The sequence below is a fragment of the Kosakonia sp. PSU_27 genome (assembly GCF_039409795.1).
Taxonomy (GTDB): Bacteria; Pseudomonadota; Gammaproteobacteria; order Enterobacterales; family Enterobacteriaceae; genus Kosakonia.
The window spans coordinates 461,057-517,316 of record NZ_JBCIVK010000001.1 but is presented as its reverse complement, the minus strand read 5'-3'; the positions used below and the strand labels follow the sequence as shown (position 1 = coordinate 517,316).

The following is a 56,260-nucleotide window of genomic DNA, read 5'->3' as shown; positions in this document are numbered from 1 at the left end:
AAGCGGTTGACGCGCCCTGCACCGTTGGGTTGTATGGTCATTCACAAGCGGCCAAAGCGCATCTGTTGACAGCCCTGTGCGGCAGCGGTAACGGGCGGCTTAATGTACGTCCCGGTGAAAAAACACTGGATTACTTCACCCATATCAATCCCGGCCATGCCCTGACCAGCATGGCGCTGCGCTTTAGCCAGCATCTCGCGCCGATGGATGAGGGTTTCCCGCTGTGCCTGCGCATTATCAGCGAAGCCGAGCTGGTGCAGATCTTTATTGCTCATGCCGTTCAGCAGCCGGAATTGCGCGCCGTTGATAAATCGGTGATCGAAGACCGCGTCGCGAAATGGCGCTCACTGCGCCAGCCGAATGCAGTGCCGGGGATCACGGCGGAAGATATCGGCGCGATTGCCCGCTTCTGGCGCGCGGCAGTGCCTTCGTCGCAGCAACAGATGGATGATGCGCTGTGGTATCAGTTTGCCTGCCTGTTGCCATCTCTCGATCTCAGCGCCCGCGCCAGCGCCTGGTCGCTGTTATGGGGCGAGCAGCAGGAACTCACGCAGCAGTGGTTGTCGCTGGCGCACACCCTTCACCAGACCGGGAACGCGCAGGAACTGGCGGCGCCGCTCAGTATTCTGGTGGATACCTTTGCCCTGCCAACCGACGGTTTCTTAACGCCATCGGAACCCGGTAGCGATGAGATCCATGACGAAGTGGTGGTTCACCCGTGGTCAAACGAGCAGTTGCACAATGCGGTCAGTATTCCGCTGGCCACCCTTGCGCTGATTACGCGCGAACTGGTGTTGCCAGTGGAAAACGCGGTGTTAACGACCGTGGATATTCTCGATATTCCGACACCTGGCCCACAGGATGGCCAGCCGTTGTGGCGTAGCAAATGCCGCTGGTTGCTGGAAAGTTACCGCCAGCGCCTGCAACCGGATGTGTTGATGATTTGCAATGCGACGCTGGAGCGCTCAGCAACCGCAGCCACTGCGCGCGCATTATTAAACTGGGTCAAAGAGACACAATCCGGTCAGGAAACGGCGCTGCCGGGGCTGGTCTGGGCGATTACGCCGCAGGATGCGCGCTTTACGCTGGCACAGAATCTGGACGAAGCCGTACAACAGCTCATCGGTAAACCGGGTCAGCACTGGGGAACGTTGCAGGCGCTGGATGCCAGCAGTCTGCAGCGTCTGCTGGAGTGGCTGGTGCAGGCGACAGCGCCTGGCCTGCGTCAGCAGCGTCTGAAAGCGCTGACTGAGCGCCATCAGCGCGCCCTTCGCGATCTGCTGCAACCCTGGCTTGCCACCGCCGCGAAAGACGCGGCGGCGCAACGCGCGAGCGCGGAGTCCGTGGTGCGGGAACTGCAAGGCCAGGCTTCACGCCACGGTGAATTACTGGAAGGTTTACAGCCGGATATGCAGCAGTTCGATACGCTGTGGAAAGTTCAGCAGCCGCGCGAAGAGAAAGTCAGCGGCTTGTTTAATGAATCTATCGATCTGTTTGCTGAATCCACAGAAAGCAGCGAACCGCAGGCGGTGTCGAAAGATATCGGTCAGCAGGCGCATGCCTTGTGGGTCAACCATGTGCGCCAGTGGAGCCGCAACGATGATAACGCCGCGCGTCTGGGGCTCAGCCCTGCCACGCTGCGCCAGATGGCGGAGATTGTTATCGTCAGCAGCTACCGGCTGAATTTACCCGATCAGTTGCAAAAAATTATGCAGCGCGATACCGCCTGTGCCGCGCAACTGTACGCCGCGATTGGTAACTTTGTCGCCTGGCTGGGTTACGCGGAGATCGCGCAAGCGGATCGCCCGGAAAGCCGTGTCAACAAAGGCAGCACCATTTTTTCCAGCGGTACGGATGGTGCCACTCAGGCGCGGTTAACCCGGCTGAGCGAACAGCCGGTACACGCCGCCACCCGCTATGTTTATGACTGGCTGGTGGCGTTGTACCACCGGGCTATCGAAAACATTGGTTACAGCCATCCGCTGGATATCAGCCCGGCGGCGCGCAAAAAACTCAAATCCCTGCTTCCCTGAAAATCACCCGGCCATGCAAATGTGCCGGGTTTCTTTTTACTCATGTTCCGCAATAAATGCCGCTAATGACTGTGCCAGTAAGGCTGGCTGTTCGTCAGACATGGAATGACCGGCTCGCGGAATAATGCGCAGCTCAATCCCTTGTTGCAGCACACTGTCGGCATCGTTATCAGGTAGTGACAGCTCGCCAAAAATCAGCGTTTTAGGGCGCGGAAACCGGGCAAATAACGACATCCACGACGGCTCAATACCATCAACCAGGCTTTTCGCGCCGCGCCATACTGCCCAGGGCGCGCTGCTTTGCAGGCTTCCGGCCCAGGCGGTTTTTTCCTGCGCCAGCATCGCCGCGTAGCCGCAGGTGACAAAATCGGCCTCATCCTGGGCCGCAATAATGCGGCTAAACGCCCCGCCACCGGCGTGAAAATTAGGTTCAGATACGACCAGCGCGTTGACACGCTGCGGGATACGCGAAGCGACTTCAATGGCGATACTGCCGCCCATGCTGTGGCCGTATAACCAGAATGCGTCGAGCCCAAGATGATCCAGCAGTTCAATCACCACTTGCGCCTGATCGCTGGTGCGATAAGAGAAGCTCGCCGGACGTTCACTGTAACCGTAGCCCGGCAAATCGATAAGAATGGCGCACCTGCCAGCAAACGCCGGATCGGCGACGATGCGCGGGTATTCGTACGAAGACGCGCAGCCCAGACCATGAATAAAAACCACCGGATCGCCTTTGCCCGGTAACGCGTGCCAGCGCACCTGCGCCTGCGCGTGGAGTGAATAGAGACTGTCCATACCTGCCCTCTCTGCTGCAATACTGTTTTTATATACAGTATCACAGCATTATGGCAAGGACACGATTAAAAGAGAGAAAAAAGTAACGCGACGGGAAAACTGATGGGCCAGGTCGCACCGACTAACAAAGCGCTAAGCAGGCGGATTTTGCGGCTATCTTTGGCGAGAAACCAGGTTGCCACGGCGCATAACACCGCCATGACAACGTAGAAAATAAGCAGTTTGGTGTAGAGTTCCAACGTCTGTCTCCTGTCCTTAGGTAAAACATCCGCCTAACATGTTGCACTAATTTTCAAGGCGTTATCGCTTTCGCCGTCACGCTTTGCTGGCAAAATTTAGAATATGGAAAATAACAGCGCAACCGGGAAGCTCATGGGCCATGTCGACCCCACTAAAAACGCGCTCAGCAGGCGAATACGTTTACGATCATGAGAAAGAAACCAGGTAATCAGCGCGCAAATCAGCGCCATGACAAAGTAAAAAACCAACATTTTTTGGTATAACGACATAACAAACATTAACCCAGAAATAACAAAACGAACGCAATATGCTCTTTTTATTGATATATATCAAGTCGAATAAGGATTACCACGAAAGGTGTAGCGGCGAGCTTTGATTTAACAGGCTGATAGTTCGAAAGAAGCAGTAATCACTGTCTCGGCCTTCGACCTGCCAATACGCTTCACGCCGCTGTGCCACAACCGTGTAATTTGCTGAACAGAATGCTGATTTTGTCAGTGACAAAACGTTTCGGGGCAAAGCGCGCTGGCAATCGCTTGCGACATGTCGGTATGAAGAAAAAGAGATGCATGGTAAATCTTGCCTGTATTAAGGCGGTAGGCACTGCCCAGTTGTCCCGGACGAAACAACACAGCGCTCATTACAAGTTTCTGCAAAGCTGCCGAGCCAGCGATCTGGCGACGCCAGTGAAGGATATTGCAGGCCCTGCTCTGCCGCGGATAAGCGCTGAACAGCATAGCGTGTCACCAGCGTTCGGGTCTGCTCAAATAAGAGGTTTCGTGACGCCTGCTTAATCCTTGAATTTCCCCGGCATCATTCTTTTTAACGTGTTATCCCGCCAGATATAGTGATGCATCAGGGCTGCCGCGGCATGTATACCAATGATGAAATAACCGGTGTTAGCCAGTAGTTCGTGAATTTCCTTCAGGCTGTGTTGTAAAAAGGTATTTTTAATGCCCGCTACAGGCATTGTAATAAACAGGAAAACCCACTCTTTCTGCCCAAAATAGAGCGAAACTACACCAAGAAGGGGAAGTACGATAAAAAGCGCATATAAAATAAAATGAACAACAGTGGCGCTGAGTTTCTGCCATTGTGGTAAAGGTGGGACAACCGGTGGCTCCGGCGTAACAAACCGGAATATCATTCTGACCAGCATCAGAATAAATACAGAAACGCCACACGTGTAATGAGTAATAGCCATCCAGTAACGTCCTGCAGACTCTTTAGGGAAAATACCCTTAAATTCCATCGCTGCGTACGTTATCGCAATCAGTAATAAAACCAGCCAGTGTAACGCTATCTGACTACCCGAATATTTTTTCATTGCTTATCTTTCCTGAGAATTAAACGATCTTCTAAGCCAGTACATGGCCGGCAAGTGTGCCTGCGCCCATTGATACAGCCATTGCCATGGCACTCCAGAAAGTGATTCTGAGTATCGCTTTCAATGGTGATGCTTTGCCCACAATCGATGAGATATAGCCAAGGAGAGTGAGTGAAAAGAGTGTGGAAAGGATGACGAAGGGAAAAACCAGTGTTGCGGGCGCCAGCCATGCAACAATCAACGGCAACACCGCGCCCGCAGAAAAACTCAGCGCCGAGAAAATGGCCGCTTGCAGAGGTTGTGCCGAATTGGTTTCCGTCAGTCCCAGCTCCTCACGGGCATGCGCGTCCAGCGCATCCTTTGCCATAAGCTGCTGTGCAACCTGATGAGCAAGAAGAGGCTCCAGACCCCGCTGAATGTACAACGAAGTCAGCTCCAGCACTTCGCCCTCATAGTCGTCAACCAGCTCCCTTTTTTCCTGGGCGAGAGCCGCGTTTTCTGTATCCGTCTGGGAGGAAACGGAGACATATTCTCCGGTTGCCATCGACATTGCGCCCGCGACAAGCCCGGCAATCCCCGCCAACAAAATACCTGATGATGGAGTACCCGCCGAGGCAATACCGAGTACGAGACTCGCTGTAGACACGATACCGTCATTTGCCCCCAGCACTGCCGCCCTTAACCATCCCACTGTTCCGATACTGTGTCGTTCCAGATGCATTGTGCGGTTTTCCTGTTAATCAATAATTAATAATTCATACATTACTGATATTAAAAAGCTGCGTTAGCCGATAATTTATTCTCTCAGCCTTAACATCACATTAAGATCACCTGAGTATAATCCCAAATCTGTTTTTTTTATTTCGCGTAGCAGCCATATGCGTAATGATAATGGGTGTCAGTAACGTTCAGCCCGTGCACGAAAACATCTGCCGGCGCTGACATTAATTTTCTTTCACCGCTTATGCGGATGCTTAGTGGCATATTATCAGTAACGCAGGGGTTGATTGCTGATGGTATTCATTCTCTTTCTGATGTAGCCGCTGATTTTTTCGTGTCGCCTGACAATAAAAAAGATAAAACATCTGATCGCTTTCACCATTATGGGCAAAGCAGTATTTGCAAGATGCTTCAATGCGTTCGGGGACGATGTTAATGCAAATAAATTGCAGTATCTGGCAACGCTTGCTGAGCTGCACATTGCCACTTTATGGCTGACGATGAGGGCAGTAATAATAAAACAAGGTTAATCCGCGTTGCCCTGTGTCTCCTGTTTGCAAACGCATGGCATCGCATCAGCGTGGTAGACGAAGGGCAATGAAACGATATATCCAGTAATTTAACTTAAGGATTAACTGATGTGTTATTGCGGCCGCTAATAATGTCGGGAAGTTTGGCGAGCCGGGATCATCTCTGATATTGTCTACCGGCAAGGCAGACATCAGATGAAACAAGGTAAGGTTATGCAGAAATATGACGACCTGTGGCAAGCCATAGAAGTTCGGGTGCGTGAAAACAATGACATAACGCACGTCGATATGACCACTGATACCGCCCGGGGCAATGCGGCCCGGCAGCGCATCGCGCAGATATTCGTCCTTGAAGTGTTGCTCTCTCGCCACCGGGAAAAGTACGCCAGCAGCTTCGTTCCCCTTGCGGGTGAAGAGGCGCTTTATCATTTAATATTTAAACGCACCGGCTGGAAACCCTTTGAAGTAAAACAACTCTCGTTTATTGATGCCATGTTCGTGCTGGCAGAATTATTCCGCGATGAAACGCTGCCGGCGGAAGTGCGCGCCGTTCTGCGTTCGCAGGGTGTAAAAGATGAGCCCTTCTCGACCTATGATTTTTCAGAGAAAGATTGGGCACCGCGTGAAAATGAGGTATTCCTGAAAAGGTAAGCCTGCAAATTAATTGCATTGTTAAATAAATAAGGGCTCTGATGTGCCCTTATTTTTTAATTCAGCATGGAGGGTGCCGTTTCATTACCCGCGAGACTTTCAACGCGGGCAAAATAAAACTCTTCACCTTCGCAATAGTAGGTTTCGATAGGCATGCTGGCACTTGCCGACCCGCCATCAAGCCCCGCTATTGCCCATTGTACCGAGGTTTCGCCATCTTCAACGGTCAAAAATTCAGACGCGCCCCCTGGTACGAGCACGACTACGATTTTACTCATTACTCTTTTTTCCTTGCCTGATTTTTTTAAAAGCCAGACATTCTTGCCCACAGTAATGACTGCCATTTTTCGCGCTGATGACATTCATGTGACAACCAATCGGGGCAATGTCTGTGTGCGGTTTTATTTAAATGTTTTTATTTCGCCACTCCGCTGATGGCTGGCTATTATTAAACCAGTTTTTCATTAATAACAACACACTTAATTTACTATGCGATTTACCTCATGTTTCCTAAGGAAATAACCGCGATAAACGCCGTCCGTGGCGTTTATTTGTGGATTAATGTTTGATCATCACATGGCGAACTACGGTGTAATCTTCCAGGCCGTAGAGCGACATATCTTTGCCATAACCTGAGAGTTTCTGCCCGCCGTGAGGCATTTCACTCACCAGCATAAAATGCGTATTTACCCAGGTGCAGCCATATTGCAGACGCGCACTCAGGCGATGCGCGCGACCGACATCCCTGGTCCACACCGATGACGCCAGGCCATATTGCGAATCGTTGGCCCAGCTCAGCACCTGCTCCTCATCATCAAACACCGTGACGCTCACCACCGGGCCAAATACTTCCCGCTGTACAATAGCGTCCTCCTGTTTTGCGCCTGCCAGCAGCGTTGGCGGGTAATAATAGCCTGCGCCTTCATGCCTTTGACCACCGGTCACCACACGAATATGGCTGAGCGCTTTGGCTTCATCGACTGCCTTGCTAACTCGCGCCAGATGCGCTGCGGAACTGAGCGGCCCAAGCTCTGTCGATTCATCGTCCGGCGCGCCCATTTTCAGGCTGGCGACCGCCGCGCCCAGTTTTTCTACCAGTGCGTCGTAAATACCTTTTTGCGCGTAGATACGGCACGCGGCAGTGCAATCCTGCCCGGCATTGTAAAAACCGAAGGTACGAACGCCTTCCACCACCGCATCGAGATCCGCATCGTCAAAGACGATCACCGGCGCTTTGCCGCCGAGTTCCATATGGGTGCGCTTAATCGACGAGGCAGTATGACCAATAATGTGTTCACCAGTGGCAATCGAGCCCGTCAGGGAAACCATGCGCACTTTTTCATGGCCGGTCAGCGGATCGCCCACGGTGCTGCCGCGCCCGAACAACACATTCAGCACACCCGCCGGGAAGATATCTTTCGCCAGTTCCGCCAGTTTTAACGCGGTGAGAGGCGTAATTTCCGACGGTTTGATCACCACACAGTTACCCGCCGCCAGCGCCGGGCCAAGCTTCCAGGCCGCCATCATCAGCGGGTAGTTCCACGGCGCAATCGAGGCGACCACGCCCAGCGGATCGCGGCGGATCATCGACGTGTGCCCTTCCAGATACTCGCCCGCCGCCAGCCCATTCAGGCAACGCGCTGCGCCAGCGAAGAAGCGAAACACATCCACTACCGCCGGAATTTCGTCATTCAGGACACAGTGCAGAGGCTTACCGCAATTGAGGGATTCCAGCCGGGCGAAAGTTTCCGCATTATCCTCAATCACCTGCGCCAGTTGCAGCAGGCATTCGGCGCGCGCCTTAGGCGTCGTTTGTCCCCAGCTGGCAAACGCGCGATCGGCAGCCTGCACGGCGGCGTCGACTTGCGCGGCAGACGCTTCGGCGATCTCCAGCAACACGTCACCGGTAGCCGGGTTATAAACGGGCTGCTTCTCACCTTCGCCGTTAACCAGTACTCCATTGATAAACAGTTGATGTTGCATAGTTCAGTCCTTTTAGCATGGTCAGTTATTTGCCGGTTCCGGCAATCGTGTCGGTATCACGGGTCAGCCACCAGGCCCCCAGAATCGGAATCATCGTCACCAGCATTACCAGCAACGCCACAACGTTGGTGACGGGCACATCGCGCGGACGCCCCAACTGGTTGAGCAACCACAGCGGCAGCGTACGCTCGTGACCTGCGGTAAACGTGGTGACAATGATTTCGTCAAATGACAACGCAAACGCCAGCATGCCACCCGCCAGGAGCGCCGAACCCAGATTGGGTAACACCACATAACGGAAGGTTTGCCAGCCGTTCGCGCCCAAATCCATTGATGCTTCGACCAGGCTCCAGGAGGTTCGCCGAAACCTGGCAATCACGTTGTTAAACACCACCACGACGCAGAACGTGGCATGCCCCACGACGATGGTGAAAAAGCCCGGCTCCAGATTGACCGTTTTAAACGCGGTCAACAGTGCAAGCCCGGTGATAATTCCCGGTAAAGCAATCGGTAACAGCAGCAGCAAGGAAATGGCGTTTTTACCGAAAAATTCGCTGCGCCATAAGGCCATTGCAGCAAGTGTGCCAAGAACCAGGGCAATTGCCGTCGCCAGCGCCGCGATTTGCAGTGACAGTGTCACCGCATCGAGAATATCTCCCCTCGCCGCCGCCACGCTAAACCAGCGCAGCGTAAAGCCCTGCGGCGGAAAGCTGAACGCGGCATCCTCGGTATTGAAAGCATAGATGGCGATGATCAAAAGCGGAAAGTGCAGAAAGATGACGCCGCCCCAGGTGGCGACTTTGAGCAAAAACGGTGCGCGTTCAGAGTGCATCAAACGCTCCCAGGCGTTTCACAAACGCCAGATAAAGGGCGATCAACACCATCGGGACAAGGGTAAACGCGGCGGCCATCGGCATATTACCAATCGCCCCTTGCTGCGAATAAACCATATTGCCGATGAAATACCCCGGCGGGCCAACTAACTGCGGCACGATAAAATCCCCCAGCGTCAGCGAAAAGGTAAATATCGAACCGGCCGCCACGCCCGGTACCGCCAGCGGTAACACCACATAACGGAAGGTCTGACGCGGATGGGCGCCTAAATCGGCTGAAGCTTGCAGCAGCGACGGGGGTAAGCGTTCGAGCGCCGCCTGAACCGGCAAAATCATAAACGGCAGCCAGATATAGACGAACACCAGAAAACGGCCCAATCCTGAAGTGGAGAGCGTATTGCCGCCCACGGCGGGTAGCGTCAAAAACGCAGCAAGTAGCGGCTCCAGCCCAAGATGGCTTAAAAACCACTGCGCCACGCCATCTTTCGCCAGCAGCAACGTCCAGGCGTAGGCTTTAACGATGTAGCTCGCCCACATCGGCAACATCACTGCGATATAAAAGAAGGCTTTCCATTTGCCCTGCGCATAACGCGCCATATACCACGCCATCGGAAAAGCGAGAATGGCGCTCGCTACCGTCACACATAGCGCCATCAGCAGGGTACGAAGAATGATGTCGTAATTGGCCGGATTAAACAGCGCCAGCAGATTGGCGAACGTTAAATCCGGCGTGACCGACATGGTGAAATCATCGAAGGTGTAAAACCCCTGCCATAACAACGTGAGCAGTGAACCTAAATAGACAATGCCAAACCACATCAGCGGGCCGAGCAGCAGCAAAAGCAGCCCGTACACCGGTTTGCGCCAGAAGATGGCGCTAAGATTGACGCGGCGCGGCGAATGTTGCGCAATACTCATCATCCTTTCACCCCGCGCCCTGTAACGGCACCATCGCCTCGCGCGACCAGGAAACCCGCACCGATTGGCCCGGTGCCAGCGTTTCCGGCAGTAACGCATCGGAGAGGTTCGCCTGGCTGACTAACAGTTTTTCTCCATGCGGCAGCGCCAGTTCAAAGCGGGTGGCTGCGCCCTGATATTGCACTGCCTGTACCACCGCGCTGGCTTCGATCTCCCCTGGCGTATTCAGGCGAATATGTTCCGGTCGCAGCGAGTAAACCCCGTTCATGCCGCAGAGTTTTTCCGAAAGCGCCGCATCAAACACATTCGAGGTGCCGACAAACCCGGCGACAAACGGCGTGCGCGGGCGCAGGTAAAGCTCGCGAGGTGTATCGATTTGCTCGATACGACCATTATTGAACACCGCCACGCGGTCGGACATCGACAAGGCTTCGCCCTGATCGTGGGTGACAAAAATAAAGGTGATGCCGAGATCCTGTTGCAGCTTTTTCAGCTCCAGTTGCATCTGTTCACGCAGCTTCAGATCCAGCGCGCCCAGGGGTTCATCGAGCAATAACACTCTGGGTTCATTTACCAGCGCGCGGGCGATGGCGACGCGTTGCCGCTGGCCGCCGGAAAGCTGCGAGGGTTTACGCGCATGCACAAAACCGAGCGCCACTTTTTCCAGCGCGTCACGGGCGCGGGCATGGCGCTGTTTTTTGTCCATGCCTTTCACCATCAGCCCGTAGGCGACGTTATCGAGAACAGACATGTGCGGAAACAGCGCGTAATCCTGAAAGACGGTATTCACGTCCCGCTCCCAGGGCGGCAGCTCGCTGGCTTCGCGACCAAAAATACGAATGGTACCGCCGCTAAGCTGTTCAAACCCGGCAATCAGCCGCAGGCAGGTGGTTTTGCCGGAGCCGGATGGCCCCAGCATGGAGAAAAACTCCCCGTCGTTGACGGCGAACGTTACGCCGTCAACCGCCCGGACATCACCATAGACTCTGGCGACATCCAGGAATTCTACCGCATAGGTCATAGCGCGCTCCTGGCAGGTTAACGGCCGCCCATAATGGCGATGTAATCCTGCGTCCAGCGGCTGTAAGGCACATATTTGCCGCCTTGCGCTACCGGCGTTTTCCAGAAGGCGATTTTGTCAAAGAAGCTGTAACCGTTGGTTTCGCAGCCCTTTTCACCCAGCAAGGTGCTGGCTTTGCACCCTTCCGGTACCACCGGCAGTGAACCAAACCACGCCGCCACATCGCCCTGCACTTTTGGCGTCAGCGACCAGTTCATCCACTTATAGGCGCAGTTCGGGTGTTTCGCGTCGGCATGCAGCATGGTGGTATCCGCCCAGCCGGTTACCCCTTCTTTGGGAAAGACAGTGGCAATCGGCTGATTTTCACCTTTCAGGGCATTCGCCTGATAAGGCCACGCGCTGGAAGCCACCACGCCTTCATTCTTGAAGTCGCTCATCTGTACCGTGGTGTCATGCCAGTAACGGTGAATGAGCAAATGCTGATCGCGCAGGGTTTTCAGCACCGCCTGATACTGTGCTTCGGTAAGCTGGTACGGATCATCAATACCGAGTTGCGGTTGCGTGGCTTTCAGGAACAGCGCGGCATCGGCGATATAAATCGGGCCATCGTAGGCCTGCACGCGCCCTTTATTACTTTTGCCATCCGGCAGATTTTGCTGCACAAAGACCACCGACCAGCTATCCGGCGGCGTCGGGAACGTTTTGGTGTTATACATCAGCAGGTTGGGCCCCCACTGATACGGTGTGCCGTAGGTTTTTCCACCGACATTAAACCATTCGCCTTTGACCAGCTTCGGATCAAGCGTTTTCCAGTTGGGAATAAGCGCGGTGTTTATTGGCTGGACGCGTTTCCCCATGATCAGGCGTAAAGAGGCATCGCCGGAGGCGGTCACCAGGTCGTAGCCGCCTTTCGCCATCAGGCTCACCATCTCATCGGACGTGGCGGCGGTTTTCACATTCACCGCGCAACCGGTCTCTTTTTCAAAGGCGGTCACCCAGTCATATTGCTTATCGGTCTGGCCGCGCTCGATATAGCCGGGCCAGGCGATAATATCCAGCCGACCTTCTCCCTTTCCCACTTCGGTTGGTTCGGCCGCGTGTGCGGTCATGACGGTCAGACCCAGCGCACACAGGCTGCTGCGGGCAAATTTCTTGCTCATTATTTTCTACTCCTGTCGCAATGAAAAAAGTGCGGCAGCCTTGCCGTAAATATATCTCCCTTAATAAAAATAGACGGCGCGCTGACGGTATGAATGTGGCCCGTCGGAAATTTCGCAAGGATGTGACAGATGACGCATTGCGTTAACAATGAAAATGCTACTGCGCGCTCTTTTGGAGTATAGACAAGGGGTTAGCGAACGTCCGTTAATCTGTGTTGCTATTCACATTTCCTATGAATACCAGGTTCGGGAGCGCAGAAAATAATGACAGCGCACGTCATATTTACGCCGCCGTTATTTTTAACGGGAGAATAAGTTATTCAGAAAATAAGAAAGACGGGTGCGGTTAATTCATCATCTGGCGAATTAATTCACCCAATTGCATTGCCGCCCGCTCCTCTTTATCGCCCCAGACCCAGGCGCAATTAAAGCGGAAAAACGAACGCCAGTTGTCGGATGTCGAAAACATTTTCCCTGGCGCAATGCTGATATGGTGCGCCAGCGCCTGCTGGCTCAGTTCACCAGCATCCAGCCCGGCGGGCAACTCCAGCCATAAGAAATAGCCGCTCTCATTACGATAGATTTTCACTTCCGGCGGCAGATGCCGCAGCAGCGCCTGCCAGGCCAGATGTTTGCGCTCGGCAAGCTGTCTGCGCAGGCGGCGCAAATGAGCGTCGTAGTGGTGTGTCGATAAGTAATCGACCAGCGCCAGTTGCAGCGGTGAACTGGTGGATAAGGTGCTCATCAATTGCAATTGCTGAATGCGCCTGGCGTGGCGTCCGGCCGCGACCCAGCCGACGCGAAACCCGGCGACCAGACATTTAGAAAAGGAGGAACAGTGCAACGTCATGTCTTGCGTGTCCCAGGCTTTGGCCGGTAACGGCTGTTCACGCCCGTAGTAAAGCTCGCTGTAAACATCGTCTTCAATCAGCGTGACGTTATGTTGTGCCAGCAGCGCGACCAGTTGCGCCTTTTTCGCAGCACTTAAGGTAAACCCGAGCGGGTTCTGCGCATTGGTCATCAGCCAGCAGGCTTTGACCGGATAGTCAGTTAATGCCTGCGCCAGCGCCTCAAGATCGATGCCCTCTTTTACATCAGTCGGTACCGACAGCGCTTTTAACTTCAGCCGTTCCAGCGCCTGCAACGCGCCGTAGAAACAGGGGCTTTCAATAATTACCCAGTCCCCCGGTTCTGTCACCGCCTGCAGGCTGAGGTTCAGCGCTTCCAGCGCGCCTGCGGTGATAACAATCTCATCCGGCGAAATGTTCATCCCCTGGCGGGCATAGCGTTTGGCAATGGCGTGGCGCAACTGGCTGTTTCCCGGCGGTAGGTTTTCTATCACGCTCATGGCAGTGGCGCTTTTGCTCACCTTTGCCAGCGACCGGTTGAGCTGCGGCATCGGGAACAGTTTGGGGTCGGGAAAGGCGGAACCAAACGGCAGCACCGAGGCATCGCAGCTGGCCTGTAACACGTCAAAAATATAGGTATTGATGTCCACCGCTTCGTCACGCGTGATCCTGGCCGCCGGCGCACGCGGCAAGCCAGGCGCTGGCGCGACAAAATAGCCGGACTGGGGCCTGGCAATCACCCGCCCCTGGCTTTCCAGCAACTGATACGCATGACCGACGGTCATAAAACTCAGCCCGCTGCTGACGACCTGCTCGCGCAGCGACGGCAGCTTCTCTCCGGGTCGCCAGACCCCAAGCTCAATTTGTTCTGCGATTTGCTGCGCCAGGCGCTGGTATTTTTTCATGATTTTTCACGTGTTAACAAAACGACTACATCATGGCACGCAGTGCGCCATCTTGCTATATCAGTTTATACAAAACAGCCCATTATGCGCACTGTTATGGTTACAGGTTACCGCTTCGTCTGGACTAATCCGCAACCTGCCATACCCTTTACAGGGAACTGTTATACGAAAATTACCTGTATCTGTTTCTGCAAGTTCACGCTTGTGCTCATTAACATTGACGCCACAACATTGACATTGGGGTTGTGCATGTTCGGTTTAGACGCGTTTTACCTGGCGAGAATACAGTTCGCCTTCACCGTTTCTTTTCATATCATTTTTCCGGCAATTACCATCGGCCTTGCCAGCTATCTGGCGGTGCTTGAAGGTTTGTGGCTTAAAACCCGCAACCCGGACTGGCGCACGCTGTACCATTTCTGGTCGAAGATCTTCGCCGTTAACTTCGGTATGGGGGTCGTGTCCGGGCTGGTGATGGCGTATCAGTTCGGCACGAACTGGAGCGGTTTTTCCCAGTTCGCCGGTAGCATTACCGGGCCATTACTGACCTATGAAGTGCTGACCGCCTTCTTCCTTGAAGCAGGTTTTCTTGGCGTGATGCTGTTTGGCTGGAACAAAGTCGGCCCTGGCCTGCACTTTTTGGCCACCTGTATGGTCGCGCTGGGCACCATTATGTCCACCTTCTGGATCCTCGCGTCCAATAGCTGGATGCATACGCCGCAGGGCTTTATCGTTGAAAATGGGCAGGTGGTGCCGGTCGACTGGTTTAAGGTTATCTTTAATCCCTCCTTCCCGTACCGGCTGATGCACATGACCATTGCGGCATTCTTAAGCAGTGCGTTGTTTGTCGGCGCGTCTGCCGCCTGGCATCTGTTACGCGGCAATAATACGCCCGCGATCCGCAAGATGTTTTCTATGGCGATGTGGATGGCGCTGGTTGTGGCGCCGATTCAGGCGATGGTCGGCGATATGCACGGGCTGAATACGCTTGAACATCAACCGGCAAAAATTGCCGCCATCGAAGGTCATTGGGAGAACCCGCCCGGCGAAGCGACGCCGCTGCTGCTGTTTGGCCTGCCGGATATGGAGCAGGAGCGCACGCGTTATGCCGTGGCGATCCCGGCGCTCGGTAGCCTGATCCTGACACACAGCCTCGACAAGCAAGTGCCGGCGCTAAAAGATTTCCCTAAAGATCAGCGCCCCTATTCCCCGATTGTCTTCTGGTCGTTTCGCATTATGGTCGGGCTTGGCGTGCTGATGATTGGCCTGGGCGTCGCGGCGCTATGGCTGCGTTTTCGCGACCGGCTCTATCAGTCGCGACCGTTTTTACACTTCGCGCTATGGATGGGGCCTGCGGGGTTGATTGCCATTCTTGCCGGTTGGGTTACGACAGAAGTGGGTCGACAACCGTGGGTGGTATACGGCTTGTTGCGTACGGCCGATGCGGTTTCCGCCCATGGCGATCTGCAAATGAGCCTCAGTTTGCTGGCGTTTTTTGTTGTCTACTGTTCCGTTTTTGGCGTGGGTTACAGCTACATGGTGCGGCTGATCACCAAAGGGCCGCAGGAGCGTGATGAGCACGCCACGCAAGGTACTCCGGCGCGACCGCTGTCGGCGGCGGGCGAACATCTCCAGGCGGATGAGGATAAATAATGGGCATCGATCTTTCGTTAATCTGGTTTGTCATTATCGTCTTCGCCACCCTGATGTATATCGTGATGGACGGTTTTGACCTTGGTATCGGTATCCTGTTTCCCGTCACGCGTGACGCTCACGATCGCGACGTGATGGTCAACAGTGTCGCGCCGGTCTGGGATGGCAACGAGACCTGGCTGGTGCTCGGCGGCGCGGGGTTATTCGGCGCGTTTCCGCTGGCCTATGCGGTGATTGTCGATGCGCTGACCATTCCGCTGACCTTAATGCTGATCGGTCTTATCTTTCGCGGCGTGGCCTTTGAGTTTCGCTTCAAAGCCACACCCGCGCACCGGCCGTTCTGGGACAAAGCGTTTCTCTCCGGCTCGCTGCTTGCCACCTTTACCCAGGGGGTGGTGGTGGGCGCGGTGCTGAACGGTTTTCCGGTGACGGGCCGTACGTTTAGCGGCGGTGCGCTCGACTGGCTGACACCGTTTAACCTGTTTTGCGGCGTCGGGCTGGTCATCACTTACGCCCTGCTCGGCGCGAGCTGGCTGGTGATGAAAAGCGAAGAGCCGTTGCAGGGGAAAATGCGCAAGGCCGCGAGAAAACTGTTGCTGGCGATGTTGGTGGTGATTGCCGTGATTAGCCTGTGGACGCCGCTGACGCATTCCGCAATTGCCGATCGCTGGTTCAGCTTGCCGAATCTCTACTTCTTCTCGCCGGTGCCGCTATTGGTTGTGGTACTGAGTGCCTGGCTGTGGCGCAGCCTCGGCAACCCGGATTCCCACACGCTGCCGTTTGTGCAGACGCTGGGGCTGATTTTCCTCGGGTTTAGCGGGCTTGGCATCAGTATCTGGCCGCACATTATTCCACCGGATATCACGTTGTGGCAGGCCGCGGCACCTCCGCAAAGCCAGGGCTTTATGCTGGTCGGCGCCCTGCTGATCATCCCGATTATTCTGGTTTATACCTTGTGGAGTTACTACGTGTTTCGCGGCAAGGTGCAACATGGCGCGGGGTACCATTAATGAAACAGTCGTTTTTTAACCGCCTGATGTGGATGCTAATAATCTGGGGAGGCAGCGTGCTGGCACTGTTTGCGGTCAGTATGGTGTTCCGGCTTCTGATGTCGGCGGCGGGGTTTAAATCGCACTAAATGGCCATGGGCAACGCACGATCCCGGCTAGAAATTTCCGGGATCGTTCACTACGCTTTTTGTTGTCAAATTTACATTAGAGCTGCGATTTTTCATGCGTTTAGGGAGAAATAATGATTAACCTCGTTCAGACGCCTTACAATCTCCGGTCGGGTTACCCGATTGTTCGCCGTACGCTGGAAGACAAAAAGAAGTTGGTTAAACAAGATGGTTTTGGCCCGGAATCGTGCTGCGCCACCGTCGAATACACGCTGCGCGGTAATTCCCGCTACGCCTTTGGCAATAGCCAGATGCGTATTGAGATGCCACCGGATATTTACACCAATAACTGGGTAAAATTGCATGGCGAAATGGCGGCACTGATTGCGGCGATACGACGCATTGAGAACGCCGGCAACGGCGATGAACAGTTGCCGATCACCAGCGTGTATATCGAATTACGCCCCTGCGAAGCCAACTGCATGCAGGCGTTGCAAAATATCCTGCCTGATAACACCACCGTTTATTTCTCCTTTCTGCACCCCGATCAGGTTGATGAGTGGAAACAAAGCGCCCGAGCGCTTTGTGCGGCATAACACTGACCAGAGACGCTCATGATTAGCGTCTCTGGTCACCACGGCGTTACCCGTGCATCACCACACTTTGCTCAACGGGAATCCGCGGCATGCGTTTTTTCGCAGAGGGCGCAGACATATCGGCATAGCCAAACGAGATGCCGAACAGCAGCCGATAATCAGCGGAAACACCGAGTTCTTCGCGGATCATATCGGCGTGAAAACCCAGTAAAGTCTGCGGAATTCCGGCAAAACCACGCGCCGTCAATGACAGCAAAAAGCTCTGCGCATACATGCCTATGTCGGAGGCAACGCGGATATTGTCGCCAAAAGACGGCATAAACAGAAAAGCGGCGTGTGGCGCGTTAAAAAATTGATAATTTCGCAGATAAGCCTCTTTGCGCTGTGCTTTATCTTCACGCGCCACGCCTATCGCCTCGTAATAAATCCGCGCTTGCTCATGAGCGCGCTCAAAATAGTCGCCATGAAAATCATCATAAGAAAAGGTGAAATCCGGCGTCTGGTGCCCTTGCAGATCGTTTTCCGTCATCCTTTTTCCAAGACGATTTTTCGTTTCACCGGAAACCACATGCACATGCCACGGCTGGGTGTTGCAGTTAGACGGGGAATATTGCGCATCTTGCAACACGTCCCGAATTTGCTCGTCCGTTAACGGGGTTGGTAAAAATGCGCGGGCGGAAAAACGCTGGCGGACGGTTTCATCGAAGGCTTTCACTATAGTGCTCATGATTCTTCTCCGTATTAATTGTTCGCGTAGCTTAACGATGAAACCTGTTCGCAAAAACACTACAATGCGCCATGGACCTTTGCGGATTACGCACAGATGAATAAGCTCAGTCAAATTAGCGCCCGCTCAATGCAGCTGTTTCTCGCCATTGTTCGCGAGGGAAATTTTTCCGAAGTCGCACGCAATGAAGGTCTGGCGGCCTCATCGCTGTCGCGCGTGGTTCAGCAACTGGAGCAGGCGCTGGAAACCCAGTTGTTGTACCGCAACACGCGCGCGGTGATTGCCACCGAGGCGGGTCATATCTATGCCGACACGTTTCGCGCCATGTTACAGCAGCTTGCGGACGCGCAAACGCAGGTGGACGAGCGTCGCGATGAGCCTGTCGGCCGCATTCGCCTTAATGCGCCGATCTCGTTTGGCCTGCGCCATATTGGCCCCAAAATCAGCGAACTGAGCGAGCGCTATCCGCGTCTGCATATCGAACTGAACCTGAACGATGACTATATCGACCCGTTTGCCGACGGTACGGATCTGCTGCTGCGTATCGCGGCGCTGCAGGATTCTGAGTTGCACGGTCGGCTGATTGCGCATCAGCAGTGCCATTTGGTGGCGACCCCCGCCTACGTGCGCCGTTATGGTCAACCGAACACGCCAGAGGAGTTGCAGTCGCACCGGTTACTGGCGTATCGCGGGAAAAGCGGTTTACAGCGCTGGCGTTTTCAGCGGGGAGAGAAATATGTCCAGTTTTCGCCGCAGGCCAAAATCGTTTCCGATAACGCGGAATTGCTGTTACAGGCCGCACTGAGTGATGCGGGAATATTACTTTTCCCGGACTGGCAAGTGGGTGAAATGCTGAATCGCAACGAGCTTGTGGCGCTCATGCCCGATTTTACCGCCAGTTATTCGGCAACGCAGCAGTCGCTGTGGTTGCTCTACCCTGGCGGGAAATACCCGTCGCTTAACACCCGCACGGTGATCGATTTTTTACTGGCGAGTTTCGGTTCACCGCCTTACTGGCGCTATCTTCCACCGCGCCGCCAGGAATAATCCCGAAGGCGTAACGCTCCATAATCCCTTCACTTTTTTATCGTCAAATCGTCGCCACGCAACAGAACGAGTAAGGATGAAAAAGATGAAAAAGAGTGCACTGGTGTCTGCCATTCTGGCGGTGAGCTTCTCTTCGATGGCGTTTGCAGACGAACATCCGCCGCTACCGCCGGAACAGTACCAAAATGGCCCGCAGCATAACGGTGATAAAAAACCGTCGCACGATGCGCCGCCGCCGAAACATAAGCAAGATAAGCCGCCGCGCCCGGATGACAAACACCGCGACAAACACAACGGTAAGAAACCACCGCTGCCGGAAGAAAGTCGTCCGGGTGACGACCGCTAATCCAGCCCGCAATGCAAACAGGCCTTTCGTGATGGCGAAAGGCCTGTTTTTTTATCTGGCAGATACGGTTTTAACGCCGCTTGCTCAGGAGATTACGATCCCATCGCTTTGGATAACCAGGACTTGCAGATGCCACGGCGTAAATTCCACGGTTTCGCCGGTTTATCCTGATAACGGTCATACACTTTATCCAGATCGTCCTGGCTGGTGATATTCAAATCCGCCGGAATTTCGACCGCGCCGCGGGAGCTGATTGCCACATAGTGTTTTCCTTTTTCAAGGAAAAATGCGGTCTCATGGATCCACATCCTGCCGCTTGAATTATCCTGAACGATTAATGTCCAGTATTGATCGCCTTTCAGACGGCTGGTAAAAAGCCGGTCAACAACGCCTTCCAGCATATTATTGCTGATGTAAATCATCTCGGCGGAATTAAAGCAGTCGCCCTCTTTGTTATAACGCTGGAAATAAAAAAGCCCCTGATGAGCCTTATTAGCCTGGGTGTAGACCACTGTCGCGTCGCTACCGGTATAGGCCTGATAACGCTGCGTTCCGAGCGGGCCAGGCGTACAGGCAGACAATAAAAAAGCACCAGCAACAAGCAAGGCGCTTAACGTAAATTTACGCATTTCCTCTCCGTGAATATCATCAATAAACCATTTCTTATTATTTTAGCCCGGCTAGATTAACGTATTACGGTTATTAACGCATGCTTGTTATTAGCGCGGCGGGATAATTTATAGCTATTCAGAAGAATTGTTTTAGGGACAGTAAAAAAACAGGGTGGCACAGCGCCACCCTTTGTTTATTTGCGTTTTGGCAACGTTTTTACTAAGTCATCGGCGCTTATCGACGCCACTACGCTGCCCGGCAGGGGCATTTTCAGGATATGGTTCTTAATTTTGCCAATCACATGCATTTCACACGGACGGCAGTCAAACTTAAGCGTCAACACTTCGTCGCCATGCACCAGTTGCATCGGCGTTGCGCGCCAGCTTTTGATGTTGCCTTTCGCCTGTTTCGGGCACAGGTTGAAGGCGAAGCGCAAACAGTGTTTGGTGATCATCACCGGCACATCGCCCTTCTCTTCATGCGCTTCGAAGGCGGCGTCAATCAGCTGCACACCGTAGCGGTGATAAAATTCACGCGCTTTATGGTTATAGACGTTTGCCAGGAACGACAAATGTGTTTCCGGGTAGATCGGCGCGGGTGTCGCCACCGGTTTGCGGCTGCCGCGCTGGTAATTCGCCAGCCGGGCCTCTTCCAGCATCTCTACCGTTTCGCGACGCAGCTGGTTGAGTAGGCTGTTGGGCACAAACAGCGCACCCGGCAGATTCACGGTGATCGCCTGTGCGTAATACCGGGTTTGCCCCAGTTTCGCCAGCCCGTCTTTCAGGCTTTCCAGCGCTTTTTGCGCATTATTGGCTTCGTCAAACTGCCCGTCCAGCGTGTGCGTCACGCTGACGCCATCTTCGCTGGTCAGCGTCAGCACCAGTTGCTCCTGCCAGCCGCCCAGCTCAATATCCACGCCGATGCGACGCTCGCTGGAGGTTTTCAGTAATGCCTGCTGCCAGTTATGGTCAAGGTTACGGTTCAGCGCGTGGTGCGGGCGCAGCGTTCGCAGCGCGTCCGGCATTTCGTTCGGGAATACGCGGTAGCGGTTCTCGCCCGTTTTCTCGGCGACGTTGACACGAAAACCCACCACTTCACGCTTCACCAGCACGTTCAGGCCATCTCCGTTGGCCAGAGGTTCGGTCACTTCAACATCGAGATGATCTTTCGCCACTTTCAGCACTTCACCGACCGGCAGGCCAATAAATTTCGGTGAATCAAACGCGCCGATATCAATTTTGCGCGCATTGACAAAATAATCGGTGCTGCCGCGATGGAAGGTTTTGTCCGTCGAGGGAATAAAGAAATGTTCGGTACGTCCGGCGGACGCACGCGCCAGGTCGCCGCGATCTTCGATAATGGCGTCCAGCATCTGGCGGTAATGTGCGGTGATGTTCTTCACGTAGCTCATATCTTTGTAGCGCCCTTCAATTTTGAAAGAGCGCACACCGGCATCGATCAGCGCCGCCAGGTTGGCAGTCTGATCGTTATCTTTCATCGACAACAGGTGTTTTTCATAAGCCACCACGCGGCCCTGATCGTCTTTCAGCGTATAGGGCAAGCGGCACGCCTGAGAGCAGTCGCCGCGGTTGGCGCTGCGCCCGGTCTGCGCATGGGAGATATTGCACTGCCCGGAGTACGCCACGCACAGCGCGCCGTGGATAAAGAACTCAATGGTGGCGTCGGTCGCGTTATGAATGGCGCGGATCTGCTCCAGGTTCAGCTCACGCGCCAGCACAATCTGGCTAAAACCAACATCAGAGAGGAATTTGGCTTTTTCCACGCTGCGAATGTCGCACTGTGTACTGGCGTGCAGCTCAATCGGCGGGATATCCAGCTCAAGTACGCCCATATCCTGCACGATCAGCGCATCGACACCGGCCTGGTACAGGTCATGGATCAGGCTCTGCGCCGGTTCCAGCTCGTCATCATGAAGGATCGTGTTCAGGGTGATAAACACTTTCGCGCCGTAGCGATGCGCGAACGGCACCAGTTCGGCGATATCGCGCAGGCTGTTACCGGCGTTGTGGCGCGCGCCAAAGCCAGGGCCGCCAATGTAGACCGCGTCAGCGCCATGAAGGATCGCTTCACGGGCGATGGCGGTGTCGCGGGCCGGGCTTAACAGTTCAAGATGATGGGGGTGCAGGCGCATACAATCGTCGTTATCCATTATGTACAAAATGGCGGCTATTGTAGTCACAACCGGGGCGTTTCACCACCTGCCGCAGGGGGAATTTGCGTCTGTCGGCAATGCAATGTCGAAATTGCTATTTCCGCTGCGTTTCATGCGGCGATAGAGTGGTGGCTCGGACATTCCTCGTCACGTTTTATCCACCGTACTGCCGGTTGCAGGTGAGGCTGAACTTTCCTGCAGCCCGAAGTATCGCGGGTCAACGTTGTCATGTTATTTATCGTCGTCGTTTTTAGCCGCTGGCGTGCTTGCGGCTTTTTCTTTTGGATAATGAATCAACGAGTGGAAATGCACGGTGTGTGCGGAACTGTTGCGATAGGCATGGGCCTCATCGCCCGCAAAGCGCACACCCATTCCGCTGGTAAATGTTTTCCACTGCCCGTCGAGACATAAATCCAGCGCGCCATTGATGACAATCACATGCTCAATCACCCCGCTTTCGTGCGGCGTCGATTCACTTATCGCCCCTGGCGCCAGCGCAATTGAAAAAAGATCAAAGTGCAGCTTTTCATCCCACGGGAAAATGGGCGTGATTACCATCGCCTGCTGTTCAGGATCGTAGGCGTGCGGGGTATCGCTCTCCGGCGGCGCAATAAAGGTAGAAAACGGCACGTTCAGGCCGGTGGCGATTTTCCAGAGCGTGGCCACCGTCGGGCTTGATTCATTACGCTCAATTTGCCCGAGCATCGCTTTGGAAACGCCCGTCTCTTCTGCCAGCCTGGAAAGGCTCCAGCCACGGCCCTGACGGAGAAGTTTTAAGGTGCTTGCCAGGTAGTCTGCGATGTTCATTACGCCTCCGGGAAGAAAAATCCGGGGCAGTATAGCGCAGCGTTTCTTTTTTAGAGAGCGAAACTATAACCACGCTAAATACCTTATTGCACTGCCAGCTTGTGCGCTATAACGGCCAGTGATACTTTATGCGGATGCTATAACGCACAAGGATTATTTCATGTCACATGCCGCCTTTTCTCGCGCGTCTGCCCTGCCTTTTTCCAGCCTGCTGGCTGGCTTTGTCGCTGTGCTGGTCGGTTATGCCAGCTCCGCCGCCATTATCTGGCAAGCGGCCTCGGCGGCGGGCGCAACTGCCACGCAAATCGCCGGCTGGATGACCGCGCTCGGTCTGGGTATGGGCATCAGCACGCTGGTGTTAAGTCTTTGGTATCGCATGCCGGTGCTTACGGCCTGGTCAACACCAGGCGCCGCGCTGCTGGCGACCAGCTTACAAGGGGTTTCACTGAATGAAGTAGTGGGCGTATTTATCTTTGCCAATGCATTAATTGTCCTGTGTGGCATTACCGGGCTGTTCGCCAGGCTGATGAAAATCATTCCCCACACGCTGGCCGCGGCCATGCTGGCGGGCATTTTGCTGCGCTTCGGTTTGCAGGCGTTTAGCAATATTCAGGGGCATTTCGTCTTGTGTGGCAGCATGCTGCTGGCCTGGCTTATCTGCAAATCGCTGGCACCGCGCTATGCCATTGTCGCCACACTTCTGGTCGGGGGGCTGGTGGCGTGGCTAAGCGGTGACGTTGTCACGCAAAAAATCACTATCGCGGTCGTTGCCCCGACTTATATCGCGCCGGAATTCCACTGGTCCTCGCTGGTGAGCATCGGTATACCCTTCTTTCTGGTAACGATGGCCTCACAGAATGCGCCCGGTTTTGCCACTATGCAGGCGGCGGGATACCACGTGCCGGTTTCACCGTTGATTATTTTTACCGGCGCGCTGGCACTGCTGTTCTCGCCGTTTGGTGTCTATTCCATCTGTATTGCCGCCATCACGGCGGCGATTTGCCAGAGCCCGGATGCTCACCCGCAGGCGGAAAAACGCTGGCTGGCCGCGGCGGCAGCCGGGGTGTTTTACCTGCTAGCCGGTCTGTTTGGCGGCTCGATAACCTCGCTGCTCACCGCCTTGCCATTAAGCTGGATCCAGACGCTGGCAGGGCTGGCACTGCTGGGCACGATGAGCGGCAGCCTGCACCAGGCGCTGATCACCGAACGCGATCGCGATGCCGCGATGGTCACCTTTCTGGTTACCGCAAGCGGCGTCACGCTGCTGGGGATTGGGTCTGCATTCTGGGGCTTAGCGATCGGCGGGATTTGCTACAGCGCATTACGCTTAGCGCGACGCGCGTAACTGCGAGGGCGTAATGCCTTTCGCCGCTTTGAAGCGGTTACTGAAGTGGCTGGCCGAGTTAAAACCGCAGGCCAGCGCAATGGTGGTCAGCGGCTGATCGCTATGAAGCAGCAGATCTTTCGCCCGCGCCATGCGCCGTTGCATCACGAACTGGTGCGGCGCCACGCCCATTGACTGGCGGAACATGCGGGCAAAATGGTATTCACTCAGCGCGGCCTGCGCGGCCAGATCCGCCAGCAGCAGCGGTTCTGCCAGATGCGCATCGATATACTCCAGCACCGTGCGAAGCACCACGGGCGCTAAGCCGCCCGTTACGGTCGGCAGTTGCCACTGCACGTTGCTGTAGTGCTGCACCAGGTGCGTCAGTAACAGCGTCGATGCGGTACTCAGCGTTAACTGGTTGGCGTTTTGCTGCCAGTCGCAACCGAGCAAAAACTGGCGATAAAGCGCGGTGATACGCGCATCCTGGGAGAATGTTTTCTCATCCAGCGTGAACGATGCCGGGCTGCGATCCCACACCTGCTCACCCACTTCACGCAGATGCTCGTCGGTGCAGTAAAGGTGGACAAAGGACAACGTATCGCGGATATCCCACACCGATTCGCTCTCTTTCGGCATCAGGCAAAAGCGATCCGGCCCGCCGCCATTTTTCCAGCCGTAGGCGGTTTTGTGATAGCTCTCATAGCCGTCGGCAACGTACAAACTCAGGGTATGGTGATTGCAATATTGGGTAATGTTGTCGCGTTTGTTCGACCAGGCCGCCAGTTGAATGCCAGAGTGTAGCGCCACCGAGTTGTGCAATACGGCGTTGTGTTTACTCAAGTTTTCAAAGGCTTCGTAGTGTTCAGACATTCACGGAAATTATCATAAATTCACCAGAACCCCAGTCTATGAATAGCTGGCGACGGATACCAGCGTTGTGTAAAGAAAAGCGCAAGAATATGCAAGTCCGGCGCAAACCGGTGCAATCGGCTGCGTTGCGGTTTTGCCACACTCAGCATTCGTTTTACGCACTGGAACTCAATATGAACGCATTGCTGTACGGTTTGGTGGTGGTTATCTGGGGGACAACCTGGATTGCGATTTTTCTACAACAAGGGCCGGTCGCCGCGCCGGTGTCGATCTTCTGGCGCTTTGCACTGGCCACAGTGGCAATGATGCTGGTACTGCTGGCGCAGCGTAAGTTGCGCGCCCTGCCGCTGCGCGATCATCTGTTTTGCCTGCTCCAGGGCTGCTGCGTGTTTGGTTTTAACTTCTGGTGCTTCTATACCGCTGCGGCGTGGATCAGCACCGGGCTGGAGTCGGTGATCTTCTCGATGGCGGTCTTATTTAACGCGGTAAACAGTTATCTCTTTTTTGGTCAAAAGCCACCGGCGCGCTTTTTTGTCGCGGCGCTCCTCGGCCTGACGGGGATTGTCACGTTGTTCTGGGAGGATCTGGTCACCAGCGGCTGGAGCATAACGTTACTGATGGGGATTGGCCTGTCGGCGCTGGGCACGCTGGGTTTCTCGTTTGGCAATATGATAAGCCTCCGCCATCAGCGCAAAGGGCTGGAAACCATTACCACCAACAGTTGGGCGATGCTTTACGGCACGTTGATTATGGGAGCGATTGGCCTGCTGCGCGGTGACGATTTCACCCCGCAATGGACGGCCAGTTACCTGGGCGCGCTGGTCTACCTGGCGCTGTTCGGATCGGTGATTGGCTTTGGCGCGTATTTTACGCTGGTCGGGCGCATTGGCCCCAGCAAAGCGGCTTACAGCACCCTGCTGTTTCCGCTGGTTGCGCTGACGGTTTCGACGTTTTTCGAGGGCTATATCTGGCATTTCAATGGCGTTGCCGGGTTACTGCTGATCCTTACCGGCAATCTGGTGATGTTTGCCCGCCCGGAAACGTGGTTGGGCGGGCGCGGAACACGGCGAAAAGCTAACGCTTGCTGATATCAAACATCGTCGCGTCGGTCGCCATATCGTCAATGACTTGTTTCAGAGAGTCGACAGTGACCGGCGCATTTTCGTTATTCACATCTTTCCCTTGCCCCTGACGCACCACTTTCAGCACCGGCGCATTGGTCTGCGCGTCAATTAGCTCGCCTTCAAAATAGAGATGCGTGTTCATCGTGCGATGACCGGTTGCCATCTGCGTTCCCGCCACGACCATGGCCACCGGCACCACTTCATAGAACTGCAACCCCTGTTTGCTGGCGTCCACGCCGGTTATCGCCCCGCGGAAAATCAGGCTGTGCTGGCCTGGCGATGTCACCAGCGGTTTACGCGCGGCGGCGGCGGCTTTCAATTTGCTGTTGGTGTAGTTGAGAACGCCATCCAGCACCTGTTGATTTACCTGGCTGGTAGGTTTCGCCACCGGATAATAGACCACCGGGTGGTAGACAATACTGTCGTATTTCGCCGGATCAAAACCCGGCGCCACCCAGCGAAGTACCGGTTTACCGGTGGCGGAAGTGGTTTCCTGCAGCCCTGAATAATCTTTTAGAAACCCGGAGTATTTTTCCGGTTGCGTCACTTTTGACGCGCAGCCTGATAACGCCAGCAGGCCGGAAAAGACGGCAACGCTAACCAATGCATGAGTACGCATGAGGATGTCCCTGTGAGTGCGGAATTGCTCTTAAGGTATAGCAAACGCAGCGGCGTTTTGTGGGGGGAAAAACGGCAGCGTTGACAACGCCGATGCCTTCAAGGTTAACGCGCAGGGAAATGGGCGAGCAAACCGCTAACGTACAGGGTTCGCTCGCCCATTGATGGCTATTTCTTCAGATCTACTTGCCAGAAAATATGTTTGCCAAACGGGTCGATTTCGTAGCCCTGCACTTCTTTGCGTACCGGTTCGAAAATCGTTGAGTGGGCAATCATCACCGCTGGCATTTGATCATGCATCATCTGCTGCGCCTCTTTATACAGCGCGACACGTTTTTCATGGTCGGTTGTGGCTTTCGCTTCGGCGATAATTTTGTCAAATGGCGCGTAACACCATTTCGCCGAGTTAGAGCCGCCATTGGCAGAAGTACAGGTAAACAGCGGGCCAAAGAAGTTATCCGGATCGCCGGTAGCGGTAGTCCAGCCCATCAAGGCTGCCTGGTGTTCGCCGCCCTTCACCCGTTTCAGGTATTCGCCCCACTCATAAGTGACGATTCTGGTCTGCACGCCCACTTTCGCCCAGTCGGCCTGGATCATCTCGGCCATCCGTTTGGCGTTCGGGTTATAGGGGCGTTGCACCGGCATGGCCCATAAATCGATGGTTGTTCCCGGCGCAAATCCGGCCTCTTTCAGCAGCGCTTTGGCTTTTTCCGGATCGTAGTCGTAATCCTTCAGTTCGCTATCCGCGCTCCAGACGCCCGGCGGCAGCAGGTTTTTCGCTGCGGTGCCCGTACCCTGGAACACGGCCTGAATGATCGCCGGTTTGTTGATCGCCATCGCCAGCGCCTGGCGCACTTTGACATTATCCAGCGGCGCTTTTTGCGTATTGAACGACAGGAACCCGGTGTTTAACCCGGCTTTGCTCATCAGCGTGATGTCTTTATTCTCTTTCAGGCGCGGTAAATCGGCCGGATTGGGGAATGGCATGACCTGGCACTCGTTCTTCTCCAGTTTTGCCACCCGCACGGACGCATCCGGCGTGATGCTGAAGACCAGACGATCAATTTTGGCTTTGCCCTGCCAGTAGCCGTCGAACGCGGTAAACAGAATGCGCGAATCTTTCTGGTACTGCGCCAGGCGGAACGGGCCGGTGCCAATCGGATCAATATCGACACGTTCCGGGGTTCCTGCCTTTAACATCACATCGGCGTATTCCGCTGAGAGGATCGACGCAAAATACCAGCCAAGATCGGCGACAAACGGCGCTTCCGGGTGCGCCAGCGTAAAGCGCACCGTATGGTCGTCGAGTTTATCAATCGCGGTGATCAGCGAACCGAACTCCAGGCTTTCAAAGTTCGAGTAAGTGCCGTTAGAGACATTGTGATAGGGATTACTGGCGTCTTTTTGCCGCATAAACGAGAAGATCACATCATCGGCATTGAAGTCGCGCGTTGGCGTGAAGTATTTATTGCTCTGGAATTTCACCCCCTTGCGCAGATGGAAGGTGTAAATCTTGCCGTCTTCACTGACATCCCAGCTTTCCGCGAGGCTGGGTTGCAGTTGCGTGGTGCCCACTTTGAAATCCACCAGCCGGTTGTAGACCGGCACCGCGCTGGCATCCACGCTGGTGCCCGAGGTATAGAGTTGTGGGTTGAAATTTTCCGGCGAGCCTTCCGAGCAATAGACCAGCGTTTTCGCCGCCACAGAAGAACTCACTATCATCGCGGCCAACGCCAGAGCAAGTGTTGTCGGTTTGCTAATCATAGTTTTTCCTGTTGTTTTATTGTAAAGGCTTGTTGTTTGCCCTCTCATAAATAACATTAAAGTGAATTTGCAAACACCTGATAATTCGAATAAAGAAGGAATCACTATGACGTCGTCGCTCTCCAGTCAATTAACGCATCGCTTCTTTCGCTATCTCAGCATCACCAGCCAAAGCGATCCGGCGGCCACCACTTTACCCACCACCGTCGGGCAGTTTGATATGGCGCGTGAACTGGCTAATGAGTTGAAAACACTGGGTCTTGAAGAGATCATTATTGACGATCACGCGACCGTCACCGCCGTCAAAAAAGGCAATGTTCCCGGTGCGCCGCGCATTGGTTTTATCACCCATATCGACACCGTGGACGTCGGTTTATCCCCGCATATTCATCCACAGATCCTGCGCTTTGAGGGGCAAGATCTCTGCCTGAACCGCGCGCAGGATATCTGGCTGCGCGTTGATGAGCACCCGGAGATCCTCGCTTATCCGAATGAGGAGATAATCTTCAGTGACGGCACCAGCGTACTCGGTGCGGATAACAAAGCCGCGGTTACCGTGGTGATGACGCTGCTGGAAAACCTGACGCCAGAACAGCGTCACGGCGATATCGTGGTGGCCTTTGTACCCGATGAAGAAGTGGGCCTGCGTGGCGCGAAGGCGCTGGATTTAGCGCGTTTTGATGTTGATTTTGCCTGGACAATCGACTGCTGCGAACTGGGCGAAATCGTTTACGAGAACTTTAACGCCGCCAGCGCGCAAATTCAGTTTACCGGGGTGACCGCGCACCCGATGTCGGCGAAAGGCGTGCTGGTGAACCCGCTGTTAATGGCGATGGATTACATCAGCCACTTCGATCGTCAACAAACGCCGGAGCACACGGAAGGACGCGAAGGTTATATCTGGTTTAACGGTATCAATGCCGTGCAGAGCTACGCCACGCTGAACGCCAACATTCGTGATTTCGACAGCGAGAGTTTTGCTAAACGCAAACAGCAAATCGCCGATGTTGCGGCAAAAATTGCGGCTCAGTATCCCACCGCGAAAGTGGAGTACAGCATCAGCGATACCTACAGCAATATCAGCAACGCGATTGGCGAAGATCGCCGGGCGATTGATTTACTGTTCACAGCCATGGAATCACTGGGTATCACGCCAAAACCGACGCCGATGCGCGGCGGCACCGACGGTGCGGCGCTTTCTGCTAAAGGTTTGCTGACGCCAAATTTCTTCACCGGCGCGCATAACTTCCACTCGCGTTTTGAGTTCCTGCCGCTACGCGCTTTCGAAGCCTCTTATAACGTTGCGCTACAACTTTGCCAGCTGGCGGCGCGTTAAAACAGACCGGGGATGGCGTCGGAACGGTGTTCACCCCGTAATGATAGTCCGATCTAACCTGCCGGATGGCCTTGTAATCCGGCATTTGCTACCCATGTGATGGCAATTTATCCCCGTCATCCTTCAACCGTTTGCAGGAGGCATTTACCCGGCGAATAGAGGGAAATGGCGCAGTAGAGATTGAAAGAGAAATATTGAGGGCTGGCAGTAAAAACCGGAGGCCAGCTTCCGGCGCTTTTACTGCCGCAGCAGGATAAGTTACGCGGATTTGCGTGCCAGCATCGTGGCGAAACGTAATTTGATGCGGTTACCGTTGGCATCGGTGCGGTGAAGTTCACCCACCTCTTCGTTGTATTTCAGCAGTTCCCAACCGGCGTAGTAATCGCGTAACTCCCCCTCTTTAAAGGCAAACGGGAAGCCGACCGTGCACGGGAAATCTGCCGTGTCCATTGCCGCGACAATCAGGTTATAGCCGCCGGGTTTGGTGCAGCGCTGCATATTGGCAATCAGCCCCGGGATGGTTTTCGCTTCCAGAAACATCAGCACTACGGTCGAGAGAATAAAATCGTACTCACCATCAAAACTGAGATGGTTGAGATCAACCGCCTCAATATGTAAGTTTTCCAGCCCTTCTGTTTCACGAATATTTTGTAAATTGCCCAGACTGTTCGGGTTTTTATCCCACGCGGTGACATCAAAACCCCGGTTGGCGAGAAACAGACTGTTGCGGCCATTACCGCAGCCGAGATCCAGCGCTTTCCCCGGCTGGACATAATTCATGGCGTTAAGCACTTCCGAATGGGTCGGGGTCATGCTGTATTTTTCAGTAAAGTAGTTATCAGTGCGGGTGGTCATGCTGTTCCTCAATACGTCGCGAATTTATAAGTTGCATTTTTTGTGCATTTTATTGGTTTCGCTGGCGGATAGCCAGCGGCGTAAAATTTGCTACGTTTAACTCAGGCAGATGGGGGAAATGTAGCATGAATAAGTATCGGCTCAGTGATGAGCAACGGACAATGCATTACCAGATTGGCGGCGAGAAGCGATCCGTCGCCCTGCGCCAGATTATTGCCCTGCGTGATTTCAACGATGTTGTGGCGGGCAGCGCCGGTGGCTGGGTCGATAATGAAAACGTGCTCGATCAGCAAGGAAACTGCTGGATTTACGATGAAAACAGCATGGTTTTTCTTGGCAGCGCAGTGCGTGGCAATGCGCGGATCACCCAGCCGTGCGTCATTTGCCACGATGTCGTGATTGCGGACAACGCCTGGGTTGACGGCAGTGAGATAAGCCACGGCGCGAAATTAAGTGACAACGTCACCATTCAGGCCTCTACGGTGCGCGGTGGATGTCATTTACGCGGCGATGCGCGCATTCTCAGCGGCTGCGACATCATTGCCGCGAAAGGTTTAACGCTGGATAACGAACAAATTTTGCAGATTTACGATCGCGCCACCGTCAGCCATTCGCGCGTGGTGCATCAGGCGCAAATTTATGGCGATGCCATCGTCAATTACGCCTTTATTGAACACCGCGCCGAAGTCTTTGATTTCGCCCTGCTCGAAGGCAATGAGCTCAATGATGTCTGGGTGTGCGACTGCGCCAAAGTGTATGGCGCCGCACGCGTGGTCGCCGGGACGCTTGACGATGAGATCCCGACCATTCGCTACAGCTCGCAGGTAGCCGAAAACGCCGTCGTTGAAGGCAACTGTATTTTAAAACACCACGTGCTGGTAGGCGGTCGCGCCTGGCTACGCGGCGGGCCATTGCAGCTGGATGAAAAAGTGGTGATTCAGGGCAATGCGCGCATTCACGGTAATGTGCTGATCGAGCATCAGATTGAAATTTACGGCGATGCGGTCGTCGAGGCGCAGGAAGGCGAAAGCATTCTGTTACGCGGGCCGAAAGTGATTAACGACACGCAGCACATTACCCGCACGCCGCTGGTTGGCTCTTTATAAGTTGCTTGTCTGTTATCAAAGCCGACGTCGTTTATCCGCGACTTTTCATATTGTTGCAGGTGGTTTATGAAACACCCGGCGGAGAAAACGAACCCCCTGATCTGTTCACTTTCCTCCTGCCAGGCTGTGGGGTTTTCGCTTCAACAACCTTTGCGCAGTTTTTGTAAATCGTAGCGGCCGTCACCCGGCTGGCGGCAAAGACGGCACCTTTGCCACGCGCTTTGCGACGAGAAATCCCTGATTACACCGGGCCTGCAACGAACACTCTGTTGCAGGTTTTTTTCACAAAAAATTTTTTCTTTCGTGTGGAATAAACCCGCCGTTGCTTCGTCTTATCCGCTCATGATTAGCAGGTGAGCGACTATGACAAACACTCCTTTTACGACCGGCCAGATCCTTGCACGCCTTGCGGCAATCGCATTTGTTCCGCTGGTGTTGATTGCACTGTTCCTGTGGGGCGGAGGCAGGTTAACTCCTGCGCGCCTGAGCGCAGATAAACTGGTTAATGTCTTACAACAAGCGGGCGGCGCGCATCCGGGCTATCGGCGAAATCACGCCAAAGGGCTCTGCGTTACGGGCAGTTTTATCTCTAACGGTAATGCCAGCACGCTATCGCGCGCCTCGGTATTTGCTGTCGGAGAAACGCCAGTAACCGGGCGTTTTGCCATTGCCGGAGGAAATCCCGCCGCGCCGGATTATGCTGTGCCTGTACGTAGCCTGGCGCTGGCGTTTCAGTTAGCAAACGGTGAACAGTGGCGCACCGGCATGAACGCAATGCCCTTCTTCCCGGTCTCCACCGTTGAGCAATTCTATGAATTACAGGTTGCCTCGCTGCCCGATGCGGCAACCGGCAAACCGGATGCCGGGAAATTCAAAGCCTTCGTGCAAAAGAACCCGGAGGTCGCGCCGTTTCTGGCATGGGCAAAACAGAATGTGCCTTCGTCGAGCTGGGCCAGCGATCGGTTTAACAGCCTGAACGCATTCCGGTTTATGGATAAAGCAGATGTCGCGCATCTGGTGCGCTGGAGCATGGTGCCACACACCGATTATCAGCCCATCAGCGCCGACGAAAAGCGTGATAAAAATTTCCTGCAAACGGATCTCAAACAGCGTCTGGCACAGGGGCCACTGAAATGGGATCTGCTGATCACCGTCGCCCAGCCGGGGGATGATGGCAGCAATGCGGCGAAAGTCTGGCCGGCCGACCGGCAAACCATCAACGCCGGAACGCTGGTTCTCACCCGGGCAACCGAACAGCAAAACGGGCCATGCAATGACATCAATTACGATCCGCTGATCCTGCCGGATGGCATTGCCGCCTCCGACGATCCGTTACTCAATGCGCGTTCTGCGGCTTATGCTAAATCTTACAATGCGCGCACCCGTGAACAATCCGCCCAGGCTGGAGCTCATTTATGAAACAGGTTGCCTATTTCCACCCGGCACTGCGCGTGCTGCACTGGTTAATGGCGGCGGCGATCATCGCGATGCTGTTTATTGGCGTCGTGATGGTTTCCACCGTCTCATCCCTGCACAGTTTGTTGGTGTCGATCCACAAACCACTGGGTTTGATGATTTTTGTGCTGGTGCTGGTTCGTCTGTGGCTGCGGTTTTATACTGCCACGCCGGCGTTACCGGCGACGCTTGCGGGCTGGCAACGCGCCATGGCGCATCTTTCACACTGGGCGCTCTATGCCATGATGCTTGCGCAACCGCTGATTGGCTGGGGAATGCTCTCGGCAGCGGGCTATCCGGTGACTGTCAGCGGTTGGGTGTTGCCACCTGTCCTGCCGGTGAATAATGATACTTACGCACTACTGCGGCCACTGCATTCCCTGGTGGCGCTGGCGCTGTTCGCAACGGTGATGCTGCATCTGGCCGCCGCACTGTTTCATGCCCTCGTGCTCCGCGATGGCGTTTTTGAAAGTATGTCGGGAACCCGCAAGCGATGAAGGCAAGCTATGCAACTGACTGATGATGAGATTCGTCAGGTGATGCCACATTTGCAACGCTTTGCGCTGTGGCTAACCCGCAACCCGCACAGCGCGGAAGATTTGGTGCAAAGCTGCCTGATGAAAGCGCTGACGCGTAGCCCAAATAGTGATGGCGAACGGAGCCTGCGCGCCTGGCTGTTCGCCATTCTTTACCGTCAATTTATTGACGGCGAGCGGCGTAAGCGGCGGTATATGAAAATCCTCGCCTTTTTCACTGGCGAGGAGACCACCGGCGCGTCAACCGAGTCACTGGTCATGGCGGATGATACGCTGGCGGTGTTCGCCACGCTGCCGACCGATTATCGTGCCATTCTGTTGCTGGTGAGCATTGAAGGGCTGAGTTATAAAGAAGTCGCCCAAACGCTCGATATCCCGACCGGCACCGTGATGTCGCGCCTGTCGCGCGCACGTAAATTGCTACATGAGAAATTAGACGGTACGGCAGCGCCGCTGCCGCTGAGGAGACTGAAATGACGTTGCCACCGGATGAACACGATCTGCATGCCTGGATGGATGGCGAAACCGATGAGGCGACCTCAGCGCGTATCGAGCGCTATCTGGCAGAAAACCCCGACGCCGCCGCGCAGGTTGCAGGCTGGCGGCGTGACGCGCAGCAACTCCGCCAGGCCATGAGCCACCAAACTATCGCCCTGGAAAAACCGGAGCCACACTATTTACGCCGCCAGGTACGCCAGCAGCGACAGTGGAAACTGGCCACCGCGTTCGCGCTGGTACTGGCGTTAAGCGTGGGCGGTTATACGGGCTGGGAGCTGAAAGAGTCGCAGATGTTAATGACTCATCAGCCGATGGAGGACGCGGTTCAGGCTTATAAACTCTTTGATAACGCCGCCGTCACGCCAATGGATGTGGTGGCAAGCCAGCAAACCGAACTCACCCGCTGGGTCGCCCGGTATTTTATTAACGGTAACCAGCCGCCGAATCTCGAACAGTATGGTTTCACCTTATCCGGTGCGCGGCTTATCGCCACCGCGCAAGGCCCGGCGGCGCTGATTATGTATCAGGACAGGAACGGAACCCGGGTCGGCTGGTATATCCGCCCGTTAAGCCCGGTCAAACTTCCTCACGGGGAACGCGAGGCCGAAGATGTGATGGCCCAGTACTGGAGTGATGATCACTACAACTACGCGCTGGTCACACCGATGAACTCACCGGCGGTAAACGGCCTGCGCAAAGCGGTGTCGCAGGCCACCAGTTAGCGCGATCAGGCCTTATCGACGATCTTCGCCCAGATATTCTGATCGTCGTAGCTGCCGTTGAGAAATTCTGCCTGTTTAAGGCAGCCTTCGAGCGTAAAGCCGTTGCGCCCGGCAACCTGATTGCTGGCATGATTCGCCACCCGGCATTTGATGACAAAGCGGCGGATATCGCCGCGGCGGGCATAAAAATCGATCATTGCCTGCATGGCCTGAGACAATATCCCCTGCCGCTGGCACTCCTCATCCAGCCAGTAGCCGATATAAGCCGTTTTGTTTAACGGCTCAATCGCGTTAAACGCCAGCACGCCCACCAGCACATCGTCGCGCACAATCATGAACATCTTGGCGTAGCCGCGCTGGTGTAAAAGTATATTGCTCTGCACGGTTTTACGGGTGTCATCAACGGACGTGACCGACTGCGGCCAGTTGAGAAACTGCTGTAGCCAGTCGCGGTTTTTGACAATTAACTGGTGCAGATCGTGCACAAACCGCTCGTCGGCGGCATGCAGCGTCAGATGGTCATTCACCGGTATAACGGTATCGTCCATTGCGGCTCCATAAAGCATTCGCCCCCTGACGGGGGCGAAGCGGGTTTAGCGCATGACGCGGTCATCAACGTAGTTACGTTTGTCCGGCGCGGGCGGGAAGTATTGATAAAGCCAGGTTTCGCTGATGGCGTCGCCCTGGCAGCGCAGGAACAGACGCATGTCTACCGGATCGGTGGAATCATTGGTCGGATACCAGTCGAACAGAATGCGATAACCGTCAAACGGTTCGACATAGAGGATCTCAACCTGTTTCGCTTCCCCGTTTGAAAGCGTGATGACCGGCTCAATGCCTTTCGGCGCGGCCGCTTTCAGGTCACCGCCAACAAAATCAATGGCGAAACGACGCGCCCATTTATCCGGATAGTGTTCGCCCGGCGCCCAGCCTTCCGGGAAACCGCCCATGCCGGTACGGGTGGCGTAAACGCGGGCCAGCGGAGAACGCACCGGCGGCATCGCACTCCAGTACAAGCGGTACTGGAAGGCAAAATCATCGCCCGCTTTGACCGGTTTTTCCGGCTGCCAGAAGCAGACAATGTTATCCAGCGTTTCGCCGGTGGTCGGGATCTCCATCAGGCTGACCGCCCCTTTGCCCCACTTGTTACGCGGCTCCACCCACAGACTCGGGCGTTTGTTGTACCAGCCCATCACATCCTGGTAGTGGGAGAAATCACGATCGAGTTGCAGCAGGCCGAACCCTTTCGGGTTTTCATCCTGATAAGCGTTGAACTGCAATTTTTGCGGGTTGTTCAGCGGGCGGCAGATCCACTCCCCGTTCCCGCGCCACATCGCCAGACGATCGGAGTCGTGGATTTGCGGATGAATGGTATCGCAGACGCGGCGCTCGTTATTACCGCAGCTGAACATACTGGTCATCGGCGCGATACCCAGTTGCTTAATGTCTTTGCGCGCATACAGGCGGTTATCGACATCCATGATCACCTGGCTCTCTTCGCAGTGGATCACGAACTTATACGCCCCGGTAATACTCGGGCTGTCGAGCAACGCATAAACGGTAAAGGTGGTGTCGGCGGGTTTTGCCGTCTCAAACCAGAAGGCGGTGAAATCCGGGAACTCTTCCGGCGTATCGGTAAAGGTATCAATCGCCACGCCGCGTGCGGAAAGACCGTACTGGAAGGTGCTGTCTACCGCGCGGAAATAGCTTGCGCCAAGGAACGAGACGATATCGCGGCGCGCCAGTTCAGGCGCTTTAAACGCGCGGAAACCGGCGAAACCAAGATCGCTTTGCCCTTCCAGCTGTTTGGTATCGACGCCCGCGTCGTGGTAGTTAAACAGCTCCGGGCGGAAGTGAATTTCACGCGCCTGGTGCGTCTCCTGGTCGAGGGAGAACATGCGAACGCGGCGGCGAAATCCCATGCCGACGTGGAAAAACTGCACGTCCAGCAGGCGGCCATCAACGTTGTTCCACAGCGAGTGCTGCGCATCGTACTGAATGCTGTTGTAAGCCTGCGGCGTTAGGTTCGCCAGCGTATTGGGAAGCGCTTTAGGCGCGCCGCCCCACTGCTGTTGCGCCAGATCGTGCGCCATGGACTGCAGCACGGAAAAATCAAAACGGCGGCTCTGTCCATCGGCGATGTCCGTTTCCGCCGCGAACGCCGCGCGGGAAAAGAGCGATGCAACACCGGTGGTGCCGTAAGTTGCGGCAAGGGCCATGGATGCTTGAATAAATCGTCTGCGGTTCATGCCTGGTAACACGTCCTTCTGGTCGTCAAATGGCATTTCGCGATGGCGCGAAACAGCGGCAAAAGCGTTCATTAATGAACGCATCACTCTAGACAAAATTCATTGAGAATCCAATTGTTGGCTGCCGAATATATGAACGAAACATGAAATATTTTCTGTCGATAAGAGCAGCCCGAAAGCGGCGTAAAGATCTGTATAACGGTGGGCGTTTGCGGCGGAAATAAAAAAGCGCCTGCCGGACATCAACGGCAGGCGCCAGAGTGGTCATGCTTTATTGTGCGCTGACACTAACATCAATGCCGGGGAAGTACTTCTCCGCCAGTTTTTTGATGGTGCCATCAGCGCGGATTTTATCGATGGCGGCATCAAGTTGCTTTTTGGTGGCCTCATCACCTTTACGCAGCCCGAAACCGATACCACTGCCGAGGATCGTATCGTCCGATACCGGTTTGCCAATAAAGCCAAACCCTTTCCCCTGCGGCTTGCTGAGGAAACCTGCCTGTCCCGCCGCCGACATCACCAGTGAGGCGTCAATGCGACCGTTCAGCAAATCTCCCCACGCCATATTCTGATCTTTATACGACACCACCGTGACACCGTGCTTTTCCCAGTGCTCTTTGGCGTAGGTTTCCTGAATTGATCCCTGCAACACGCCAATGGTTTTGCCTTTCAGCCCCTCGGCGGTCGCTTCCATGCCGTCGCCACTTTTGCCGACCAGTTGTGATGGAATGCGATAAATCGGCTGGGTGAAATCGATGCTTTTACGCCGCTGTTCGGTAATGTTCATCGCCGAGTTGATGGCATCGAATTTCTTGGCAGTCAGCCCTGGGATCAAGGCGTCAAACGAGGTTTCCACCCAGCTACATTTCAGTTGCGCCGCTTTGCAGACAGCGTTCCCCAGTTCGATATCAAAACCTTCCAGTTCACCTGACGCGTTGCGGCTTTCAAACGGGGGATATTCCGCTTCCACGCCGTAACGCAGCGCGTTTTCGGCAAACGAGGAGAATGAGCAGAGCAAACCCATGCCCAGACAGAGTGCTTTGAATTTCATCATTAACGCTCCTTAGCGTGGCTTAACACGACACAGGGCCTGCGCGCCTGCTCTTAATGTTGCCTCATCTTTCGCAAAAGAGAGGCGGATCAACTTGTTATCTGTACCATCGGTATAAAACGCCGACAACGGAATGGTGGCGACCCCGCAGTCGATAATCAGCCTTTTTACCATCTCGCTGTCGCTTTCATCGCTGAAGTGGCTGTAATCCGCCAGCAGGAAAAACGATCCGGCGCTGGGTAGTAAACGAAACGGCGACTCAGCGAGCAAGGTTTGCAGCAGGTCGCGCTTACGCTGGTAAAACGCCGCCAGCGACAGCCAACCCTGCGGGTCACGCATATGATCGGCAAAGGCATGCTGCATGGGGGTATCGGCGGAAAACATCAAAAACTGGTGTACTTTGCAGAGCTCATCCATCAGTTCCGCAGGCGCAACGCAGTATCCCACGCGCCAGCCCGTCACATGATAGGTCTTGCCAAACGACGAGATAATCACGCTGCGCTCCGCCAGTTGCGGATGGGTTGCCATGCCGTGATGCGGCTCGCCGTCGAATACCACATGTTCGTAAACTTCATCGGAGAGGATCACAATATCGGTGTGCCGGGTGATCGCCGCCAGTTGCTCAAGATCGGCGCGGGAAAACACCTGCCCGCTGGGGTTGTGCGGCGTGTTCACGATAATCATGCGCGTGCGCGGTGTGATTGCCGCGCGCACTTCGTTCCAGTTCACCGCGAAATCCGGCACCGTCAGTTTGATGGCTACAGGCGTTGCCCCCTGCAAACGGACAATGGGCGCGTAGCTGTCGAACGAGGGTTCAAAGTAAATCACTTCATCACCCGGATGCACCAGCCCGCTGATAGTCGAGTACAACCCTTCGCTGGCGCTGGCGGTGATAAGAATTTCACTGTCTACGTCGTAATCCGTGCGGTACAGCTCGCTGATTTTCTGCGCAATCCGCTCTTTTAACGGGCGCAGACCGGTCATTGATGCGTACTGGTTATGATTGGCCTGCATGGCGCGCGTCACCCCGGCAATCAGCTGCGGATCGCAAGGAAAGTTGGGCGCGCCCTGAGAAAGGTTTATCGCATTATGTTCGGCGGAAAGCTGGCCGATAACGGTAAAAATGGTGGTGCCGACATCGGGTAATTTGGAGCGAGTTTTCACCGGGGTACGCAGAGTCATGCCTGATCCTTTCACATAAAAAGTGCATAACCATTCAAACCAAACCCTGTTGAGCCGACAACCGAATTGTTGTCATAATAGCCATGAATAAATTGCATAGCTGGAGTTGTCATGTCGCCCCGATCTTTGCCGCTCAATGCCATCGACGCTTTTCTGGTCACCGCCCGCCATCTTAATTTGACGCACGCAGCAAAAGAGTTGTGCCTGACACAGGGCGCGGTTAGCCGCAAAATCGCCGCGCTGGAAAACTGGTTCGGCTTTCCGCTGTTTGAGCGCCACGCGCGCGGTTTACACCTGTCGCCGCAGGGCAGCGCCCTGTTACCGGAACTGCGCGGCGCGTATGAACAACTGGTAGCGGTCGCCTTTCAGGCGCGCTCGCAACAAACGGTGGTGCGCCTGAAAGCGCCGACCTGTGCGATTCGCTGGCTGGTGCCGCGGCTGGTGAATCTGGAACAACGCTACCCGGAATTACAGGTGGCATTGACGACCACCACCGATCACACCATTAATTTCAAAACAGAACCTTATGACGCGGCGATTGTGTTTGGCACCCAATTAAGCGCCGGGGATCTGCTGTTTGAGGAGGCGTTAACGCCGGTGATTAGCCACGCGCTGGCGCAGCGCAATGCGCTGGAAACCGCCACGTTATTACATCCGACGCGGGACAAAACCGACTGGTCGCTGTGGCTGGCAAGACAAAGCGCTTTTCAGCCCGTCATGAGTAAAAATCAACACTTCGACACCATGGATTTAGCCATTACCGCCGCCATTCAGGGACTGGGGATGGCCATCGCCGATGAAACGCTGGTAGCGGAAGATATCGAGGCTGGACGCTTGCTGCGCCCGTTTTCGCAGAGTGTCAAAACCGGTGCCAGTTACCGCCTGGTGCTGCGGGAAACGGAGAATAAAGCCGCCGGGCTGGCGGCGTTCAGAGAGGGGTTACTGAGTGCTAATCAAGCTTCACATGGTGGCGCATAACCCGGCGAAAGAAGCTCAGACGGGCACGCATAAAGCGGTTAACCAGGCGAAATCCTGCATGTTTATTCAATCCCATGCGTAACAACCGATCGCGGCCGCGCACGCAGGCCAGCCAGTTGACCGGGCCGGGTAACGCTTCTGTACGGCGACTGGCCTGGGCGGCAAAACGGACCCAGTAATCGGCAATATGCGCGGCAAAGGCGAGATCGCGCGGGTTGACATAATGGCAGGACGGCTCCGAAAGCATAAGATTGTCGAATACATACGGCACTTCATTACCGTGCCACGCGCCGTTGATATAGGTGTCGTGTGCCGCTTCGGCAACATAATCAAACCAGTAACGCCAGCAGGGTTGCCCGACACGCTGCTGCGCCTGCATCACCACCAGGCCAAGCGTGGTAAAGGCCATATCGCGGCACACCTGGCGACCAAGTTCCGCATCCCCTTTCACCCCCGGATAAAGCAGGCGGATAAGCCCCAGTCCGAGCCGCTGTTCGCGGCGCATCTTTTCGATTTGCCCGGCGAGATCGACGCCAAACTCGGCCATCACGCTGGCTTCATCACTGTTCGACCCGATAATGACCGGCATCGGGTGTTGTCGACCGGCGAAAAAGGTATCAAGCATCGGTTCCGGTAACACGCAGTCACCCGCGATGGGCGCAGGCGCAATTTTCAATGGCGCTTCCAGAGGCCAAAAGGCTTCTGCCGGCAGCGCGCGCAGCTGCCCGGCACTGGCATTTTCCAGGCCAAAATGTGCGGCAATCGCTTCACCTTTTGCCAGCGCCGCTTCGCGCGGCGTATCCGGCAAGGTATAACTGCTCTGAATAATGGCTTTGTGAAACAACCCTTCTGCCAGCGGCGAGGCCATCAGCGCCATCACGCTACGCGCACCCGCCGATTCGCCAAACAGCGTCACATTTGCCGCATCACCACCGAAAGCAGCAATATTCTCCTGTAGCCAACGCAGCGCGGCTATCTGATCAAGCAAGCCAAAGTTGTAGACACGCTCACCGCTCTCCTGCTCAAGCGCCGGATGGGCGAAAAAGCCAAGATGGCCAAGGCGATAATTGATCGCCACCAGCACGACGCCGCGTGCCGCAAGCGCTTTTCCGTCATACGGCGGCAACCCGCCGGAGCCGATAGTAAACCCGCCGCCGTGCAGCCAGACCATCACCGGCAGCGGTTTTGTCCGCGAAGCCGGTGACCAGATATTCAGATAGAGACAATCTTCGGAGAAACGCCCCGGATCGCCGCCGCCGACCTGCTGGCAGTAATCACTGTTTTGCCAGCTGGCGGCGGAAAACGTGTCGGCGATGCGCACCCCCTGCCAGGGTTGCGGCGGCTGTGGCGCGCGCCAGCGCAGCGCACCAGTGGGCGGCGCGGCAAAGGGAATACCGCGCCAGACATGAAAGGCATCTTCACTGCATCCCAGCACACTGCCCTGGCGGGTGTGTGCCAGCGGCGTTAATGGATTTTCCATAACAATATCCAGAAATAACTGATTTCTGGCAGATTACCTGTTTTACAGCAGACCGCAACGCCGTTTGCTGCGCGCTTCGGCTTCCGCATAGAGTGTGAATTCATCGAACACCGGGCAACCCAGCGCGGCCTCAAACTGCGCCTGGCTGGCGTTGCCGTGGCTACGCGCCTGGGTTTCGTTGCCGAGGTTAGACTGGAAGATCCCCGCCGCGCTGACCGGCAGAAAATCCTCATAGGTAATGGGTTGCGCCACCACCCAGCCGCGCTCGATCAACGGCTGGGGATCGTCGCCGGGATGAATCGCCTGCCGGTGCGCTTCGCCCGTTGGCGTCAGGCGATAGCGGAACCACGCCAGCCCCTGCTTGCGCAGCAACATTTCGCTGTCAGGGAAGGCTTTAAATACCTCCTGCAAATGCAACTGGTGCGTCAGGTTATCTTTGCCGGTTCCGGCGCTGGTCAGCAGTTGATCATAGAGTGCGCGCCCTTTCTGCGTTAACGCGACGCCGCGCTGTTCGATTTCGCCAAAACGCGCGGTATGCGTGCCCTGGTGCTCACCGTTAAACAGCACCGGTTCATCCAGCGCTTTGAAACTGGTCTGGCGCAGCAAAATCGGCACCTCGCGACGCGGTGGCCCTTCAATGAGGATTTTCGGTTCTATGCCGTACTCCGGCATCAGCGCCTGAACACGGTCAATATCCAGCGTGCGTGGCGTTAAGTGATTGATATGGCAGCCAGGGAAACAGACCACATCGGCAATCAGGCGGTGCTCATCATGCAGCGCCTGATAGGTTTGCGCATCCACCGTGGCATGGCGGTGCCAGCGGAACGTTTCCAGCGCTTCCTCAACAAAGGCTTTAGCTTGCTGCGGGGTAAAACCGCCATTCAGTTCATGCAGCTCAATCAGCTGGCGGCATGCCGGGGTGAATATGTCACGCTTTGCCAGAATGGCGGCGGCTTTATCACGCAGCGTGTCGTTCTCGATAAGCTCCAGGCGCAGCAGCGAGGTAAAAATACGAAACGGGTTACGCGCCAGCGCCGCGTCTTCGATCGGGCGAAAGGCGGTGGAGTGCACCGGAACGCCCGCCTGCGAGAGATCGTAATAGCTGACCGGAAACATCCCCATAATGGCAAACATGCGCCGCAAAGTAGAAAGCTCCTCGTCCGTCCCTACCCTGATGGCGCCGTGACGCTCGACATTGAGCCGCGCTAATTCATCGGCGTTGGCCAGTTGTTCATGCAGACGCGGGTTGTTCTCCAGCACCGCCAGATTCACATCCGCGACCAGCTCCAGCAGCGTGCCGTATTGTGGAACTTCCTGCTGGTACATGGCTGACATCGCCTGTGAAAATTGTTCCCGAATCTCATCAGCCGTGATGCTGTACGCCATAGTGTAATCCCTCCAGTGTGTTCTCTCTGGAGTGTAGAGAAGCCTCTTTACGTGCGTGATGGGAAATTTACAAAGTGTGATCGTGGCAGAAAACGCGCGTGCGCCGCGCGGTAACGAACATAACGAAAGATTATGGAACAGCGCCGCCAAAAACCCTTATCAACATGCAGGTTACGTCACATTGCGGGCAGAATCCGTTTGTAACTCAAAGAGATTAAATGTTAATAATATTTTGCTATCTGGTTATCAAAATTAAACAACTTAACTTGCCAGCGGTTCTGCACGGTTTTTAACATCATCTTATGGAAAAAAACGGTCTGTTTTCACAGCGCATTCGTCTGCGCCATTTGCATACATTCGTTGCCGTCGCTCAACAAGGAACTTTGGGGCGCGCGGCTGAAACCCTTAACTTAAGTCAGCCTGCGCTGTCGAAAACCCTCAACGAACTCGAGCAACTCACCGGTAAGCGCCTGTTTGAACGTGGCCGCATGGGCGCGCAACTCACGCTGGTCGGCGAACAGTTTCTTACCCACGCGGTTCGCGTACTGGACGCGGTTAACATTGCCGGGCAGTCGCTGAGCCACAAAACCGAACTCAAAAACGACCTGATCCGCATCGGCGCGCTGCCGACCGCCGCGCTGGGGATCTTACCGGCGGTCATTGGCCAGCTGCACAAGCAGCAGCCGGATATCACCATTCAGGTTGCCACCGCCAATAACCCGATGATCCTCGCCGGGCTGAAATCCGGTGAACTGGATCTGGGCATTGGTCGCATGTCAGACCCGGATTTGATGAGCGGCTTGAGTTATGAGCTGCTGTTTCTCGAGTCACTAAAACTGGTGGTACGCCCGCGACATCCATTGCTGCAAACCACCGTCACGCTAAGCAAAGTGCTGGAATGGCCAGTGGTGGTCTTGCCGGAAGGCACCGTGCCACGGCAAAACACCGAGGATCTGCTCGCCAGCCAGAACTGCGCGCTGCCGTCTGGTTGCCTGGAGACGCTTTCCGCGTCGCTGTCACGCCAGCTCACCGTGGAATATGACTACGTGTGGTTTGTCCCTTCCGGTGCGGTAAAAGATGATTTGCGGCTGGGCTCGCTGGTCGCGCTGCCCATTACGCCACCCGGTATTGGCGATCCGATTGGCATCATCACCCGCGTGGATAGCCCCCTGCCACCTGCCGCTCACGCGCTGATTGCGGCTATTCGCAAAACGATGCCGGGTTGATCCCGGCTGGCTTATCTTCTCTTCCGTTTGCGCAACAGGTGAACAACTCGTTAATTGTGTGATAAAAATAGGTTGTTGAATAAGGGTTGTTGTTACGCAACTTACACTAACGCTGTAACAATCCGCAGCCGGAAGAAGAGATGAAATTCAAAACCGCTATTAAACCCTACCACGCTGCTGCCGGTGGTCTGGGCTCGCTGGAAGCGACAACGCGCTTCGTTATTGACAGTAAAAACGCGCTGAAAAATATGCGCAACCTGTTGCGCATGAACAAAGCGCGCGGCTTCGACTGCCCCGGCTGCGCCTGGGGTGATGATAATAAAAGCACCTTCAGTTTTTGCGAAAACGGCGCGAAAGCCGTGACCTGGGAAGCGACCCGTCGCCAGATTGACGCCACCTTTTTTGCGCAACACAGCGTGACAGCGCTTAACCGCCAGAGTGACTATTTCCTTGAATACCAGGGCCGGTTGACCGAACCACTGCGTTACAACCCGCAAACCGATCACTACGAACCGATTTCCTGGGACGATGCGCTGGCGATGATTGGCGAGCATATTAAGGCGATGGATAACCCCAATCAGCTCGAACTGTATACCTCCGGCCGTGCCAGCAACGAATCGTCCTGGCTTTATCAGCTGTTTGGCCGCATGGTCGGCACCAATAACTTCCCGGATTGCTCCAACATGTGCCACGAAGCGAGCGGCGCGGGGCTGAAACGCAGCATTGGCGTGGGTAAAGGCACCATTCACCTGGCCGATTTTGAGAAAGCAGACGCCATTTTTGTCTTTGGGCAAAACCCCGGCACCAACCACCCGCGTATGCTGCACAGCCTGCGGCACGCCGCCGATCGCGGGGCGCGCATTGTCACCTTTAACACCCTGCGCGAACGCGGTCTTGAGCGATTTGCCGATCCGCAAAAACCGCTGGAAGTGGTTACGCCGATGGCGGGTGCGATCAGTTCCTCTTACTATCAGCCCAATCTCGGCGGTGATATGGCGGCGGTGCGCGGAATGGCGAAAGCGTTGCTGGAAACACAGCGCCAGCGGCTGGCTAACGGTGAAGCGAGCATTTTTGACGATGCCTTTATTGCGCAGCACACCCACGGCATTGACGCGTGGTTTGCGCAAATCGATGCCACTGACTGGCAGACCATTGAGCAACAGTCCGGTCTCACTCAGCAACAGTTGCGCGACGCAGCCGCCATCTGGCAGAACGCAAAACGGGTGATTTGTACCTGGGCGATGGGTATTACCCAGCATAAACACTCGCTGGACACGGTACGGGAAATCACCAACCTGCAACTGCTTGGCGGTCACTTAGGCAAACCGGGCGCGGGGTTGTGTCCGGTGCGCGGGCACAGCAATGTGCAGGGCAACCGCACGATGGGGATTGACGAAAAACCGCCGGCTGCCCTGCTCGACAGCCTTGCTCGCCATTTCAGTTTCGAGCCGCCGCGCGAGCACGGGCACCATACGGTAGAGGCCATTTCGGCAATGCTGCGTGACGAAGTGAAAGTGCTGCTTGCCCTCGGTGGCAATCTGGCCGCCGCCGCGCCGGATACGCCACTGACCTGCGCCGCGCTGCGCCGTTGCGGGCTGACGGTCTACATCAGCACCAAACTGAACCGCAGCCATTTAATGCCGGGTAAACAGTCGCTGATCCTGCCGACGCTTGGCCGAACCGAAGAAGATATGCAGGCAAGCGGGCGTCAGTTCGTCACCGTGGAAGACTCTTTCAGCATGGTGCATGCCTCTGAAGGCATTGGCAAACCGCTGGCCGCCACGCAGCGTTCGGAAACCGCGATTGTCGCTGGCATCGCCCATGCCACGCTGGGCAGTGACAAGGTTGACTGGCTGGCGCTGGCGGGTGATTACAACCTGATCCGCGATCATATCGCCGCCACTATTCCCGGCTTTCAGAACTTTAATGCTCGTTGCGAAGAACCAGGTGGTTTCTGGCTGGGGAATGCTGCCGCAGAGTTGCGTTTTAATACGCCTTCCGGCAAAGCGGAATTCAGCGCCGCCGCCCTGCCGCTGTCGGTCTGCCCGGAGACGCAAGCGCCGTTTGTCCTGCAGACATTACGCTCGCATGACCAGTACAACACCACCATTTACGGGCTCGATGACCGTTACCGTGGGGTTTATGGGCAGCGCGACGTGCTGTTTATGCATCCGCAAGATATTCGCGCGCTCGGGCTGAATGATGGCGACCGGGTGGATATTGAAACCCAGTCGACTGATGGCGTGCAGCGCCGCGTTGAGGATTTCCGTCTTGTCGCTTATGACATCCCGCGCGGCAACCTGGCGGCCTATTATCCGGAAACGAACCCACTGGTTCCGCTGACGCGTTTTGGCGACGGCACCGGTACGCCAACCTCGAAATCCATTCCTGTCATTATCACGCCGGCAAAAACACGCGAAACGCTGCGTATTGCCTGATCACAACGCCCGCGTTCAGCGGGCGTTCTCAAAAGCGCTTCCTGTTTAACCGGTTTACGGATGCATTACGGCGCGATCCGCTTACCGTTGCAATCAACAACCTGCTCCCCATCCTCTTTCGTAAACGCGCCTTTCTGCGCTTCAGGCAGGATCTCCAGCACCACTTCCGACGGGCGGCAAAGGCGCGTACCGCGCGAGGTAACAACAATCGGGCGGTTAATCAAAATCGGATGCTCAAGCATAAAATCGATCAGCTGAGCATCGGTGAAGCGATCTTCTGCCAGCCCCAGTTGTTCGTACGGCGCAACATTTTTGCGCAACAACTCACGCACTGAAATGCCCATAGCGCCAATCAGTGTTGTGAGTTCATCGCGCGAAGGCGGTGTCTCAAGGTAGTGAATAATTGTCGGCTCCACACCGCTGTTGCGGATCAGCGCCAACGTGTTGCGCGAGGTGCCGCAGTCAGGGTTGTGATAAATCGTAATGTTGCTCATAAGTACTCTCACGACAAAGGAAAAGAGAGGCGCAATGCCAGCGCCACCAGCGTGACAAACAGAACCGGCAATGTCATCACGATACCGGTTCGGAAGTAATACCCCCAGCTCACCGCGATCTTCTTCTGCGCCAGCACATGCAACCAGAGCAGTGTCGCCAGGCTGCCAATAGGCGTGATTTTCGGCCCCAGATCGCAGCCAATCACATTGGCATAAATCATCGCCTCTTTAAGCACGCCCGTTGCGCTGCTGCCATCAATCGACAGCGCACCAATCAACACTGTTGGCATATTGTTCATTACCGAAGAGAGGAATGCGGTAATAAAACCTGTGCCGATGGTGGTCGCCCATAAGCCCTTATTGGCCAGCAGATTCAGAACCCCTGAAAGGTATTCGGTGAGCCCCGCGTTTCGCAGCCCATAGACCACCAAATACATGCCCAGCGAAAAGACAACGATTTGCCATGGTGCACCGCGCAGCACTTTGTTTGTATCAATCGCTGCCCCTTTTTTGGCGACGGCAAACAGAATAAGCGCACCAACAGCCGCAATCGCACTCACCGGAATACCGAGCGGTTCCAGCACAAAAAAGCCTGTCAGTAGCAGGAGCAGCACTACCCAGCCGGTGCGAAATGTCGCCGGATCTTTAATTGCGCTTGTCGGTGCTGCCAGTTTATCTGCGGCATAATTTTGCGGAATGTCACGGCGAAAAAAGAGGTGGAGCATGGTAAGTGTCGCCGCGATTGCCGCGATGTCCACCGGCACCATGATGGAAGCGTAGGCGGTGAATCCCAGGTGGAAAAAGTCTGCCGATACGATATTAACCAGATTCGAGACAATCAGCGGCAGACTGGCGGTATCGGCAATAAAGCCTGCGGCCATCACGAACGCCAGTGTGGCTCGCGGGCTGAAACCAAGCGCCAGCAACATGGCAATGACAATCGGTGTCAGGATCAGCGCGGCACCATCGTTGGCAAACAGGGCTGCAACCGCCGCTCCTAACAACACAATATAAGTGAACAGCAACCGCCCGCGCCCGTTGCCCCAACGTGCAACATGCAGCGCTGCCCATTCAAAAAAACCGGACTCATCTAACAGTAAGCTGATGATAATGACGGCAATAAACGTCGCCGTTGCGTTCCAGACAATATTCCACACCGCCGGAATATCGCTCATATGAATCACACCGCAGGCCAGCGCCAGCACCGCGCCAAGCGTTGCGCTCCAGCCAATACTCAACCCTTTGGGCTGCCAGATAACCAGCACGAGTGTGAAAATAAATATGCTTCCAGCCAGTAACATTTCAGACTCCATGATATACGGATTTATGCATATGTTTTGTTATCAGCACGAACCCAAAGACACTGATTGCAGTTTGGCTCGCGTCTCTTCACGCAAGCAATCCCATGCTGTATCGATGGTTGCTGCCGCCCAGGCGGGCATATGAGGTGACAGCCGATAATGGATCCATTTCCCTGCCCGTCGATCAACGACCAGACCATATTCACGTAACATCGCAATGTGCCTGGAAATTTTAGGTTGCGACTCCCCCGCCGCTGCGCAAATATCACATACGCAAAGTTCGCCGGACTCTCTGAGCAACAGCAGGATGGTTAATCGCGTTTCATCGGCGAGAATTTTAAAAAGCTGAACGGGTTGCAGCATGCCTTTACCTAAATGACGCCAAATAACATATATGGTAATTCATATGTATTGCTTTTTGAAGAGACAACGAGAATCACCGGAACATCTGGCCTTTCACATCATTTTTTTTGCCCAGCTGCAACCAATGTTAAACAAACATTTCACTCATCGGACACGTATTCATGGCACTGATAAACTCAACAGTATCTATCACAGCGATCGGAAGGTTATTGCCATGCAATATGAAGAACAGCAGCTTATCAACGGCCTTTTCCAGCGCCTGAAACAGACCGAGCAACAGAACGGCCAGCGCGACGCCGAGGCTGAGCGTCAGATAGCGGAATTTGTGCGTCAGCAACCTGCCGCGCCGTACTATATGGCGCAATCGATCCTGATTCAGGAAGCGGCGCTAAAACAGCTCCAGAGCAAAGTCCAGCAACTGGAAAGCGAGCTGGCGGCGCAAAAAAGCAAACCGCAAACCGGCGGTGGCAGTTTCCTCGGCGGCCTGTTTGGCGGCGGGAGAAGCCAGAGTCCACAGTCGGAAAATAACTGGAATGCACCTCAGCAGCCGCAGCAGGACTATTCCCGTTCGGCGGCACCTGCGCCACGCGGGAGCGGTTTTATGGCCGGCGCTTTACAAACCGCGGCGGGCGTTGCCGGTGGTGTGGTGCTGGCCGAAATGCTGACCAGCATGTTTCATCAGTCCCGCCCGGAAGAGATTGTGAATATTATTGAGGAACCGGCGACGGCGGCGGGTAATTCGTCGTTTGAAAACGCGCAGAACGACAACTTTAGTAATGCCTCCGACACCCGTTTTCTCGATCAGAACGATTCGTTCGGCAATGACTCTTACCAGAACGATGATTTTGATGACACCGATTACAGCAACGATGACGACAGCTTTATTTAACGCTGCCCACGACTGAACCTGGCCCGGTGGCGCTGTCTGCCGGGCAATTTCTCCCCCCCTTTTTAAAACCTACCAATTCAGGTGGCATGCCCCTTGCCAGTCGGGCATTGATGCTAACCTGTGCGGCGCTCAGCAAAATGAGTCGGTTTTTTCTTTTTTCGGACAAGGAGAATGGGATGTTCATCGCCAAACCTGTCGCACGTACGCTGGCGGTTGCCGCCTGCCTGCTGGCACTGTCAGCCTGTGACGACAAAACCACCAAAACGCAAGAAGCGCAGCCGTCAGCCGAACAGGCCGAAGTGCTGAAGTACAACGAATATATTGCCGCGGCTAACATGACCTCGGCCAACTTCGGTAAACAACTTGCTGAATACCAGAAGTACACACAGCCCGCTTTCGATGGCAAAAAGAAAATGGATGATCTGTTTTTTACTGAACCGCTCTCTATGGGGCGTATTAAAGAACATCTGGATAAAGCGCACGGCATGAAGCCGGATATGCCGGAACTGGATGAACCGGGGCGTCTTTACAGCGAAGCGCTGGCAAAAGCCGAACCGGTAAGCCGCGATATGTACAACTACATCAGCGCAAAAACATACAAAAGCGATAATGGCGCTCACGGTCGTGAGATCCAGCCCGCGTTGTTGAGCAGCATGCAGATGCTGGTCGTTGCGCAGGCGAATTTCTTTGAAGGTATCGAGGCAAAAGATCGTGCGCGCATTAAAGCGGAATTCGAACGTACGCAAAAAGGCACGCTTGAGCATGCGAAAATGGGGATGGTCTACTACCTGAAAGAGAGCCTGGATGCCGCCGATGGCGTGCTGGATGGCAAAGGACTGGGCGATAAGAAGGCGGCATTCAAAGAGGCGCTCGATCAGTTCAACAGCATGGCTACCGCTTACGATGCCAAAGTACGCGAAAGCAACAAAACGGGCTGTTCGAGTCTTCTGTCTAAAGCCAATGACTATCTCTCCACCGGCCGTGACATTATTGAGCGCACCGAAAATGGCGAGTACGAAAAAGATGCCAAACAGTCAACGCAGTTTCAGCTGATGCAATCGCAGCAGACACAGGACGCCCAGTCCCTGCTGCAAAACTACAACAATATGGTCAGCGCCTTAAACACCAACCAGTGTTAAGATTTTGCGCATAAAAAAGAGGCCGTCCGGCCTCTTTTTTGTTTTCTGCATACTCAGAACGTTTCCCAGTTATCACCCTGCGCCAGCGCCGGGCGCTGTGGCTTGAAGGTTTTGCTGGTTGGCGATGCCGCATTATTCTGACGCTGCGGTGCCGCATCAGTTAAACGGAATGCCCCCACGGCTTCGGTCAGACGAGCCGCCTGCTCTTCCAGCGAAGCCGCCGCCGCCGAGGCTTCTTCTACCAGTGAGGCGTTCTGCTGGGTGACGTTATCCATTTCCGTGATCGCCTGGCTCACCTGAGTGATGCCTTTGCTCTGCTCATCAGAAGCGGCGGCGATCTCCAGCATGATATCGGTCACGCGCTTAACGGCTGTGACGATCTCACCCATGGTTTCACCGGCGGAAACCACTTCTCCGGAACCTTGTTCAATTAAGCTCACGGATTCGCTGATCAGCGCTTCAATCTCTTTCGCCGCCTGCGCACTGCGGCTTGCCAGCGTACGAACCTCGCTTGCCACCACCGCAAAACCACGCCCCTGTTCGCCAGCGCGCGCCGCTTCTACCGCCGCGTTAAGCGCCAGAATATTGGTCTGGAAGGCGATGCTGTTGATAACCGCTGTGATTTCGGAAATTTTGCGCGAACTGTTGGTGATATTGCCCATCGTTTGCACGACGCCAGAAACAATCTGCCCACCTTTGGTCGCTTTGCCGGAGGCATCGCGTGCCAGCCCGCTGGCATGGTGCGCGTTGTCGGCGTTCTGCTTCACGGTCGCGGTTAATTGCTCCATGCTGGCAGCCGTTTGTTCAATGGCCGCAGCCTGTTGCTCAGTACGGGAAGAGAGATCGGTGTTACCGGCGGAGATCTCGCTGGTACCGCGATAGATCTCTTCCGCGCCCTGACGCACCGTCGCGACTGTGGTGACCAGCGAATGCTGCATCGCTTGCAGATCGCTACTCAGACGACCAATTTCGCTACGCCCGGCAGGCTCATCGGCTACCGTTAAATCCCCTGTTGCGATGCGAGAAATGCGCTGAGCCGCACGTTGCAGCGGGTTAATCACTACGCTGCGCAATACGGTAAAGGTGATAACCGTCAGCACCAGCGCTAACGCAAAGGCGGCAGCCATAAACATCAGCCCAAGCTGGGTGCGGCTATGAGCCTCTTCGGTCAGGCGCTGTGCACGTGCGGTACGAATATCAATGGCTTTTAACAACACTTCGTTGTAAGACGCATCCAGCTGGCGCGCCTGCTCACTTTCGTGGTTAATGATCGCTTCAAACATGCCGTTTTTGGCATATTTCAGCATCGGTTGCATGCCCGCGATGTAGGCATTAAAACGGGTGGTGAGATCGCCATCCAGGGCAAGGTCCGCCGGAGTTTTGACCGGGCGTTCCATATATTGATTAAAACCGTCCTGTGACTGCTTCATGCGTTTTTCTGCTTCAGCCACGTTGTTTTTCATATCTTCCATTTCGGCGATGCGACTGGCCGCGCCGGCGTGGATCAGGCTGATACGCGCTATGCGTAAGTTATTAGAACTGTTGGATAATCCCATGCGCACCTGGATTTCCTGTGTGACATCCTGCTGATCGCGATCCGCTTGCATCAGGAAGTAACCCGCCAGACCGGAACTTAATGCAAATAGCACTAAGATGCCGCCGAGAATGGAAGAAAACAGGGGAACCAATCGAATATTGTGCATAAAACCAATGCCTTGTGTTCTTTGCATCGCTGCTTTTTTATCCATGGCTATCGACTCTCATATATGTCTGATACGTACAACAGGAATGATATATAGGCATCGGCAATAATTGGATTATTCTTATGGCGAAAAGCGCGTCAGCGGTCACAGATTTGGAGTTTGGTTGCGCCAGCGGTGACACCGCTGGCGTGAGGGAGCGTTACTTTTCGCCGAAATGGATAACGGTGCGGATAGATTTCCCCTGATGCATCAGCTCAAAGGCATCGTTGATCTGCTCCAGTGGCATACGATGTGTAATGAAGGGATCGAGGCGAATTTTGCCCGCCATCGCATCTTCTACCATACCTGGTAGCTGTGTACGACCTTTCACACCGCCGAAGGCGGAACCGCGCCATACACGCCCCGTCACCAGCTGGAATGGACGGGTGCTGATCTCCTGCCCTGCGCCCGCCACGCCGATGATGACGCTCTCGCCCCACCCTTTGTGGCAGCACTCAAGCGCGGCACGCATGACGTTCACATTGCCGATGCACTCAAAACTGAAGTCCACACCGCCGTCCGTCATTTCGACAATCACGTCCTGGATTGGGCGGTCGTGATCTTTCGGGTTAATAAAGTCGGTTGCGCCCATCTCTTTGGCGAGAGGGAATTTGTCCGGATTGGTATCGATCGCCAGAATGCGTCCCGCTTTCGCCTGAACAGCGCCCTGGATAGCCGCCAGACCGATACCGCCGAGGCCAAAGATTGCGACCGTATCGCCCTCTTTGACTTTCGCCGTGTTATGCACCGCGCCAATGCCGGTGGTTACACCGCAACCCAGCAGACAGACTTTATCCAGCGGCGCTTGTTCGTTAACTTTCGCCAGCGAGATTTCCGCGCAAACGGTGTATTCGCTGAACGTGCTGGTGCCCATGTAGTGATAAATCGGTTCGCCGTTATATGAGAAACGGGTTGTACCATCCGGCATCAGGCCTTTGCCCTGCGTGGCGCGAACGGCCTGACAGAGGTTGGTTTTCCCGGATTTACAGAACTTACACTCGCCGCACTCCGCCGTGTAGAGCGGAATAACGTGGTCGCCCGGTTTCAGGCTGGTCACCCCTTCGCCGACTTCCACAACGATGCCGCCGCCTTCATGACCGAGCACCGCCGGGAACACGCCTTCCGGATCGTCGCCAGAAAGCGTAAATGCATCGGTGTGGCAAACGCCGGTGTGTGTGATGCGCACCAGCACTTCACCCTTTTTTGGCGGCGCTACGTCTATCTCGACGATTTTGAGCGGTTGACCCGGCCCAAAGGCCACAGCTGCACGTGATTTCATAAGTCGCTTCCTTTTTGTATATGGCTTATTGCTTATTTTAGATAAGAGCGCAGAAGATGACCGACTTCCGCCATGCGCACCGCGCGTTGATCGGCAGTGGTTTCGCCGGTGACCAGCTCATCTTTGAGGTGAATTTCAACCATTTCGCCCATCAGACCATTGGCTGCGCCGCGCACGGCAGCGATTTGCTGCAAAATCGCGATGCAGGGCTCGCCGCTTTCCAGCGCGCGCTCTAATGCATCAACCTGGCCACGAATGCGACGAACCCGCGTAAGCACGCGTTTTTTATCTTCTGGTGAATGGGGCATACGACCTCCTTGATACTATAGGGGGGTATGGTAACTTTTATTTTAGCACGATGTAAACATAATGTTTTGTATGGATATCAGAAGGTTAGGTGTTTCAGTACAACGACACTATGAGATACGAGACTATTGAATGGCCCCAAATTTGTTTGAAAGAGTCTCTTCAATGAAGATAAATGTGCACTGGTAGGTTGCACCAGCACCCCATTAAGAGCAGATATCCCACTGCCAGGCCGGACAGTCCGCATTGAACAAGGTTACTTAAAAACAAGATCACGAGAAAGTTTGCCAGTTTGATGAGTTGTATAGTGTCTCACCTTGTCAATCGCTGTTTTTATCTACAGCAGAGCTATGATTTATTCCTTTCAAGAAGCTTTTGCTTCATGGATGCATGGCAATGTTAGCCAGGAGAATGTCGACGATTTGTGGGTTATTACCTGGATTGTCTGTTCATTTCTGTTTGCAATCGTCATTTATAAAACCACGATGCTTGCTATTCGCAAGTTAAAAAAATGATACGTCTAAATTTGCCCTCTTACTGACGGCAATGATAATGGTTCAGGAATTAGCCAGGGATAAATTCCATTTTTCTGCCCTGCTGACTTTCGACTGGTCAGGCAGAAATGATTAGGTACGCAAAGGTAATATGCCCTTCTCAGCGTATGATCGCATCAATGTTATGGGAGAGAGTTATTTTAATCATTAAAAACGCGGGGCTCTTTTTTATCTGCTTCGTGGCTGCATTTTGTTTATCACTATATGGAATGCCGCTCAATAGCTTAACCGTTGGCGTTTCAGACTGGGCTTATGCAACCTTTCGCCCGTTGATTTCCACGCCTTATGAAGCCGATGCGATCCCACCTCATTCTTTGCGTTTGTCAATATGCTATGTGTTTATGCATCGATTATGTTCGTGAGCGTTAAATTAATTTTTCGCACAAAGAAGAGTCAACTCGCGTCCTTAATACAAGCAACTATTGTCGGCCAGCGTTTTGACCGACAATATTTCCCAGGTTGCCACGCCCTGCGGTACTCAGCCTCAGTTTTACTTCACCAGCGACGAATAAATCAGCTTGATCCCTAAAATACTCAGTACCGTGGCCGAGGTTCTGTCCACCGCTGTTTTGATGCGCAAATACACGCGGCGCGGTTTCTCGGATGAAAGCAGCAGCGCCACCAGCGAATACCAGCCCGCATCAATCACAAAGCTCATCGGCGGGATCACATAATAGAAGACCGTTGGAATAGAGGCTGGCAGCAGCGCGGTGAAAATAGACGCGAATACGATAGCCGTTTTCGGGTTGCTTAACTGAATAAACAACCCATCACGAAACGTCTTCCACAGCCCTTTGGGTGCGTCGTTATGGTTCACAGAGAGCGTCAATGGTTGTGACGCGCCGCGAAAAATCTTCACCGCCATCCAGATCAGATACGCGCCCCCTGCTATCTTTAGCGCCATATAGAGTTCCGGCACCGCATTCAGCACCCTTTGCAATCCCAGCATC

General features: G+C 54.8%; 55 protein-coding genes (2 of these 55 cut by a window edge). 21 read left to right on the top strand and 34 right to left on the bottom strand.

Annotation, left to right across the window (positions count from 1 at the left end):
• Positions 1-2,033, top strand: partial view of a virulence factor SrfC family protein gene (locus AAIG26_RS02465; protein WP_343179542.1) — the 3' portion only. The gene continues 142 nt to the left of window position 1, outside the view; only the last 2,033 of its 2,175 coding nucleotides appear in the window; its start codon lies beyond the left edge, outside the window; the stop codon is at positions 2,031-2,033.
• Between the two features lie 36 nt (positions 2,034-2,069).
• On the opposite strand, the gene AAIG26_RS02460 is transcribed toward AAIG26_RS02465, so the two are convergent.
• The 6 genes from AAIG26_RS02460 to AAIG26_RS02435 form a co-directional block, all read right to left on the bottom strand.
• The gene (locus AAIG26_RS02460) at positions 2,070-2,831 is read right to left on the bottom strand and encodes an alpha/beta hydrolase (protein ID WP_343179541.1); all 762 of its coding nucleotides are present in this window, start codon (positions 2,829-2,831) and stop codon (positions 2,070-2,072) included.
• Positions 2,832-2,896: 65 nt separating this feature from the next.
• Entirely contained in the window at positions 2,897-3,070 is a 174-nt protein-coding gene (locus AAIG26_RS02455; protein WP_017456865.1) for a GhoT/OrtT family toxin, read from the bottom strand.
• A 96-nt stretch (positions 3,071-3,166) separates the two neighbouring features.
• Positions 3,167-3,340, bottom strand: coding sequence for a GhoT/OrtT family toxin (locus AAIG26_RS02450; RefSeq protein ID WP_071925283.1), 174 nt, complete (start codon positions 3,338-3,340; stop codon positions 3,167-3,169).
• A 225-nt stretch (positions 3,341-3,565) separates the two neighbouring features.
• On the bottom strand, positions 3,566-3,808 hold the full coding sequence (locus AAIG26_RS02445; RefSeq protein WP_343179540.1) for a hypothetical protein: 243 nt from the start codon (positions 3,806-3,808) through the stop codon (positions 3,566-3,568).
• Between the two features lie 53 nt (positions 3,809-3,861).
• Complete coding sequence (gene cybB / locus AAIG26_RS02440; protein WP_343179539.1) at positions 3,862-4,398, bottom strand: cytochrome b561; 537 nt, start codon at positions 4,396-4,398, stop codon at positions 3,862-3,864.
• A 31-nt stretch (positions 4,399-4,429) separates the two neighbouring features.
• Complete coding sequence (locus AAIG26_RS02435) at positions 4,430-5,119, bottom strand: VIT family protein (RefSeq protein WP_016495992.1); 690 nt, start codon at positions 5,117-5,119, stop codon at positions 4,430-4,432.
• A 742-nt stretch (positions 5,120-5,861) separates the two neighbouring features.
• Between AAIG26_RS02435 and AAIG26_RS02430 the strand changes: the two genes are divergently transcribed.
• Positions 5,862-6,299, top strand: a complete 438-nt coding sequence (locus AAIG26_RS02430; protein ID WP_044489647.1) for a hypothetical protein — start codon at positions 5,862-5,864, stop codon at positions 6,297-6,299.
• Between the two features lie 56 nt (positions 6,300-6,355).
• On the opposite strand, the gene AAIG26_RS02425 is transcribed toward AAIG26_RS02430, so the two are convergent.
• From AAIG26_RS02425 to AAIG26_RS02395, 7 genes are all read right to left on the bottom strand, one after another.
• The gene (locus AAIG26_RS02425) at positions 6,356-6,577 is read right to left on the bottom strand and encodes a hypothetical protein (protein ID WP_343179538.1); all 222 of its coding nucleotides are present in this window, start codon (positions 6,575-6,577) and stop codon (positions 6,356-6,358) included.
• Positions 6,578-6,857: 280 nt separating this feature from the next.
• Positions 6,858-8,282, bottom strand: coding sequence for an aminobutyraldehyde dehydrogenase (gene patD / locus AAIG26_RS02420; RefSeq protein ID WP_343179537.1), 1,425 nt, complete (start codon positions 8,280-8,282; stop codon positions 6,858-6,860).
• A 25-nt stretch (positions 8,283-8,307) separates the two neighbouring features.
• Positions 8,308-9,114 (bottom strand): ABC transporter permease, encoded by an 807-nt coding sequence (locus tag AAIG26_RS02415; protein WP_016495988.1) that lies wholly within the window; start codon positions 9,112-9,114, stop codon positions 8,308-8,310.
• Positions 9,104-10,033: an ABC transporter permease gene (locus tag AAIG26_RS02410; RefSeq protein WP_343180308.1), complete on the bottom strand. Its 930-nt coding sequence runs from the start codon at positions 10,031-10,033 to the stop codon at positions 9,104-9,106. The genes AAIG26_RS02415 and AAIG26_RS02410 overlap by 11 nt, the downstream gene beginning before the upstream one ends.
• Before the next feature lie 7 nt (positions 10,034-10,040).
• On the bottom strand, positions 10,041-11,054 hold the full coding sequence (locus AAIG26_RS02405) for an ABC transporter ATP-binding protein (RefSeq protein ID WP_343179536.1): 1,014 nt from the start codon (positions 11,052-11,054) through the stop codon (positions 10,041-10,043).
• A 17-nt stretch (positions 11,055-11,071) separates the two neighbouring features.
• Positions 11,072-12,214, bottom strand: a complete 1,143-nt coding sequence (gene ydcS / locus AAIG26_RS02400; RefSeq protein WP_097406684.1) for a putative ABC transporter substrate-binding protein YdcS — start codon at positions 12,212-12,214, stop codon at positions 11,072-11,074.
• Between the two features lie 346 nt (positions 12,215-12,560).
• Positions 12,561-13,967 carry a PLP-dependent aminotransferase family protein gene (locus AAIG26_RS02395; protein ID WP_343179535.1) on the bottom strand — a complete coding sequence of 469 codons (1,407 nt, stop codon included), beginning with the start codon at positions 13,965-13,967 and terminating at the stop codon, positions 12,561-12,563.
• A gap of 249 nt (positions 13,968-14,216) precedes the next feature.
• On the opposite strand from AAIG26_RS02395, the gene AAIG26_RS02390 reads away from it, so the two are divergent.
• The 4 genes from AAIG26_RS02390 to AAIG26_RS02375 all read left to right on the top strand — a co-directional run bounded on the left by AAIG26_RS02390 (position 14,217) and on the right by AAIG26_RS02375 (position 17,330).
• Positions 14,217-15,617 (top strand): cytochrome ubiquinol oxidase subunit I, encoded by a 1,401-nt coding sequence (locus AAIG26_RS02390; protein WP_097406682.1) that lies wholly within the window; start codon positions 14,217-14,219, stop codon positions 15,615-15,617.
• Positions 15,617-16,627: a cytochrome d ubiquinol oxidase subunit II gene (gene cydB, locus AAIG26_RS02385; protein ID WP_097406681.1), complete on the top strand. Its 1,011-nt coding sequence runs from the start codon at positions 15,617-15,619 to the stop codon at positions 16,625-16,627. Before AAIG26_RS02390 ends, cydB begins: the two co-directional genes overlap by 1 nt.
• Positions 16,627-16,755 (top strand): DUF2474 domain-containing protein, encoded by a 129-nt coding sequence (locus tag AAIG26_RS02380; RefSeq protein ID WP_016495981.1) that lies wholly within the window; start codon positions 16,627-16,629, stop codon positions 16,753-16,755. The genes cydB and AAIG26_RS02380 overlap by 1 nt, the downstream gene beginning before the upstream one ends.
• A 113-nt stretch (positions 16,756-16,868) precedes the next feature.
• Entirely contained in the window at positions 16,869-17,330 is a 462-nt protein-coding gene (locus AAIG26_RS02375) for a hypothetical protein (RefSeq protein WP_269231037.1), read from the top strand.
• Positions 17,331-17,376: 46 nt separating this feature from the next.
• On the opposite strand, the gene AAIG26_RS02370 is transcribed toward AAIG26_RS02375, so the two are convergent.
• Positions 17,377-18,057, bottom strand: a complete 681-nt coding sequence (locus tag AAIG26_RS02370; RefSeq protein WP_343179534.1) for a nitroreductase — start codon at positions 18,055-18,057, stop codon at positions 17,377-17,379.
• Positions 18,058-18,153: 96 nt separating this feature from the next.
• Between AAIG26_RS02370 and AAIG26_RS02365 the strand changes: the two genes are divergently transcribed.
• Together AAIG26_RS02365 and AAIG26_RS02360 are read left to right on the top strand one after the other, a co-directional pair.
• The gene (locus AAIG26_RS02365; protein WP_343179533.1) at positions 18,154-19,104 is read left to right on the top strand and encodes a LysR family transcriptional regulator; all 951 of its coding nucleotides are present in this window, start codon (positions 18,154-18,156) and stop codon (positions 19,102-19,104) included.
• An 85-nt stretch (positions 19,105-19,189) separates the two neighbouring features.
• Positions 19,190-19,450 carry a hypothetical protein gene (locus tag AAIG26_RS02360; RefSeq protein WP_343179532.1) on the top strand — a complete coding sequence of 87 codons (261 nt, stop codon included), beginning with the start codon at positions 19,190-19,192 and terminating at the stop codon, positions 19,448-19,450.
• Positions 19,451-19,542: 92 nt separating this feature from the next.
• Here the strand turns inward: AAIG26_RS02360 and AAIG26_RS02355 are convergent, their stop codons facing one another.
• The 3 genes from AAIG26_RS02355 to AAIG26_RS02345 all read right to left on the bottom strand — a co-directional run bounded on the left by AAIG26_RS02355 (position 19,543) and on the right by AAIG26_RS02345 (position 23,042).
• Positions 19,543-20,079 carry a hypothetical protein gene (locus tag AAIG26_RS02355; RefSeq protein WP_016495976.1) on the bottom strand — a complete coding sequence of 179 codons (537 nt, stop codon included), beginning with the start codon at positions 20,077-20,079 and terminating at the stop codon, positions 19,543-19,545.
• 176 nt (positions 20,080-20,255) lie between these two features.
• Positions 20,256-22,214, bottom strand: a complete 1,959-nt coding sequence (locus AAIG26_RS02350) for a U32 family peptidase (RefSeq protein ID WP_097406678.1) — start codon at positions 22,212-22,214, stop codon at positions 20,256-20,258.
• Positions 22,215-22,466: 252 nt separating this feature from the next.
• The gene (locus AAIG26_RS02345) at positions 22,467-23,042 is read right to left on the bottom strand and encodes an XRE family transcriptional regulator (protein WP_343179531.1); all 576 of its coding nucleotides are present in this window, start codon (positions 23,040-23,042) and stop codon (positions 22,467-22,469) included.
• A 160-nt stretch (positions 23,043-23,202) separates the two neighbouring features.
• On the opposite strand from AAIG26_RS02345, the gene AAIG26_RS02340 reads away from it, so the two are divergent.
• On the top strand, positions 23,203-24,387 hold the full coding sequence (locus AAIG26_RS02340) for a benzoate/H(+) symporter BenE family transporter (RefSeq protein ID WP_343179530.1): 1,185 nt from the start codon (positions 23,203-23,205) through the stop codon (positions 24,385-24,387).
• On the opposite strand, the gene AAIG26_RS02335 is transcribed toward AAIG26_RS02340, so the two are convergent.
• On the bottom strand, positions 24,370-25,239 hold the full coding sequence (locus AAIG26_RS02335; protein WP_045508204.1) for a response regulator transcription factor: 870 nt from the start codon (positions 25,237-25,239) through the stop codon (positions 24,370-24,372). The genes AAIG26_RS02340 and AAIG26_RS02335 overlap by 18 nt on opposite strands.
• Before the next feature lie 173 nt (positions 25,240-25,412).
• Between AAIG26_RS02335 and AAIG26_RS02330 the strand changes: the two genes are divergently transcribed.
• On the top strand, positions 25,413-26,327 hold the full coding sequence (locus tag AAIG26_RS02330; protein WP_097406676.1) for a DMT family transporter: 915 nt from the start codon (positions 25,413-25,415) through the stop codon (positions 26,325-26,327).
• Here the strand turns inward: AAIG26_RS02330 and AAIG26_RS02325 are convergent.
• Positions 26,314-26,982, bottom strand: a complete 669-nt coding sequence (locus tag AAIG26_RS02325) for a DUF3313 domain-containing protein (protein WP_045508198.1) — start codon at positions 26,980-26,982, stop codon at positions 26,314-26,316. The genes AAIG26_RS02330 and AAIG26_RS02325 overlap by 14 nt on opposite strands.
• A 167-nt stretch (positions 26,983-27,149) precedes the next feature.
• A complete protein-coding gene (locus AAIG26_RS02320; protein ID WP_343179529.1) occupies positions 27,150-28,745 on the bottom strand; it encodes an ABC transporter substrate-binding protein in 1,596 nt (531 codons plus the stop codon).
• 106 nt (positions 28,746-28,851) lie between these two features.
• Here AAIG26_RS02320 and pepT point away from each other — a divergent pair, with 106 nt between their 5' ends.
• The gene (pepT, locus tag AAIG26_RS02315; protein ID WP_343179528.1) at positions 28,852-30,081 is read left to right on the top strand and encodes a peptidase T; all 1,230 of its coding nucleotides are present in this window, start codon (positions 28,852-28,854) and stop codon (positions 30,079-30,081) included.
• Between the two features lie 258 nt (positions 30,082-30,339).
• On the opposite strand, the gene tehB is transcribed toward pepT, so the two are convergent.
• Positions 30,340-30,936: a tellurite resistance methyltransferase TehB gene (tehB, locus tag AAIG26_RS02310; protein WP_343179527.1), complete on the bottom strand. Its 597-nt coding sequence runs from the start codon at positions 30,934-30,936 to the stop codon at positions 30,340-30,342.
• A gap of 125 nt (positions 30,937-31,061) precedes the next feature.
• On the opposite strand from tehB, the gene ydcK reads away from it, so the two are divergent.
• The 5 genes from ydcK to AAIG26_RS02285 all read left to right on the top strand — a co-directional run bounded on the left by ydcK (position 31,062) and on the right by AAIG26_RS02285 (position 35,253).
• Entirely contained in the window at positions 31,062-32,042 is a 981-nt protein-coding gene (gene ydcK, locus AAIG26_RS02305; RefSeq protein ID WP_343179526.1) for a YdcK family protein, read from the top strand.
• A gap of 363 nt (positions 32,043-32,405) precedes the next feature.
• Positions 32,406-33,461 (top strand): catalase family peroxidase, encoded by a 1,056-nt coding sequence (locus tag AAIG26_RS02300; RefSeq protein WP_343179525.1) that lies wholly within the window; start codon positions 32,406-32,408, stop codon positions 33,459-33,461.
• The gene (locus AAIG26_RS02295) at positions 33,458-33,994 is read left to right on the top strand and encodes a cytochrome b (RefSeq protein ID WP_343179524.1); all 537 of its coding nucleotides are present in this window, start codon (positions 33,458-33,460) and stop codon (positions 33,992-33,994) included. Before AAIG26_RS02300 ends, AAIG26_RS02295 begins: the two co-directional genes overlap by 4 nt.
• A gap of 9 nt (positions 33,995-34,003) precedes the next feature.
• The gene (locus tag AAIG26_RS02290) at positions 34,004-34,510 is read left to right on the top strand and encodes an RNA polymerase sigma factor (RefSeq protein ID WP_269231044.1); all 507 of its coding nucleotides are present in this window, start codon (positions 34,004-34,006) and stop codon (positions 34,508-34,510) included.
• Positions 34,507-35,253 (top strand): anti-sigma factor, encoded by a 747-nt coding sequence (locus AAIG26_RS02285; RefSeq protein ID WP_343179523.1) that lies wholly within the window; start codon positions 34,507-34,509, stop codon positions 35,251-35,253. Before AAIG26_RS02290 ends, AAIG26_RS02285 begins: the two co-directional genes overlap by 4 nt.
• 5 nt (positions 35,254-35,258) lie before the next feature.
• Here the strand turns inward: AAIG26_RS02285 and rimL are convergent, their stop codons facing one another.
• The 4 genes from rimL to AAIG26_RS02265 form a co-directional block, all read right to left on the bottom strand.
• A complete protein-coding gene (gene rimL, locus AAIG26_RS02280; RefSeq protein ID WP_045508174.1) occupies positions 35,259-35,801 on the bottom strand; it encodes a 50S ribosomal protein L7/L12-serine acetyltransferase in 543 nt (180 codons plus the stop codon).
• Between the two features lie 45 nt (positions 35,802-35,846).
• Positions 35,847-37,502, bottom strand: a complete 1,656-nt coding sequence (locus AAIG26_RS02275) for a glucan biosynthesis protein (RefSeq protein WP_044489646.1) — start codon at positions 37,500-37,502, stop codon at positions 35,847-35,849.
• 271 nt (positions 37,503-37,773) lie between these two features.
• Positions 37,774-38,553, bottom strand: a complete 780-nt coding sequence (locus AAIG26_RS02270) for an ABC transporter substrate-binding protein (RefSeq protein ID WP_097406822.1) — start codon at positions 38,551-38,553, stop codon at positions 37,774-37,776.
• A 12-nt stretch (positions 38,554-38,565) separates the two neighbouring features.
• Entirely contained in the window at positions 38,566-39,735 is a 1,170-nt protein-coding gene (locus AAIG26_RS02265) for a pyridoxal phosphate-dependent aminotransferase (RefSeq protein WP_343179522.1), read from the bottom strand.
• A gap of 111 nt (positions 39,736-39,846) precedes the next feature.
• Between AAIG26_RS02265 and AAIG26_RS02260 the strand changes: the two genes are divergently transcribed.
• Positions 39,847-40,713 (top strand): LysR family transcriptional regulator, encoded by an 867-nt coding sequence (locus AAIG26_RS02260; protein WP_343179520.1) that lies wholly within the window; start codon positions 39,847-39,849, stop codon positions 40,711-40,713.
• Here AAIG26_RS02260 and AAIG26_RS02255 read toward each other — a convergent pair.
• On the bottom strand, positions 40,685-42,193 hold the full coding sequence (locus tag AAIG26_RS02255; protein WP_343179519.1) for a carboxylesterase/lipase family protein: 1,509 nt from the start codon (positions 42,191-42,193) through the stop codon (positions 40,685-40,687). The genes AAIG26_RS02260 and AAIG26_RS02255 overlap by 29 nt on opposite strands.
• 42 nt (positions 42,194-42,235) lie before the next feature.
• The gene (locus tag AAIG26_RS02250) at positions 42,236-43,579 is read right to left on the bottom strand and encodes a VOC family protein (RefSeq protein WP_343179518.1); all 1,344 of its coding nucleotides are present in this window, start codon (positions 43,577-43,579) and stop codon (positions 42,236-42,238) included.
• 302 nt (positions 43,580-43,881) lie between these two features.
• Here AAIG26_RS02250 and AAIG26_RS02245 point away from each other — a divergent pair, with 302 nt between their 5' ends.
• On the top strand, positions 43,882-44,805 hold the full coding sequence (locus AAIG26_RS02245) for a LysR substrate-binding domain-containing protein (protein WP_016495954.1): 924 nt from the start codon (positions 43,882-43,884) through the stop codon (positions 44,803-44,805).
• 140 nt (positions 44,806-44,945) lie between these two features.
• On the top strand, positions 44,946-47,243 hold the full coding sequence (locus AAIG26_RS02240) for an FdhF/YdeP family oxidoreductase (protein WP_160270135.1): 2,298 nt from the start codon (positions 44,946-44,948) through the stop codon (positions 47,241-47,243).
• A 65-nt stretch (positions 47,244-47,308) separates the two neighbouring features.
• Here the strand turns inward: AAIG26_RS02240 and arsC are convergent, their stop codons facing one another.
• The 3 genes from arsC to AAIG26_RS02225 are packed head-to-tail and all read right to left on the bottom strand — an operon-like array spanning position 47,309 to position 49,401.
• Entirely contained in the window at positions 47,309-47,737 is a 429-nt protein-coding gene (gene arsC / locus AAIG26_RS02235) for a glutaredoxin-dependent arsenate reductase (RefSeq protein WP_016495952.1), read from the bottom strand.
• Positions 47,738-47,745: 8 nt separating this feature from the next.
• Complete coding sequence (locus AAIG26_RS02230) at positions 47,746-49,038, bottom strand: arsenic transporter (protein WP_343179517.1); 1,293 nt, start codon at positions 49,036-49,038, stop codon at positions 47,746-47,748.
• A gap of 42 nt (positions 49,039-49,080) precedes the next feature.
• Positions 49,081-49,401 (bottom strand): metalloregulator ArsR/SmtB family transcription factor, encoded by a 321-nt coding sequence (locus tag AAIG26_RS02225; protein ID WP_045508161.1) that lies wholly within the window; start codon positions 49,399-49,401, stop codon positions 49,081-49,083.
• A gap of 214 nt (positions 49,402-49,615) precedes the next feature.
• Here AAIG26_RS02225 and AAIG26_RS02220 point away from each other — a divergent pair, with 214 nt between their 5' ends.
• Both AAIG26_RS02220 and AAIG26_RS02215 read left to right on the top strand, forming a co-directional pair.
• Positions 49,616-50,290 carry a DUF2076 domain-containing protein gene (locus AAIG26_RS02220; protein WP_343179515.1) on the top strand — a complete coding sequence of 225 codons (675 nt, stop codon included), beginning with the start codon at positions 49,616-49,618 and terminating at the stop codon, positions 50,288-50,290.
• A 176-nt stretch (positions 50,291-50,466) separates the two neighbouring features.
• Complete coding sequence (locus AAIG26_RS02215) at positions 50,467-51,429, top strand: DUF3829 domain-containing protein (protein WP_343179514.1); 963 nt, start codon at positions 50,467-50,469, stop codon at positions 51,427-51,429.
• Positions 51,430-51,482: 53 nt separating this feature from the next.
• On the opposite strand, the gene AAIG26_RS02210 is transcribed toward AAIG26_RS02215, so the two are convergent.
• The 4 genes from AAIG26_RS02210 to AAIG26_RS02195 form a co-directional block, all read right to left on the bottom strand.
• Positions 51,483-53,177: a methyl-accepting chemotaxis protein gene (locus tag AAIG26_RS02210; RefSeq protein WP_044489349.1), complete on the bottom strand. Its 1,695-nt coding sequence runs from the start codon at positions 53,175-53,177 to the stop codon at positions 51,483-51,485.
• A gap of 154 nt (positions 53,178-53,331) precedes the next feature.
• Positions 53,332-54,450, bottom strand: a complete 1,119-nt coding sequence (locus AAIG26_RS02205; RefSeq protein WP_016495946.1) for an S-(hydroxymethyl)glutathione dehydrogenase/class III alcohol dehydrogenase — start codon at positions 54,448-54,450, stop codon at positions 53,332-53,334.
• Positions 54,451-54,482: 32 nt separating this feature from the next.
• Positions 54,483-54,758 carry a metal/formaldehyde-sensitive transcriptional repressor gene (locus AAIG26_RS02200; RefSeq protein WP_016495945.1) on the bottom strand — a complete coding sequence of 92 codons (276 nt, stop codon included), beginning with the start codon at positions 54,756-54,758 and terminating at the stop codon, positions 54,483-54,485.
• 1,042 nt (positions 54,759-55,800) lie between these two features.
• A protein-coding gene (locus tag AAIG26_RS02195) for a LysE family translocator (protein ID WP_343179513.1) crosses the window boundary here: on the bottom strand, positions 55,801-56,260 show its 3' portion. Its footprint extends 170 nt past the window's final position; the window shows 460 of its 630 coding nt (coding positions 171-630); its start codon lies beyond the right edge, outside the window; its stop codon occupies positions 55,801-55,803.

Bases quoted from the DNA above. Each gene is read 5' to 3' on its own strand.
- AAIG26_RS02405 (WP_343179536.1), bottom strand. From the start codon at position 11,054: ATGACCTATGCGGTAGAATTCCTGGATGTCGCCAGAGTCTATGGTGAT.
- AAIG26_RS02320 (WP_343179529.1), bottom strand. From the start codon at position 28,745: ATGATTAGCAAACCGACAACACTTGCTCTGGCGTTGGCCGCGATGATA.
- AAIG26_RS02290 (WP_269231044.1), top strand. From the start codon at position 34,004: ATGCAACTGACTGATGATGAGATTCGTCAGGTGATGCCACATTTGCAA.
- AAIG26_RS02285 (WP_343179523.1), top strand. From the start codon at position 34,507: ATGACGTTGCCACCGGATGAACACGATCTGCATGCCTGGATGGATGGC.
- AAIG26_RS02300 (WP_343179525.1), top strand. From the start codon at position 32,406: ATGACAAACACTCCTTTTACGACCGGCCAGATCCTTGCACGCCTTGCG.
- AAIG26_RS02255 (WP_343179519.1), bottom strand. From the start codon at position 42,193: ATGGAAAATCCATTAACGCCGCTGGCACACACCCGCCAGGGCAGTGTG.
- AAIG26_RS02260 (WP_343179520.1), top strand. From the start codon at position 39,847: ATGTCGCCCCGATCTTTGCCGCTCAATGCCATCGACGCTTTTCTGGTC.
- patD (WP_343179537.1), bottom strand. From the start codon at position 8,282: ATGCAACATCAACTGTTTATCAATGGAGTACTGGTTAACGGCGAAGGT.
- ydcK (WP_343179526.1), top strand. From the start codon at position 31,062: ATGAATAAGTATCGGCTCAGTGATGAGCAACGGACAATGCATTACCAG.
- AAIG26_RS02215 (WP_343179514.1), top strand. From the start codon at position 50,467: ATGTTCATCGCCAAACCTGTCGCACGTACGCTGGCGGTTGCCGCCTGC.
- pepT (WP_343179528.1), top strand. From the start codon at position 28,852: ATGACGTCGTCGCTCTCCAGTCAATTAACGCATCGCTTCTTTCGCTAT.
- AAIG26_RS02275 (WP_044489646.1), bottom strand. From the start codon at position 37,502: ATGAACCGCAGACGATTTATTCAAGCATCCATGGCCCTTGCCGCAACT.
- cybB (WP_343179539.1), bottom strand. From the start codon at position 4,398: ATGAAAAAATATTCGGGTAGTCAGATAGCGTTACACTGGCTGGTTTTA.
- ydcS (WP_097406684.1), bottom strand. From the start codon at position 12,214: ATGAGCAAGAAATTTGCCCGCAGCAGCCTGTGTGCGCTGGGTCTGACC.
- AAIG26_RS02340 (WP_343179530.1), top strand. From the start codon at position 23,203: ATGTCACATGCCGCCTTTTCTCGCGCGTCTGCCCTGCCTTTTTCCAGC.
- AAIG26_RS02415 (WP_016495988.1), bottom strand. From the start codon at position 9,114: ATGCACTCTGAACGCGCACCGTTTTTGCTCAAAGTCGCCACCTGGGGC.
- AAIG26_RS02395 (WP_343179535.1), bottom strand. From the start codon at position 13,967: ATGAAAAAATACCAGCGCCTGGCGCAGCAAATCGCAGAACAAATTGAG.
- AAIG26_RS02210 (WP_044489349.1), bottom strand. From the start codon at position 53,177: ATGGATAAAAAAGCAGCGATGCAAAGAACACAAGGCATTGGTTTTATG.
- AAIG26_RS02230 (WP_343179517.1), bottom strand. From the start codon at position 49,038: ATGTTACTGGCTGGAAGCATATTTATTTTCACACTCGTGCTGGTTATC.
- AAIG26_RS02205 (WP_016495946.1), bottom strand. From the start codon at position 54,450: ATGAAATCACGTGCAGCTGTGGCCTTTGGGCCGGGTCAACCGCTCAAA.
- AAIG26_RS02425 (WP_343179538.1), bottom strand. From the start codon at position 6,577: ATGAGTAAAATCGTAGTCGTGCTCGTACCAGGGGGCGCGTCTGAATTT.
- AAIG26_RS02240 (WP_160270135.1), top strand. From the start codon at position 44,946: ATGAAATTCAAAACCGCTATTAAACCCTACCACGCTGCTGCCGGTGGT.
- AAIG26_RS02365 (WP_343179533.1), top strand. From the start codon at position 18,154: ATGAATAAGCTCAGTCAAATTAGCGCCCGCTCAATGCAGCTGTTTCTC.
- AAIG26_RS02460 (WP_343179541.1), bottom strand. From the start codon at position 2,831: ATGGACAGTCTCTATTCACTCCACGCGCAGGCGCAGGTGCGCTGGCAC.
- AAIG26_RS02445 (WP_343179540.1), bottom strand. From the start codon at position 3,808: ATGCTGTTCAGCGCTTATCCGCGGCAGAGCAGGGCCTGCAATATCCTT.
- rimL (WP_045508174.1), bottom strand. From the start codon at position 35,801: ATGGACGATACCGTTATACCGGTGAATGACCATCTGACGCTGCATGCC.
- AAIG26_RS02360 (WP_343179532.1), top strand. From the start codon at position 19,190: ATGAAAAAGAGTGCACTGGTGTCTGCCATTCTGGCGGTGAGCTTCTCT.
- AAIG26_RS02325 (WP_045508198.1), bottom strand. From the start codon at position 26,982: ATGCGTACTCATGCATTGGTTAGCGTTGCCGTCTTTTCCGGCCTGCTG.
- AAIG26_RS02225 (WP_045508161.1), bottom strand. From the start codon at position 49,401: ATGCTGCAACCCGTTCAGCTTTTTAAAATTCTCGCCGATGAAACGCGA.
- AAIG26_RS02345 (WP_343179531.1), bottom strand. From the start codon at position 23,042: ATGAACATCGCAGACTACCTGGCAAGCACCTTAAAACTTCTCCGTCAG.
- AAIG26_RS02270 (WP_097406822.1), bottom strand. From the start codon at position 38,553: ATGAAATTCAAAGCACTCTGTCTGGGCATGGGTTTGCTCTGCTCATTC.
- AAIG26_RS02355 (WP_016495976.1), bottom strand. From the start codon at position 20,079: ATGCGTAAATTTACGTTAAGCGCCTTGCTTGTTGCTGGTGCTTTTTTA.
- AAIG26_RS02245 (WP_016495954.1), top strand. From the start codon at position 43,882: ATGGAAAAAAACGGTCTGTTTTCACAGCGCATTCGTCTGCGCCATTTG.
- AAIG26_RS02350 (WP_097406678.1), bottom strand. From the start codon at position 22,214: ATGCGCCTGCACCCCCATCATCTTGAACTGTTAAGCCCGGCCCGCGAC.
- AAIG26_RS02220 (WP_343179515.1), top strand. From the start codon at position 49,616: ATGCAATATGAAGAACAGCAGCTTATCAACGGCCTTTTCCAGCGCCTG.
- AAIG26_RS02295 (WP_343179524.1), top strand. From the start codon at position 33,458: ATGAAACAGGTTGCCTATTTCCACCCGGCACTGCGCGTGCTGCACTGG.
- tehB (WP_343179527.1), bottom strand. From the start codon at position 30,936: ATGACCACCCGCACTGATAACTACTTTACTGAAAAATACAGCATGACC.
- AAIG26_RS02330 (WP_097406676.1), top strand. From the start codon at position 25,413: ATGAACGCATTGCTGTACGGTTTGGTGGTGGTTATCTGGGGGACAACC.
- AAIG26_RS02380 (WP_016495981.1), top strand. From the start codon at position 16,627: ATGAAACAGTCGTTTTTTAACCGCCTGATGTGGATGCTAATAATCTGG.
- AAIG26_RS02250 (WP_343179518.1), bottom strand. From the start codon at position 43,579: ATGGCGTACAGCATCACGGCTGATGAGATTCGGGAACAATTTTCACAG.
- AAIG26_RS02390 (WP_097406682.1), top strand. From the start codon at position 14,217: ATGTTCGGTTTAGACGCGTTTTACCTGGCGAGAATACAGTTCGCCTTC.
- AAIG26_RS02265 (WP_343179522.1), bottom strand. From the start codon at position 39,735: ATGACTCTGCGTACCCCGGTGAAAACTCGCTCCAAATTACCCGATGTC.
- AAIG26_RS02335 (WP_045508204.1), bottom strand. From the start codon at position 25,239: ATGTCTGAACACTACGAAGCCTTTGAAAACTTGAGTAAACACAACGCC.
- AAIG26_RS02200 (WP_016495945.1), bottom strand. From the start codon at position 54,758: ATGCCCCATTCACCAGAAGATAAAAAACGCGTGCTTACGCGGGTTCGT.
- AAIG26_RS02370 (WP_343179534.1), bottom strand. From the start codon at position 18,057: ATGAGCACTATAGTGAAAGCCTTCGATGAAACCGTCCGCCAGCGTTTT.
- AAIG26_RS02435 (WP_016495992.1), bottom strand. From the start codon at position 5,119: ATGCATCTGGAACGACACAGTATCGGAACAGTGGGATGGTTAAGGGCG.
- AAIG26_RS02375 (WP_269231037.1), top strand. From the start codon at position 16,869: ATGATTAACCTCGTTCAGACGCCTTACAATCTCCGGTCGGGTTACCCG.
- AAIG26_RS02410 (WP_343180308.1), bottom strand. From the start codon at position 10,033: ATGAGTATTGCGCAACATTCGCCGCGCCGCGTCAATCTTAGCGCCATC.
- AAIG26_RS02450 (WP_071925283.1), bottom strand. From the start codon at position 3,340: ATGTCGTTATACCAAAAAATGTTGGTTTTTTACTTTGTCATGGCGCTG.
- AAIG26_RS02430 (WP_044489647.1), top strand. From the start codon at position 5,862: ATGCAGAAATATGACGACCTGTGGCAAGCCATAGAAGTTCGGGTGCGT.
- cydB (WP_097406681.1), top strand. From the start codon at position 15,617: ATGGGCATCGATCTTTCGTTAATCTGGTTTGTCATTATCGTCTTCGCC.
- arsC (WP_016495952.1), bottom strand. From the start codon at position 47,737: ATGAGCAACATTACGATTTATCACAACCCTGACTGCGGCACCTCGCGC.